50 protein-coding genes, 2 tRNA genes and 1 pseudogene (2 of these 53 running past the window's edge) are annotated in these 56,144 nt (G+C 70.2%); 34 read left to right on the forward strand and 19 right to left on the reverse strand.

From position 1 onward, the window contains the following. A protein-coding gene (locus EDD93_RS16095) for a serine/threonine-protein kinase (RefSeq protein WP_123525797.1) crosses the window boundary here: on the reverse strand, positions 1-109 show its start. 1,796 nt of this gene lie to the left of the window's left edge; only the first 109 of its 1,905 coding nucleotides appear in the window; its start codon is at positions 107-109; its stop codon lies off the left edge, out of view. Between EDD93_RS16095 and EDD93_RS16100 the strand changes: the two genes are divergently transcribed. Beyond that, a complete protein-coding gene (locus tag EDD93_RS16100) occupies positions 108-626 on the forward strand; it encodes a GNAT family N-acetyltransferase (protein WP_123525798.1) in 519 nt (172 codons plus the stop codon). The genes EDD93_RS16095 and EDD93_RS16100 overlap by 2 nt on opposite strands. Here EDD93_RS16100 and EDD93_RS16105 read toward each other — a convergent pair. Together EDD93_RS16105 and EDD93_RS16110 are read right to left on the reverse strand one after the other, a co-directional pair. Continuing rightward, positions 610-1,356 carry a DUF1838 family protein gene (locus tag EDD93_RS16105; RefSeq protein WP_123525799.1) on the reverse strand — a complete coding sequence of 249 codons (747 nt, stop codon included), beginning with the start codon at positions 1,354-1,356 and terminating at the stop codon, positions 610-612. The genes EDD93_RS16100 and EDD93_RS16105 overlap by 17 nt on opposite strands. Before the next feature lie 100 nt (positions 1,357-1,456). Continuing rightward, positions 1,457-2,521, reverse strand: a complete 1,065-nt coding sequence (locus EDD93_RS16110; RefSeq protein ID WP_123525800.1) for an oxidoreductase — start codon at positions 2,519-2,521, stop codon at positions 1,457-1,459. 61 nt (positions 2,522-2,582) lie between these two features. Here EDD93_RS16110 and EDD93_RS16115 point away from each other — a divergent pair, with 61 nt between their 5' ends. From EDD93_RS16115 to EDD93_RS16125, 3 genes are all read left to right on the forward strand, one after another. After that, the gene (locus EDD93_RS16115) at positions 2,583-3,230 is read left to right on the forward strand and encodes a TetR family transcriptional regulator (RefSeq protein WP_123525801.1); all 648 of its coding nucleotides are present in this window, start codon (positions 2,583-2,585) and stop codon (positions 3,228-3,230) included. 190 nt (positions 3,231-3,420) lie between these two features. Beyond that, entirely contained in the window at positions 3,421-3,804 is a 384-nt protein-coding gene (locus EDD93_RS16120) for a hypothetical protein (protein ID WP_148083868.1), read from the forward strand. 132 nt (positions 3,805-3,936) lie between these two features. Further along, the gene (locus EDD93_RS16125) at positions 3,937-4,557 is read left to right on the forward strand and encodes a dihydrofolate reductase family protein (protein ID WP_123527803.1); all 621 of its coding nucleotides are present in this window, start codon (positions 3,937-3,939) and stop codon (positions 4,555-4,557) included. On the opposite strand, the gene EDD93_RS16130 is transcribed toward EDD93_RS16125, so the two are convergent. After that, on the reverse strand, positions 4,547-5,374 hold the full coding sequence (locus EDD93_RS16130) for an alpha/beta fold hydrolase (RefSeq protein ID WP_123527804.1): 828 nt from the start codon (positions 5,372-5,374) through the stop codon (positions 4,547-4,549). The genes EDD93_RS16125 and EDD93_RS16130 overlap by 11 nt on opposite strands. Positions 5,375-5,799: 425 nt before the next feature. On the opposite strand from EDD93_RS16130, the gene EDD93_RS16135 reads away from it, so the two are divergent. From EDD93_RS16135 to EDD93_RS39595, 3 genes are all read left to right on the forward strand, one after another. Next, the gene (locus EDD93_RS16135) at positions 5,800-7,041 is read left to right on the forward strand and encodes a 26S protease regulatory subunit (protein ID WP_123525803.1); all 1,242 of its coding nucleotides are present in this window, start codon (positions 5,800-5,802) and stop codon (positions 7,039-7,041) included. Continuing rightward, positions 7,038-8,162 (forward strand): tetratricopeptide repeat protein, encoded by a 1,125-nt coding sequence (locus EDD93_RS16140; RefSeq protein ID WP_260255749.1) that lies wholly within the window; start codon positions 7,038-7,040, stop codon positions 8,160-8,162. Before EDD93_RS16135 ends, EDD93_RS16140 begins: the two co-directional genes overlap by 4 nt. Positions 8,163-8,570: 408 nt before the next feature. After that, the gene (locus EDD93_RS39595) at positions 8,571-8,783 is read left to right on the forward strand and encodes a hypothetical protein (protein ID WP_185092334.1); all 213 of its coding nucleotides are present in this window, start codon (positions 8,571-8,573) and stop codon (positions 8,781-8,783) included. Positions 8,784-9,155: 372 nt separating this feature from the next. On the opposite strand, the gene EDD93_RS16150 is transcribed toward EDD93_RS39595, so the two are convergent. Together EDD93_RS16150 and EDD93_RS16160 are read right to left on the reverse strand one after the other, a co-directional pair. Further along, positions 9,156-9,946 (reverse strand): IS5 family transposase gene (locus EDD93_RS16150; RefSeq protein ID WP_398905073.1). Its coding sequence is split into 2 segments (ribosomal slippage): positions 9,156-9,644 and positions 9,647-9,946, totalling 789 coding nucleotides; the frame shifts between segments, so codons are not numbered across the junction. Positions 9,947-10,211: 265 nt separating this feature from the next. After that, positions 10,212-11,969: a DUF262 domain-containing protein gene (locus EDD93_RS16160; RefSeq protein ID WP_123525806.1), complete on the reverse strand. Its 1,758-nt coding sequence runs from the start codon at positions 11,967-11,969 to the stop codon at positions 10,212-10,214. Between the two features lie 228 nt (positions 11,970-12,197). Between EDD93_RS16160 and EDD93_RS39400 the strand changes: the two genes are divergently transcribed. Further along, the gene (locus EDD93_RS39400; protein ID WP_148083870.1) at positions 12,198-12,971 is read left to right on the forward strand and encodes a hypothetical protein; all 774 of its coding nucleotides are present in this window, start codon (positions 12,198-12,200) and stop codon (positions 12,969-12,971) included. 17 nt (positions 12,972-12,988) lie between these two features. On the opposite strand, the gene EDD93_RS16165 is transcribed toward EDD93_RS39400, so the two are convergent. Next, a complete protein-coding gene (locus EDD93_RS16165; RefSeq protein WP_123525807.1) occupies positions 12,989-16,132 on the reverse strand; it encodes a DUF3427 domain-containing protein in 3,144 nt (1,047 codons plus the stop codon). 146 nt (positions 16,133-16,278) lie between these two features. Beyond that, complete coding sequence (locus EDD93_RS16170) at positions 16,279-17,139, reverse strand: methyltransferase domain-containing protein (protein WP_123525808.1); 861 nt, start codon at positions 17,137-17,139, stop codon at positions 16,279-16,281. Between the two features lie 41 nt (positions 17,140-17,180). Here EDD93_RS16170 and EDD93_RS16175 point away from each other — a divergent pair, with 41 nt between their 5' ends. Further along, the gene (locus EDD93_RS16175) at positions 17,181-18,680 is read left to right on the forward strand and encodes a PLP-dependent aminotransferase family protein (protein WP_123525809.1); all 1,500 of its coding nucleotides are present in this window, start codon (positions 17,181-17,183) and stop codon (positions 18,678-18,680) included. Positions 18,681-18,706: 26 nt separating this feature from the next. On the opposite strand, the gene EDD93_RS16180 is transcribed toward EDD93_RS16175, so the two are convergent. Together EDD93_RS16180 and EDD93_RS16185 are read right to left on the reverse strand one after the other, a co-directional pair. Next, the gene (locus EDD93_RS16180) at positions 18,707-19,222 is read right to left on the reverse strand and encodes a GNAT family N-acetyltransferase (protein WP_123527806.1); all 516 of its coding nucleotides are present in this window, start codon (positions 19,220-19,222) and stop codon (positions 18,707-18,709) included. A gap of 83 nt (positions 19,223-19,305) precedes the next feature. Further along, complete coding sequence (locus EDD93_RS16185; protein ID WP_123525810.1) at positions 19,306-20,310, reverse strand: SEC-C domain-containing protein; 1,005 nt, start codon at positions 20,308-20,310, stop codon at positions 19,306-19,308. Between the two features lie 78 nt (positions 20,311-20,388). Here EDD93_RS16185 and EDD93_RS16190 point away from each other — a divergent pair, with 78 nt between their 5' ends. From EDD93_RS16190 to EDD93_RS16215, 6 genes are all read left to right on the forward strand, one after another. After that, the gene (locus EDD93_RS16190; RefSeq protein ID WP_398903843.1) at positions 20,389-21,195 is read left to right on the forward strand and encodes a class E sortase; all 807 of its coding nucleotides are present in this window, start codon (positions 20,389-20,391) and stop codon (positions 21,193-21,195) included. Between the two features lie 103 nt (positions 21,196-21,298). Beyond that, a complete protein-coding gene (locus EDD93_RS16195; protein WP_078617706.1) occupies positions 21,299-21,457 on the forward strand; it encodes a DUF3311 domain-containing protein in 159 nt (52 codons plus the stop codon). Beyond that, positions 21,454-22,968 (forward strand): sodium:solute symporter, encoded by a 1,515-nt coding sequence (locus tag EDD93_RS16200; RefSeq protein WP_123525811.1) that lies wholly within the window; start codon positions 21,454-21,456, stop codon positions 22,966-22,968. Before EDD93_RS16195 ends, EDD93_RS16200 begins: the two co-directional genes overlap by 4 nt. A 142-nt stretch (positions 22,969-23,110) precedes the next feature. Further along, a complete protein-coding gene (locus EDD93_RS16205; RefSeq protein ID WP_123525812.1) occupies positions 23,111-23,446 on the forward strand; it encodes a DUF6412 domain-containing protein in 336 nt (111 codons plus the stop codon). 127 nt (positions 23,447-23,573) lie between these two features. Next, positions 23,574-24,344, forward strand: coding sequence for a YidC/Oxa1 family membrane protein insertase (locus tag EDD93_RS16210; protein WP_123525813.1), 771 nt, complete (start codon positions 23,574-23,576; stop codon positions 24,342-24,344). Positions 24,345-24,479: 135 nt separating this feature from the next. Beyond that, the gene (locus tag EDD93_RS16215) at positions 24,480-25,340 is read left to right on the forward strand and encodes a fumarylacetoacetate hydrolase family protein (protein ID WP_123525814.1); all 861 of its coding nucleotides are present in this window, start codon (positions 24,480-24,482) and stop codon (positions 25,338-25,340) included. A gap of 117 nt (positions 25,341-25,457) precedes the next feature. Here EDD93_RS16215 and EDD93_RS16220 read toward each other — a convergent pair whose 3' ends face one another. Continuing rightward, positions 25,458-25,937 carry a heme-degrading domain-containing protein gene (locus EDD93_RS16220; RefSeq protein ID WP_123525815.1) on the reverse strand — a complete coding sequence of 160 codons (480 nt, stop codon included), beginning with the start codon at positions 25,935-25,937 and terminating at the stop codon, positions 25,458-25,460. Then, positions 25,934-27,079 (reverse strand): Gfo/Idh/MocA family oxidoreductase, encoded by a 1,146-nt coding sequence (locus EDD93_RS16225; protein ID WP_123525816.1) that lies wholly within the window; start codon positions 27,077-27,079, stop codon positions 25,934-25,936. Before EDD93_RS16225 ends, EDD93_RS16220 begins: the two co-directional genes overlap by 4 nt. 56 nt (positions 27,080-27,135) lie before the next feature. Between EDD93_RS16225 and EDD93_RS16230 the strand changes: the two genes are divergently transcribed. The 3 genes from EDD93_RS16230 to EDD93_RS16240 all read left to right on the forward strand — a co-directional run bounded on the left by EDD93_RS16230 (position 27,136) and on the right by EDD93_RS16240 (position 30,713). Further along, complete coding sequence (locus tag EDD93_RS16230; protein ID WP_123525817.1) at positions 27,136-28,260, forward strand: ROK family transcriptional regulator; 1,125 nt, start codon at positions 27,136-27,138, stop codon at positions 28,258-28,260. 347 nt (positions 28,261-28,607) lie between these two features. Then, complete coding sequence (locus EDD93_RS16235) at positions 28,608-29,789, forward strand: hypothetical protein (RefSeq protein ID WP_260255753.1); 1,182 nt, start codon at positions 28,608-28,610, stop codon at positions 29,787-29,789. Positions 29,790-29,948: 159 nt separating this feature from the next. Continuing rightward, complete coding sequence (locus tag EDD93_RS16240; protein ID WP_123527808.1) at positions 29,949-30,713, forward strand: GntR family transcriptional regulator; 765 nt, start codon at positions 29,949-29,951, stop codon at positions 30,711-30,713. Between the two features lie 50 nt (positions 30,714-30,763). On the opposite strand, the pseudogene EDD93_RS16245 reads toward EDD93_RS16240, so the two are convergent. Next, a pseudogene (locus tag EDD93_RS16245) lies at positions 30,764-30,892 on the reverse strand (TetR/AcrR family transcriptional regulator); the annotation flags it as partial. 243 nt (positions 30,893-31,135) lie between these two features. Here EDD93_RS16245 and EDD93_RS16255 point away from each other — a divergent pair. The 11 genes from EDD93_RS16255 (at position 31,136) to EDD93_RS16305 (ending at position 42,200) form a co-directional block, all read left to right on the forward strand. Next, the gene (locus EDD93_RS16255) at positions 31,136-32,260 is read left to right on the forward strand and encodes a TIGR03364 family FAD-dependent oxidoreductase (protein WP_123525819.1); all 1,125 of its coding nucleotides are present in this window, start codon (positions 31,136-31,138) and stop codon (positions 32,258-32,260) included. After that, on the forward strand, positions 32,257-32,964 hold the full coding sequence (locus tag EDD93_RS16260) for a phosphonatase-like hydrolase (RefSeq protein ID WP_123525820.1): 708 nt from the start codon (positions 32,257-32,259) through the stop codon (positions 32,962-32,964). Before EDD93_RS16255 ends, EDD93_RS16260 begins: the two co-directional genes overlap by 4 nt. Beyond that, the gene (locus EDD93_RS16265) at positions 32,961-34,076 is read left to right on the forward strand and encodes an ABC transporter ATP-binding protein (RefSeq protein WP_123525821.1); all 1,116 of its coding nucleotides are present in this window, start codon (positions 32,961-32,963) and stop codon (positions 34,074-34,076) included. Before EDD93_RS16260 ends, EDD93_RS16265 begins: the two co-directional genes overlap by 4 nt. Then, positions 34,069-34,953: a 2-aminoethylphosphonate ABC transporter permease subunit gene (locus EDD93_RS16270; protein WP_123527809.1), complete on the forward strand. Its 885-nt coding sequence runs from the start codon at positions 34,069-34,071 to the stop codon at positions 34,951-34,953. The genes EDD93_RS16265 and EDD93_RS16270 overlap by 8 nt, the downstream gene beginning before the upstream one ends. Then, the gene (locus EDD93_RS16275; RefSeq protein WP_123525822.1) at positions 34,940-35,737 is read left to right on the forward strand and encodes an ABC transporter permease; all 798 of its coding nucleotides are present in this window, start codon (positions 34,940-34,942) and stop codon (positions 35,735-35,737) included. The genes EDD93_RS16270 and EDD93_RS16275 overlap by 14 nt, the downstream gene beginning before the upstream one ends. A 65-nt stretch (positions 35,738-35,802) precedes the next feature. Further along, the gene (locus EDD93_RS16280) at positions 35,803-36,840 is read left to right on the forward strand and encodes a 2-aminoethylphosphonate ABC transporter substrate-binding protein (RefSeq protein ID WP_398905076.1); all 1,038 of its coding nucleotides are present in this window, start codon (positions 35,803-35,805) and stop codon (positions 36,838-36,840) included. 163 nt (positions 36,841-37,003) lie between these two features. Next, on the forward strand, positions 37,004-38,488 hold the full coding sequence (locus tag EDD93_RS16285) for an alkaline phosphatase family protein (protein WP_123525824.1): 1,485 nt from the start codon (positions 37,004-37,006) through the stop codon (positions 38,486-38,488). A gap of 117 nt (positions 38,489-38,605) precedes the next feature. Continuing rightward, complete coding sequence (locus tag EDD93_RS16290; protein ID WP_123525825.1) at positions 38,606-39,394, forward strand: HAD-IIA family hydrolase; 789 nt, start codon at positions 38,606-38,608, stop codon at positions 39,392-39,394. Between the two features lie 121 nt (positions 39,395-39,515). Further along, the gene (locus EDD93_RS16295; RefSeq protein ID WP_123525826.1) at positions 39,516-40,079 is read left to right on the forward strand and encodes a hypothetical protein; all 564 of its coding nucleotides are present in this window, start codon (positions 39,516-39,518) and stop codon (positions 40,077-40,079) included. Position 40,080: 1 nt separating this feature from the next. Continuing rightward, on the forward strand, positions 40,081-40,794 hold the full coding sequence (locus EDD93_RS16300) for a class F sortase (RefSeq protein WP_123525827.1): 714 nt from the start codon (positions 40,081-40,083) through the stop codon (positions 40,792-40,794). 368 nt (positions 40,795-41,162) lie between these two features. Further along, positions 41,163-42,200 carry a glycoside hydrolase family 6 protein gene (locus EDD93_RS16305; protein WP_123525828.1) on the forward strand — a complete coding sequence of 346 codons (1,038 nt, stop codon included), beginning with the start codon at positions 41,163-41,165 and terminating at the stop codon, positions 42,198-42,200. A gap of 36 nt (positions 42,201-42,236) precedes the next feature. Here the strand turns inward: EDD93_RS16305 and EDD93_RS16310 are convergent, their stop codons facing one another. The 3 genes from EDD93_RS16310 to EDD93_RS16320 form a co-directional block, all read right to left on the reverse strand. Beyond that, positions 42,237-44,171 (reverse strand): kelch motif-containing protein, encoded by a 1,935-nt coding sequence (locus EDD93_RS16310; protein ID WP_123525829.1) that lies wholly within the window; start codon positions 44,169-44,171, stop codon positions 42,237-42,239. Continuing rightward, positions 44,168-46,093: a glycosyltransferase gene (locus EDD93_RS16315; RefSeq protein ID WP_123525830.1), complete on the reverse strand. Its 1,926-nt coding sequence runs from the start codon at positions 46,091-46,093 to the stop codon at positions 44,168-44,170. The genes EDD93_RS16310 and EDD93_RS16315 overlap by 4 nt, the downstream gene beginning before the upstream one ends. A 570-nt stretch (positions 46,094-46,663) precedes the next feature. After that, positions 46,664-46,737: transfer RNA gene (locus EDD93_RS16320), tRNA-Lys, on the reverse strand. A gap of 183 nt (positions 46,738-46,920) precedes the next feature. Here EDD93_RS16320 and EDD93_RS16325 point away from each other — a divergent pair. The 4 genes from EDD93_RS16325 (at position 46,921) to EDD93_RS16340 (ending at position 52,487) form a co-directional block, all read left to right on the forward strand. Beyond that, complete coding sequence (locus EDD93_RS16325) at positions 46,921-48,321, forward strand: peptidoglycan-binding protein (protein WP_123525831.1); 1,401 nt, start codon at positions 46,921-46,923, stop codon at positions 48,319-48,321. A 25-nt stretch (positions 48,322-48,346) separates the two neighbouring features. Then, positions 48,347-50,035 (forward strand): SPFH domain-containing protein, encoded by a 1,689-nt coding sequence (locus EDD93_RS16330; protein ID WP_123525832.1) that lies wholly within the window; start codon positions 48,347-48,349, stop codon positions 50,033-50,035. A 158-nt stretch (positions 50,036-50,193) separates the two neighbouring features. After that, positions 50,194-50,784, forward strand: a complete 591-nt coding sequence (locus EDD93_RS16335) for a lytic polysaccharide monooxygenase (protein WP_123525833.1) — start codon at positions 50,194-50,196, stop codon at positions 50,782-50,784. A gap of 26 nt (positions 50,785-50,810) precedes the next feature. Then, positions 50,811-52,487, forward strand: a complete 1,677-nt coding sequence (locus EDD93_RS16340; RefSeq protein WP_123525834.1) for an AMP-binding protein — start codon at positions 50,811-50,813, stop codon at positions 52,485-52,487. On the opposite strand, the gene EDD93_RS16345 is transcribed toward EDD93_RS16340, so the two are convergent. From EDD93_RS16345 to EDD93_RS16355, 3 genes are all read right to left on the reverse strand, one after another. Then, positions 52,464-53,969, reverse strand: coding sequence for an MFS transporter (locus EDD93_RS16345; RefSeq protein WP_123525835.1), 1,506 nt, complete (start codon positions 53,967-53,969; stop codon positions 52,464-52,466). The genes EDD93_RS16340 and EDD93_RS16345 overlap by 24 nt on opposite strands. Positions 53,970-54,112: 143 nt before the next feature. Next, complete coding sequence (locus EDD93_RS16350; protein ID WP_123525836.1) at positions 54,113-55,243, reverse strand: winged helix DNA-binding domain-containing protein; 1,131 nt, start codon at positions 55,241-55,243, stop codon at positions 54,113-54,115. A gap of 193 nt (positions 55,244-55,436) precedes the next feature. Further along, positions 55,437-55,510: transfer RNA gene (locus EDD93_RS16355), tRNA-Lys, on the reverse strand. A gap of 311 nt (positions 55,511-55,821) precedes the next feature. Between EDD93_RS16355 and EDD93_RS16360 the strand changes: the two genes are divergently transcribed. Continuing rightward, positions 55,822-56,144 carry the 5' portion of an SMI1/KNR4 family protein gene (locus EDD93_RS16360; RefSeq protein WP_123525837.1) on the forward strand. The gene runs 235 nt beyond the window's last position, so the window shows 323 of its 558 coding nt (coding positions 1-323); its start codon is at positions 55,822-55,824; its stop codon lies off the right edge, out of view.

Raw genomic sequence — 56,144 nt, forward strand, 5'->3', positions numbered from 1 at the left:
CACCGAGCTTGGCGGCCAGCCGGTATCCGGCGATGGTGGCCGGGTCGTCGGCGGATAGTGGCTGAAAGACCTGGGAGGCGCTGCCCCCGCTTGGCTGCTGACCGCTCATGAACTCGTATCTCCCCCGCAGAGCGCTGCTGTCGAAACGGCACCTTATCCAAATCCGGGCCGGGTGGCGCCGGAGCTTCCCGGCCGGCCCGGTGCGGCCGGACCCCGTCTGTGACAATTCGCCTCATGCCGTACCTGGTTGCTCCCGCGATACCCGCCGGCGCACTGGCCGTGACCGGCCGGCCCACCCTGAACGGCCCGCCGGGAAGGGCGCCCACTGGGCGTTGGCCGACGCGCAGAGCGACGCGCTGCTGGGCAGGGTCGCCCTGAAGTCCTTCGACCTCCAGGGCGGCACGGCCGAACTCGCCTACTGGATCGTCCCGTCGGCGCGCGGCCGGGGCCTGTGTCCCCGGGCGGCCATGGTGGCCACCCGCTGGGCGCTGTACGAGTGCGGCTTCCACCGCGTCGAGCTGGAGCACGCGAGCGCCAACCACGCGTCCTGCCGGGTGGCGGTCAAGGCCGGCTTCGAACCCCGGTCCGGGTCCGGGGCCGGGCCGGCGGCTACTCCGGCGGGTTGAGCTTGCGGAAGTACGTCCAGCTGGTCTCGTTCGGCTCGCTCCACTTCTCCGGGGCGCGGGCGAACTCCGGCTGGTGGGCGGCGATGTAGGCCCGGGTGCGCTCGGGGACCTCGTCGTACGAGCCGAGCTTGCGGCCCCGGCAGTGGAAGGTGAGCCCGCCCGGCCGCTGACCGCGTGCCATCCACGGGAGCCACGGGGACATCCGGGTCCACGACATGGTGGCCGGGACACTGGGCGCCGGGCCGGCCAGGTCGGCCCGGTCGGCGAAGAACTGGAAGAGCTCCAGGGCCTTGTACGTGTCACCGGCCGAGTGCACGGGGTACTGGGCCACCGGCAGCGGTGAGGGGTAGGCGAGCGGGATCTCCAGGCTGAAGCAGACCTGCCCGCCGAGTTCGGTCGTCGGGATCGGGAAGGGGCGCCACTTCTGGTTCGCCGGGTCGTTCCAGACGTGCACCACGGGCTGGTCCTGCCAGGTCTCCAGGATCTCGCGGCTCGCGGGGTCGAGGTAGAAGGCGGCCTCACGGGTGAGCAGTTGGTAGGCGTCCGGCCCGGCCTCGGCATCCTGGACCAGCCGGGAGACGTTGAGCCCCTCGAAGCCGAAGACGCGCTGGTAGGGCTCGTCGGGGGACCAGGCGTACACGTCGCCGGACCACCAGTACGTGACCTCCTCGCCGTCGAGCGAGGCGCGGGTGCGGGCGAAGGAGCGGAGCAGCTCCGCGGGTGTCGTCATACGCACTACTCTGCGCGGTCAGGGCCCGCGCCGGGCGGGAAACACCCCGGAGGGGCCCGAAGCGGCCACGCCCGCGTGAGGCGACTCGGGCCCAGCTGCGTCACGCAGGCGTGGGGAACACGTACCGCACGCCCGTCGCCTGCTCCGAGAGTTCCCACAGCCGCCGGCCGGTCGCGGCGTCGGCCGCTCCGGCGGAGAGCTCCACCCGCGTCGGACCGCCCCGCAGCTCCGCCATGCCGTCCGGCCCGATGAACTCGCCGCTCCGCACGCCCGGTTCCGTCGCCGCGTACAACTGCGGCAGCGCGCCCCGGTCCGGGTTCTGGGCGAGAGGGGTGAGGAGGTGGCCGAACAGCAGCTTCACCATGCCGACGGGCCCGTCCGTCTGGAGGCCGGTCGCGGCGTAGCCGGGGTGGGCGAGCACGCTGCGGACCGGGCTGCCGGCTTCGCTCAGCCGGCGGTGGAGCACGTGGCCGAAGACCGCGTTGGCGAGCTTCGACTGGTTGTAGTACCCCATCGGTGAGTAGCGGCGCTCGCCCGTGATGTCGTCGAAGAAGAGCCGCGCCTTGCGGTGGTTGGCCGAACTCACCGTGACGACGACGGGGTCGGTGCCCGGAGTCAGCAGATCGAGGAGCAGCCCGGTCAGCGCGAAGTGGCCGAGATGGTTGGACGCGAACTGCAGCTCGTGGCCCTGCGGGCTCAGCGACCGGGGCGGTGCCATCACACCGGCGTTGTTGACGAGCACGTCCAGCCGCGGGTGAACGGCGCGCACCGCACCGGCGAAGGTGCGCACCGAGTCGAGGTCGGCGAGGTCGAGGCGTTGCACTTCCAGGCTCGCGCCCGGGTGCTCGGCGGTGATCGCGGCGGCTGCCCGGCGGCCCTTGTCCTCGTCGCGGACGGCGAGGATCACGTGCGCTCCCCGGCGTGCGACCGCGCGGGTGGTGGCCAGGCCGAGCCCGCTGTTGGCACCGGTGACGACGAAGACCCGCCCGGTCTGGTCCGGCATCTGCCCGGAGGCCCAACGCGTCCGCCGCCCCTGCCCGTGCCCGTCCTGCCCGTCCTGCCCGTGCCCGTCCCGCTCCTGCTCGTCCTGCCTCTGCCCGTCCTGCTTCTTCTGCTCCTGCTGGTTCCGCTCGGGCTGCTGGTCCCGCTCCTGCCGCTGTGTCATGCGGCACAGGCTGCCTCTGATGGCACTCGGTGTCAAGACGCTACTGAGTGCCATTGGGGGCATGAAGTACCCTGAGTGGGTGAGCAACCGCCCCGAAGTGACGATGGCCCAGCGCAAGCGTCAGCTGGTCTCCGACGAACTGACCGAAGCAGCGCTGCAGTTGATGGCGTCGAAGGGGTTCGAAGCGGTCACGATCGACGAGATCGTGAGCGCTGCGGGCGTGTCCAAGCGGACGTTCTTCCGGTACTTCGCGTCCAAGGAGGACGTCGTCGTCCGGTTCCTGGCCGACATGGGCACCGGCATCCGCGCGGAGCTCGCGGCGCGCCCCGCCGGGGAACCGCCCTCCGTCGCGCTGCTGCACGCCGTCCGAGTCCCGCTCGCTGTCTGCTCCGGCCACTCCGAATCGGACAGGGCGCTGCGCGTCGTGCAGCTGATCCTGCGCACCCCCGCCCTGCTCGCCCGCTTCCTGGAGCGCCAGGCGCAGTGGCGGGACGACCTGGCGGAGGAGCTGGCCCGGCGTCCGTGGCCGGAGGCGGAGTCCGACCTCTATCCGAGGCTGGCCGCGGGAATGGCACTGAACGCCTTCGATGCCGTACTGCACCGGTGGAGCGCGAGCGACGGCGCGGAGGACCCGGCCGACCTCATCGACCGGGCGTTCGCGGTGATCAACCCGGCGCTGGACGGCGCGCGAGGACGACAGGAGTCCTGAACGACCACTCCTGTCCACTCCTGGCCACTGCTGTCCGCTCCCGTCGCCCCTGCCCGCCCTGTCCATCCCTGTGCAGCCCTGTCCGGAATCCACCGCTCTTATTGCACGCTCGTCGAAACACGGGCCGAGGGCGCGGCGGCGGCCCCAGGGTGGACGAGTCACTGACCGACCCGAGCACATGGGGGACACCATGCTCACGCTCAAGAACCTCGGCCGGCTCGTCGCCGGCTCCGCGCTGATCGCCGGCACACTCGTACTCGGATCCCCGGCGGCCCACGCCGCCGGCTGCTCCGGGGGCAGTTCGGGAATGAACTGCGGCAACTACGCCCCGACCGCACTGATGAACCACCCCTGCTTCGAGCCGTCGTCCACCTGCGGCAACCGGATCAACCAGGTCGACACGCTGCGTTCCACGTACAGCTGGTTCAAGTGCTACGTGCGCGGCGAGAAGCACAGCGGCGGCAACACCGTCTGGTACTACACCAACGGTGACGACCACGGGAGTTACGGCTACATCCCGGCGTCCCGCGTCTTCACCAGCGTGGACCCGGCACCCGGCCTCCCGCACTGCTGACGGCGTCCCGCGTCCCGCGACGCGGGTGCGCACGGAAGCCGCGATTCCCGTTGCGTGGCGGGTGGGCCTGCCTGACCATGACCTCGCAGGTCCGCCCGTCCCGTGGCGGCCGCCGTGGACGAAGGGGGCTCCGTGCGCAAGCTCGTGTACTGCATCGGCTCAACCCTGGACGGTTTCATCGCCGGCCCGGACGGCGCCGACCTCACCGGCCCGGACGGGTTCTGGCCGCTCCCGGACGACTACATCGGGCACATCATCGCCGAGTACCCGGAAACCCTGCCCGGCCCGGCCCGTACCGCGCTGTCCGTCTCGGCTCCCGGCACCCGCTTCGACACCGTTCTGGAAGGGCGCAGGTCCTACGAGACCGGCCTCCGGGCAGGGGTGACCGACGCCTATCCGCATCTGCGGCACCTCGTGTTCTCCCGCACGCTCGGCGAGAGCCCCGACCCCGCCGTGGAGGTCGTGGCGGACGACCCGGTGGCGCGGGTCAGGGGGCTGAAACGGGAGGCGGGCAAGGACATCTGGCTGGTCGGCGGCGGTGAGCTCGCGGGCGCCCTGTACTCCGAGATCGACACGCTGATCGTCAAGCTGAGCCCGCTGACGTTCGGCGCCGGCATCCCGCTCTTCTCCGACAGGGCCACGTTCGACCCGAACGCGTGGACGCTCACGGATCACAGGGTCCTGGACAGCGGGGCGTTGTTCCTGACGTACGACTGTGCCACCACCACCATGATCATCTCGGTCACGGACTGAGGGGCCGACCCCGCTCCTCAGCCGATTCCGCCAGGAACCCGGAGATGAGGCCGCACAGCGTCGCGGGACGCTCCAGGTGCAGGTCGTGGCCGGTCCCGGGGAGGCCGACGGCCTCGGTGGCGGGGCGCCGGCGCAGCATCTCCTCGACCTCCTGGGGCGGGACGAAACCGGTCTGGCCCAGGACGAGCAGGGCCGGGCAGGCAACGGCGTCCCACTCGCCCCAGAAGTGGCGCCGGGCGTTCTCCGAGATCGCGCCGACCATCACGTCCCGGTCGAACCGGGGCCACCAGCCGCCACCGCGTTCCTCCAGCCCGCCGGCCCAGCCCTCGCCGAGCGGTCCGCCGCCGAAGAAGCTGACGGCGGCTTCGCGCGAGGCGAACGGCGTCGGCCAGGAGTCCAGCCAACTGCCGATCTTGGACGGCGTGTTCGGGTCCGCGACAGCCGGGCCCGCCTCGACGAGGACGAGTGCGCCCACGTGCCCGGGGTGGGCGGCGGCGGTGAGCATGGCGGTGTGGGCGCCCAGGGACTGGCCGATGAGGACGGGCCGTCGCAGGCCGAGCTGATCGGCCACGGCGACGACATCGGACACGTAGGCGGCGCGGGACACATCCTGCGGACGACGCTCGGCGGCGCCGTGCCCGCGCTGGTCGACCGCGACGATCCGGAGCGCGGGGCTCAGGGACCGGGCCACCGCGTCCCATTCACCGGCGTGGCCCGCCAGCCCGTGCAGCAGGATGGCGGGCCGGCCCGGTCCGCCCCAGTCCCGGCAGACCAGCCGGACACCGTCCCGGATCACCGTGCGTTCGGACCAGGACATACGGGCCTCCAGGGCATGGGGGGGCAGGGGTTCGTGCCGCGCCGTCGCCGTGCAGTCGCCGGGCCCCACGTCCTCAGGTCTGCGGGCCTGCGGGCCGTTCAGTGCGGCGAGTCCGCGACGGACGGCGGCAGCGGAACGGTCGAGTTGCTCACGCTCACGGGCATGCCATTCGGCCTGTACGGGAAACGGATCGGCGGCGAAGCCGGGGTTCACGGACGGGAGATCCATGACCGCGAGAACCGACTCGTCCTCGTGGACCCCACCGGCCCGAGCCCGAACAGTAGAGCAGGCGCGCCGGGGGAGGGGCCAGCAGGTTTCGCGGGCCGGCCGCCGGGGCGGCATGCGCAGCGCGGCGGCCGCGCCTGAGACCACCGGACTACCCACCGAGGACACCGCCTGAGGGCGTCGTACGGCAGCACTAGGCTGTGGATCATGCCGGACGACCCCCTCTCATACAGAGCCTGCGCGCCGCGGTCGCGGCCGCGCCCGCCGACGTACCCCTGCGGCTCCACCTGGCCCAGCTCCTGCTGGACGCGGACCGCTCGGACGAGGCCGTGACCGAGGCGGCCGTGGCGCTTCAGCACGCGCCGGGCGACGCCCAGGCCCGGGACCTGATGGCTCGGGCGATGGGTGCGCCGCCCCCGGCTCCGGCCCAACCCCCGCGCCCGCGCGCCGGGTTCGACTGGAAGGCCGCCGAGGACCAGGTCGGGGACGCCGTCCCGCCGAGGTTCGTCGAGGCGCCGGTCCGCGCGGACGGACTGGACGACCCCGCGGGCGCGGACGCGTGGGACGTGGAGGATCCCGGCACCGTACGGCTGGCCGACGTCGGCGGCATGCAGGACGTGAAGGACCGCCTGGACGCCGCCTTCCTCGCCCCGCTGCGCAACCCCGAACTGCGCAAGCTGTACGGCAAGAGCCTGCGCGGCGGCCTGCTCCTGTACGGCCCGCCCGGCTGCGGCAAGACGTTCATCGCGCGGGCGGTGGCGGGTGAACTCGGCGCCGCGTTCCTGTCGGTGTCCGTGAACGACGTCCTCGACATGTGGATCGGCAACTCCGAACGCAACATGCACGAGGTCTTCGAGACCGCTCGCCGGCAGGCACCCTGCGTCGTCTTCCTGGACGAGCTGGACGCCCTCGGCGCCAAGCGCAGCCGCACCGGCCACAGCGGCATGCGGAACGTCGTCAACCAACTGCTCAGCGAGTTGGACGGCATCGACTCGGCGGCGAACGAAGGCGTGTTCGTACTCGCCGCCACCAACGTGCCCTGGGACGTGGACAACGCCCTGCGCCGCCCCGGCCGCCTGGACCGGACGATCCTCGTCCTGCCGCCCGACGGGCCCGCCCGCGAGGCGATCCTCCGCTACCACCTGCGGGACCGGCCCATCGAGAACGTCGGACTCGGCAAGCTGGTCAAGATCACCGAGGGACTCTCCGGCGCGGACCTGGCCCACGTCTGCGAGGCGGCGGCGGAGCGCGCGCTGCTGGACTCGGTGCGCACCAAAACCGTACGGATGATCGGCATGAAGGACCTGCTGGCCGCCGCGAACGAGGTCGTGCCGTCCGCCGAACCGTGGTTCTCCTCCGCCCGGAACGTGGCGATGTTCGCCAACGAGGGCGGCATGTACGACGACCTGGTGACGTACCTGAAGAAGAGGCGCAAGCTGTGACGACGACCCTGCACCCCTCGGTGGAGCGGGCCGACCTGCTCATCGACCTCAAGCGGTACGAGGAGGCCAGGGAACTGCTGGCCCAGCGGCTCGCGGAGGACCCCGACGACATCCGGGCCTGGGTCGAACTCGCCCGCAGCCACCTCGGGGACAGCCCGAACGCCCCCGAGGCCCTGGAGGCGACCGAGCGGGCACTGGCCCTGAACGCCGAGGACATCGGCGCGCTCCTCATGTACGCGAGCGCCCTGCGGGTGAACGGCCGCTTCCCGGAGACCGAGGGCGTGCTGCGCGAGGCGATCCGCCTGGCCCCCGACTACTGGTACACGTACGCCCGGCTCGCCGACTGGCTGTGGCGCATCAGAATCATCAGCTCCGCACGCACCAACGGCAACGAGGTCCGGCGCGAGGACCACGACGCCGCACTGCGGGAGGCCGACCTCATAGCCCAGGAAGCCATCAGGCTGGGCCCCGAGCAGGTGTACGCCTACGAAGTGGCATGGCTCATAGCCGACATGTCCGCCGACGGCGTCGTCGCCGCCCGGATGGACGAGGCCATCCTCCGCCTGGACCCGCAGCACGAACAGGCCCTGGCCCGCCGGACGAAGAGCGCCGCGACCGCCCCCGGCGTCAAGGCGGCGGAAGCGGCCACCCTGTACGCCGACGCGCTGGCCTCCACCCCGGACTCCGCCCCGATGCAGCGCGGACTGGACGCCGCCTCCTACCGCCTCCTGCGCGGCCTCCGCTGGCTCGCCCTGCTCTGCCTGGCCCTCGCCGCCACCGGCATCGACCTCTTCGCGACGGACGGCGACACCCAGCGCCACCTGCCACTGCCCCTGGGCCAGCGCCTGTGGGACCTCGTTCCGATGGCAGCCATCTGGGCCCTGGGCGCCCTGCTGCGCTACCGCCGCCTGCGCGCCGGCATCAGGGTCAACCTGCACTCCCTCATCCGCCGCCTCCCCTGGTCCCGCATCGTCCTCGGCCAGGCGGCGTGGGCCATGCTCTGCGCGCTCCTGATCACCCAGATCCCCTGGACGGACCGCACGATCCCCCTCGTACTCTTCTGGGCGGGCCTGGCGCCGGCCCTGGCGACGATGTGGTTCGACCGGCCGAAGAACGCTTGAGCCGGGGCGAAGGGCGAATCGGGGGGGGCGCGCCGAGAATCCCGTCCGGCTGTGGATCCTCAACGGGGGATCATGACTGACCAGACTGGGACGACGACAGCGAGTACCACGACGAAGTTCAACGCGCCAAGCGAGCGCCACGGTTGGCCTCGGCGGCGATCGCCGGCTCGGCCGGAGCGCTCGGCTGCGCACTGGTCGGCGTAGCCGTTGTGCGCGCGGCTACGGTCGCCGCGTACTACTACGGCATCGCACTACTAGGGCCTTTTGGCCCCTCAGTAATGCCACCGGTTCGCGCTTGACTGATAGCCGCACGTGATCTTCCGTCCGGCCGCGTCGGTGGTCGTCGCCCCGACATCGGCATTCCTGCAGAACTGCCCGGCGCGGTAGCAATTACCGGCGTTGGACCGAATGCTGCACACCTGCGTCGTGGTGGAGCCACCGCCGCCCGACGCCGTACTCCCGCCCGAGCTGGAGCTGCCGCCGTTACTGCTGCTGCTGCTGCCGCCGGACGAGGACGAACCGCCGCTGCTGGACGCACTGCTGGAGGCGGCGCGCGGAGGGTGCGCACACGACTCGTTCGCCTCCACGATCTTGAACGAGAGCTTGGTGGAGGTGCTGTAGCTGCCGGCGGACGGGTGCTGCGTGCACACCTTCCAGTTGGAGGTGTGGAGCACGGAACGCCGCAGCTCACTCGCGTCCACGTACGAGACGGACTTGACGCGGTGCCCGCGAGCGTCCGCCACCGCCTTCCCGAGGTTCCACCCGGCACACCAACGCGGTCCAGCGACTCGGCTCTCCCGAACCCCGGCTGACCAGCAGCGTCACCCGTCCCAACAAACCTGATCACCCCACCGGAAATCGTGGAACCCGGCGCCCACCCGACGCGACAGCCCGGCCCTCAACGCACCCGCAGCCAGCCGCGACGCTGAAACGGCCCGCCGGATAATCCGACGGGCCGTCACGAAAGATCGAGGCTAAGAGCTCGTAACACGATCATGATCGGGCCTTCTTGAGTCGTCTCCAGCAGATGAGGCTGCAGGCGAGCGAGATGAAGGCGTCGTGGAGTTCGGTGCGGCGTTCCCAGCGGACTGCGAGGCGTTTGAAGTGGTGGAGCAGGGCGAAGGTCTGCTCGACGACGTAGCGGAGCTTGCCGATGCCCTTGATGTTGGGTGATCCCTTGCGGGAGATGACGGGTAGGATCCGGCGCTGACGCAGCTCGTCGCGGTGTGCGTTGGAGTCGTAGCCCTTGTCGCCGAGCAGGGCGTCGGGGCGTCGGCGGGGCCGGCCGGGGCGACCCGCGACGGGTGGGATGCCGTCGACCAGGGCGAGGGTCTGGGTGACGTCGTTGACGTTGGCCGCGGTCGTGATGACTTTGAGCGGGGTGCCGCGTCCGTCGCAGATCAGGTGGTGCTTGCTGCCCGTCTTCCGCCGGTCGACCGGCGACGGACCGGTGTCGGGTCCCCCTTTTTCGCGCGGACGTGGGAACCATCCACGCACGCCCGCGACCAGTCGAGCTCGCCGGCCGCGTTCAGTTCGGCGAGCAGGACACGGTGCAGCCGGTCGAAAACTCCTGCCTTCTGCCATCGGTCCAGCCGCCGCCAGCATGTCTGTCCCGAGCCGAACCCCAGCTCCAGCGGCAGCAGTTGCCAGGCTATGTCGCTGTAGAGGACGAACAGGATGCCTTGCAGGCAGAGTCGGTCCGACACCGGCCGCGGTCCCGGCGAACGATCCGGCCATGGCGGCAGCAACGGCTCGATCAACGCCCACAACTCATCGTCCACGATCCACGGTCGAGTACCCACACCCTCACGAACGGCCGAATCGTCACACCGGTTACGCCCCACCAGCGCACTTCAGCAAGATCGTGTTACGAGCTCTAAGGCGTATCAGGGCGCAGGCCAGGCAGTCCGCGTCCCATTCCGAGGTAAGAGGCTGCACGGATGGCGTCGGCGTCACAACGGCGATCACGCCAAGATAAGCAGCCTCGGCGAACATGGCATCGTCACTCTCGAACTCGCTACCTGATCAAGATGGAAAGGGCTCGCTCTCTCAACTCCACTGCTTCCCGCTAGGCCAAATAGACAACGCCAGGTCCGCCAGGTCCCTTTGCCTCTCGGCGATTCCTTCGACTCGCCACCAATCCTTTTCGACGTCCCATATTCGAGATGTTCCTGTCGTTGATGCTACGAGCAACATGGATTCTTCGTATATGGAAGATTTATGCGAATAGGAAAGGTTTGATATCGACTGGTTTTTCTTCCCATTCAAGAGAGTCAAATTTCCGATCCGGTTTACCCATGCATCATGCTCGTCTAGCCGAGTTTCGAGAGACGGCTTCTGTGGGTATATGTGCTCTACGTGCACCACGGATGAGTTGGCTACAACGACTTCGTCGACGCCGGCACGGACGCGCAGGGCCTCCTCGATTTTTCCGAGGAGGTATCGCGATTGCGAGGTTTTCGGGGTGGAAGCTTCTGTGAAGTCGGCATGGAAGACTTCATCGTCTGGAATCCAGTCACATATTTGGCGAAGAGTGAAGTCCATTCGTGCACTCGTTGACATACTCTTCGCGGCGCCAAATATTTTCTCCTCGAGGAGAGTGGATTCACGGCGTCCCACAACTGTCCAGCGCACATAGTAGCTTATCGAAGCCTCTATGAGGTCCTGCAATTCTGCATAATTCGTTTTCTCTGATGCGGCAAGCAAGAGAGGGTAAAGGGCATCTGCGCTCAGGCTCTTAATCTCAGAGAGTGAGGCGTCGAATTCGTTGTTGCCAGTGCTGCAATTGATGAGATCTATGTAGCGAGTAGAAGCGGCTTCAAGCTCGGCGGCAAAGGCGCCGACGCCGTAGATCTGCGGGATTTTGTTGAAATCGTCACTCAGGGTCTGCCTGATAGTTGAATACAGGCTATGAGATTTCACGTCCCCATGCCTGGAGACCCAGAAGTGACGCAAGAACCTTTCGATTTCTTCGCGCTTTTCGAAACCGTCTAGGATTATGCGCCATGCGTCATTGACTCGCTGCTTCTCTGCTTCGCTCCTACTTTTCTCCATCAAGAAATTGCGTACCAGATCGACTGTGGAAAGATCTTTCCCACGCGAATTAATCGTTTCGAAGACCTCGTTGGCGTCACTGGAGGTAGGGGTTTGGATTTCCACAAAGACTAGGCCATTTATTAGGCATTCGCGTAGACCGTCAAGCCAATCGAGCCGCTCCTCGTCATCAGAATAGGAGGAGAGTTCCATCGATATCTTGCTTGAGAAATTTGAGTAGGCTTCGCTAATCAGTTTGTGCGAGGGGCGCGTGGGGCGTTCGATCCCAGGGCACCTACCTGTGGACTCATTCCAGTCCTGTATGTAGTCGCGAAAAAAGTCACGATCAAATAGTGAAAGGACGAGGAAATACTCCATCGGCTCGCGGCGTCCGGCCTTCCGCGCAATGTAGTCGCGATGCAAGTTATTTGCAGTCGAAGTTCCCTCTGTGGATCCCATGTTCCACAATGCGTCACGAATCGCGGCAATAAGGATTGTGGAAGTCGTTAGACGTTGCTGCCCGTCAAGAAGGGATCTCGTGCTCACTTTTTTGTCGGTGATCGTCACGATTGGTCCTATGAAGTACTCGGAAGCTGAATCTCTTCCGCTATCACGCGCAGTTTTAAACTTCTTGATATCCGCCCAGTAGACGTCTACTTCTTTCTTGGTCCACGCGTACTGCCTCTGGCTGTCATCAGGCACCGTTACGGCAGGGTTGTTCGCGCCGATGAGTTGTCCCAGAGTCTGCCGAGCTGCCTGCTTGATAATGGCCATGAAGGCTCCCTAGGTAACGAGTGATGACCGTCTGACGATAGCTCTCGTGTGCAAGGGGAGTCGACAAGAGGCCAGTCCGTGGGCAACAGGAACGAGGTGACTGTACAGATTCGTCTATAGAAATCCCATTTGTGAAGAAACGTTTCCATGATAGAGGGGTGGGTGCTAGGTTTTCATTGACTCGGGTTGCAAACGGCCCCTTGAGACGGACGGACATTGGTGGACTTCATGAACCAGAGCACTGCCCCACACCATCTCCATTCAATTTTGACTCAAGTTCGTAATTCTGGACAGAGTCAATATTCTGAAGGTTGGGCAGTGGCGCTTGAGGCGGAATTGGGTTCGATAGAGTTCAGCAAGAGGCATGCGGAAGTAGTTAACCTATTGTCTCTCACGGTCCAGCAACTGCAAGCTCTTCCGGAGCGATCCCGTGAGCGTTTCATGAGATATGTGCCGGCCTGGTGGAACGCCGTGATTCAGCCAAAGGTCAATTGGGCCGACAACGGGCGGGCGGCTACCAACGTCGCTTCCTTGGATATTCTTGATCATCTCGAATCTGCTGCCGACATTATTTCTACTAGTCTCAGGGGTTCTGGTGATGCCCCGTCTGGTAGCGGACTGGATGGCATATCGCGACAGTGTGAAGAGTGGATCGAATTGATCCTAGGTTTGGATGAAGCGACTATTGGTGAACCCCTGAAGGGACAGTTGGTTTCTCAGCTAAGGCATGTGATTTGGCTGATTGAGCATGTTGATCTGTTTGGTGAGGCGAGAGTCTCGGGTGAAACGAGCCGAGTCATTGGTTCGCTTGTTCAGGCGAGTGGAGTGGTGGCGCATAGGGATCCTTCTAGTGCGGGAAAGTGGAAAAGCGCCTGCGTTTCCCTGGTCGCTGCTTGTCTCGCATTTAATGCAGGTGTGCCAGTTGTGCAGGAGTCGATCGAGACCGGCGGCAATCTCGTGAGGGAGATTGCCGCCGTGGTGCAAGATGTTCAGGATAACTAGGATTGTTTGGTGGCCTGTTAGCCAGCCGCGATTGCGGAGTATGTTTGGACATCTGCCGGCATTTCGTTTGCCAGTAGCCAGGTGATTGCCATCGGCTTGCTGCCCTTGTGCTCGACGTATTCAGCGGGACCCAGCAGCATCCAGGGTTGCGGGCCTCCGATGTCCGTCTTCTTGTAGCGTCGCACAAAAAGGAGAACGTGGGTGCCATTCTCCTTGTGGGCCTGGTAGCGGATGCCTGTTGGTGATGTCTCCGATGTCTGGTTCTGTGACTCCCAGTGGAACCGGGACTCGTTCAAGGCGTAGTCCTTGTAGCGGGTCTCGGGGGAGAAGTCCTTCTCATCCTTTTCCAGGGTGATGAGAAGCGCGTCCGTTTGGATGTTCTCGCACCACTTCACGCCCTCGCGGAAGTGTCCTGGCATGAAGCTGTCCACGGTGGACTGGCCCAGAGCGGGGAGGATTTCTTCTCGGCTGTATGAGGCGTGCACGGACAGGGGCAAGCCAGCGTGCGCGCCGAGGAGAGGGACCGGTAGGTGGTCAGCCAGGTCGAGAGCGTGGGCCAGGACCTGGCGCAGCTCGTCTCGGAAAGCGGTTTGAGCCCGGAGGGTGTCGAAGCCCTCCTGGTAGCTTGTGAAATCGCCTCCCAGGGGCCAGAGGGAGAAGAAGAACATTCGGGCGTACAGCTGTTCCTGGGCTGTCAGTTGGTCGTACGTGGGGGCGACGTCGCTGAGCAGCTTGCTGTAGGCGGAGACGCGACTCGGGTCATCGACGTGGAGGAACGCGGATACCCGCTTCAGAAGTGCTACCTCGCCGTCAGGCCCTGTCGGATCGAGGAGTCTGGCTCGGCGGAGAAGGCCCGTCCATGAGTTTCCGTTGCCGCGGTAGAGCTCCTTGAGCTCTCGACCGCTCTCCCTGAGATAGTCCGCAAGCCGAGGCTCCGCATACGCGGCTACCTCGCGAGCGAGCTGGGTGACGTTGACACTGATCTGGTTGCGGATGTTGTCGATGATCAGAGACTTTGCTTTGGACTCAAGGATGATCTGACAGCCAGAGGGCAGTTGGGGAAAGTCCTGCTCGATATTTGACAGCAGGCGGTTTCGCGTCAGATTGGTGAGGGCGCGGAACTGCTCCTCGAAGCGAAATTCCTTGCGGTGTTGGCCAATGAAATCGAGGACGGTGAGGACTGCCTTGCCCTCAGTCCGGCGGAGACCGCGCCCCAACTGCTGGAGGAAGACGGTGGCACTTGAGGTGGGGCGGAGGAGGAGCAGGGTGTCGACATCAGGGATATCGAGGCCTTCGTTGAACAGGTCGACGGAGAAAATGATGTGAAGGGCGCCGGCGCGAAGATCGTCGAGCGCAGCCTTCCGCTCATGGGTGGGAGATTCACCGGACAGGGCTACGGCGTTGAGGCCTGCGCGTTGGAAGTAGTCGGCCATGAACTGTGCATGCGAGACCGAGACGCAAAATCCCAGAGCTCGCATCGCTCCAGGGTCAGTAACCTTGTCCATTACGGCCTTGACGACGAGGCGGGCGCGCGCGTCGTTTCCCGTGAAGAGATTGCTGAGCGCGCCAACGTCGTACGCGCCCCGTTTCCAAGTGACCGCGCTCATATCGGTGTTGTCTGTGATGCCGAAGTAGTGGAACGGGCTCAGGAGCTCGTTCTCAAGTGCCTCCCAGAGCCGCATCTCTGCTGCGATTCGGCCGTCAAAGAACTCATCCTGAACATTCAGCCCGTCCATCCGCTCGGGGGTGGCAGTGAGACCGAGTAGTTCTTGCGGGGTGAAGTGGTCCACGATGCGTCGATAGGTCGGGGACGTGCCGTGATGGAACTCATCGATCACGATGACGTCGAAGTGGTCCGGGGCGAGGCGCTCCAGAGCACGCGCGTTGAGCGACTGGACGCTCGCGAAGACATGGTTCCAAGCGGCTGGTACTTCGCCGCTGTAGAAGAGCTCACCGAAGTTCGCATCGACCAGTACGTTCTGGTAGACGCGAAGTGACTGTTCCAGGATCTCCTTGCGATGAGCCACGAAGAGCAGCCGGGGGTCCCGCCCGAGTTTCTGCCGCAAGTGCTTGTAGTCCAGGGCAGCCATCACCGTCTTGCCCGTTCCGGTGGCCGCGACGAGCAGATTGCGATTCCGCCCGTGGACAGTGCGCTCGACTTCGAGACGTTCCAGCATGTCGCGCTGGTGGGGGTATGGGCGGACGTCCAAGCCAGAGAGGGTGATGATGTTGCGCCCCTGCGGACCGGAGGACCCACTGGCGTGGGAGAGGGCTTCATCCAGTCGCTGTGCGTCATTGTCGGGGTCGTACGTCTCGAAGGAGCGCTCGCTCCAGTAGGCGTCGAAAGTTGCCTCGAACTTGCGAAGGACCGACGGGGTCGCGACCGACGACAGGCGTACGTTCCACTCGAGGCCGTCGAGGAGCGCAGCCTTCGACAGGTTGGAGCTGCCGACGTACGCGGTGTCGAAGCCGCTCTCGCGGCGAAAGAGCCATGCCTTGGCGTGCAGGCGCGTCGAGCGGAGCTCGTAGTTGACCTTTACTTCAGCGCCAAACTCACGAACCAGCCGGTCGAGCGCGCGACGCTCTGTGGCACCGATATATGTCGTCGTCAGAACTCTGATAGGGACGCCGCGGTCCCGAGCGGACATCAACGACTGTTCCAGTACGCGCAGACCGTGCCACTTCACGAAGGCGCACAGCAGGTCCACACGGTCCGCCGTCGCCAGTTCGGCCCGTAGCTCGAAACCCAAGCTTGGATCTTCGGGTGAGTTGGTGATGAGCGCGGTCTCAGAGAGCGGAGTGGCGGGACGGATGGCGTAGACGCCAGGAGCTTCCTGTTCCGCGACTGCGAGAAGCTGTCGAGGCCCTTCGACGACCAGGTCGACCCACTCGGAGGCGCCTTCCAGCGTGTTGAGCGACTCCAGGATGTGGTTGGCGGTGAGTACCTGCTCCGCCGGTGTGAGCCCCTGAAGCACTCGGCGCACTGTGCTCGCGATGTGGCGGGAGAGGACGTGAGACGTGGACTCGCCCCCTACCACTTCGTCGATGGCGTGCCAGCCCGCGGCATCGAGCTGTTTCATACGCTCTTCGAGACGTCGGGTGATCAACGTTTCGTACAGCCCGGCAACTGGTGCCGCTTCCCGCGCAGCTTGGCTGGACATGACCGAGCCCCCCTCATCGCCATACCTATCTACGCAGTTGTATCAAGGAGGTCAAAGGAGGTCTGACAAATCCTGATCATGCTGCCCAGGCCAGACTTCCTGCCCGCTGAACAACTCCGACTCTCCGGCAGGACGTGGCGCCGTGACTACCGGCCAGGCGCGGGCAGGCCCGTGTCGGCCCGGTTCACGGCGACCGCCTTGAAGAACGTGTAGTGGAAGGTCCCCTCGGCCAGGGCCGTGCGGTGCAGGTCCGTGATTCCCCGGTCCCAGTCGGCCTCGGTCATGAGCCCGGCGGCCAGTGCCTCGTCGCGGACGGCTTCGACCATGGCGATGAACGTGTTGCGGGTGAAGCCGTCGACCAGCGTCGGGCGGGACCGGTCGGCGTACACCGTGCGGGGGCGGACCGCGATGTCGTCGTATCCGGCCCTGGCCAGCAGTGGGTGCAACTGGCGGCCGATCAGGGCGTTTCCGCCGGCGGCCGACTGCAGTCGGACCTGGCAGTCGATCACGGCGCGGGCGTGGGCGCTGGCGGGGTGGAACAGGGCCGAGCCGTGGTCCCCTTCGACCACGGTGATGGTCCCGCCGGGGCGGAGTAAGCGCCGCAGTACGGCCAGCGCCCGCCGGGGGTCCGGGAGGTGCTCCAGGAGGAAGCAGACGAAGACGTGGTCGAACTCCGCCGGGGAGAAGGGGAGATCGAACAGATCGGCGTGGCACCACTCCACGTCCGCCTCCGGTGCGTGGGCCGCGATCCGGGCGCGGGCCTGCGCAAGGGAGTCCGCGCTGTGGTCGACGGCGGTGATCCGGGCCCCCGGGCCGGACCGGGCGAGGTGGACGGTCTGGGCGCCGACCCCGCAGCCCATCTCCAGGACCCGGCTGCCGGCCGGATAGGCGGTTCCCGTGTGCAGCAGTGCCGCCAGGGTGTCCGCCTGGTCGCCGAGCCGGGCCGTCTCGCGTTCGGAGTAGCCGTGTACGTAGTCGGCCGTCGCGACGGCGGAAGGAGATGACATCGCTCTGTTCATGCACCAAACCCTGCTGGGATTATGGTCCGATGAACAGGTCCAATCGAGACGCCGTCGACAGGTCCATAGTTGCCGGGTCCGATTTCCTGCAGCTGAACATCCTCGACGCGCCGGCCGGCGGCCGGTCCGCCTGGCTGGCCCAGCAGCTCAGGCTCGCGATCCAGGACCGCAGGCTGCCGGTCGGGAGCAAGCTGCCGGCCACCCGCGTGCTGGCCGGCGAGCTGCGGGTGTCGCGCGGTGTGGTCACGGAGGCGTACCAGCGGCTGATCGAGGACGGGCACGCGGCGGGACACGGGCGCAACGGAACGATCATCGTCGCCGCGCCCACCGCTCCCACCGCGCCCGCCCAGGCGCCCTCGGCCGCACCGGCCGCTGCTCCTTCGCCCGGCGGGCTGTTCGCCGCACTGCCCGGCCCGGACATCTTCGACCGGATGCGGGCGACGCCCGCCCGGATCGACCTGTCGCCCGGCACCCCGGACCTCGCCGCGTTTCCGCGAGCGGCCTGGATGCGCGCCGAGCGTGCCGCACTGGCGAGCCTCTCCACGTCCGGCCTCGGCTACGGAGACCCGCGCGGAACCCCCGCGCTGCGGCACGCCATCGCCAACTGGCTCGCCCGCTACCGCGCGATCAGGGCGGACCCCGACGGCATCCTCATCGTCGCCGGCACCGCACAGACCCTGAGCCTGCTCGGACGGGTGCTGCGCGACGACGGGATCCCGGCGGTCGCCGTGGAGGACCCGGGGTCGCTCGGGGCGCGGCAGCACCTGCGCCACCAGGGGCTGGACACCCCGCCGGTGCCGGTGGACGCGCAGGGCGCGCGCATCGACGTACTGCGTGACCTGGCCGCCCGAGCGGTCCTGCTGACCCCCGCGCACCAGTTCCCGACCGGTGTGGTGCTCAGCGGGGCACGGCGCCGGGAGCTGATGTCCTGGGCGTCGGAGAGCGACGGACTGATCATCGAGGACGACTACGACGCCGAGCACCGCTACGACCGGCCTCCGGTCCCCGCCCTGCGCTCCGTACTCCCTCACCACGTCTGCTACGCCGGAAGCGTTTCCAAGCTCCTCGCCCCCGCCCTGCGGATCGGCTGGGTCCTGGCGCCGCCGAAGTACCGCGACGCCCTCGTCGACGCCAAGCGGTTCGCCGACCTGGGCAACGCCGCACTGCCGCAGCAGGTGCTGGCCCGGCTCATGGAGTCGGGGCAGATGGAACGCCAGTTGCGGCTGCTGCGCACCCGGCACTGCCGCCGCCGGGACGCCATGGTCGACGCGATCAGGACCCATCTCCCGGAGGCGGTCGTGCACGGGGCCGCAGCGGGCCTGCACCTGATGATCACCTTCGACGCCGAGTTCGACGACACCGGGCTCGCCGCCGCCGCCCTCGCGCGCGGCGTCAAGGTCCACCCGCTCTCATGGCACAGCCAGGACGCACGACGGCCCGGGGTGGTCCTCGGCTACGCGGCGAGCACGCCCGCCGCCATCAGCGAGGGCGTGGCGGTGCTCGGAGAGGTCCTGCGGCGCCTGTCCTGAACGGGCCGGTGCGCCGTTCCGTTGCGCTACCGGGCGCCGGCGTCAGTGGTCCGCTCGCCGGACAGCCGCCGTACGTACGCCAGCCCCCGCCGCCCGTTCAGCAGCACCTCCTCGCCCGTACGGACGAAGCCGGTCCTGGTCAGGACTGAGCGGGAGGCGGTGTTGGTGACGGTGGCCGCCGCCCGCAGCGTGGTCAGGGCGTACGTGGCGGTGCACAGGGCGAAGAGGTCGTGGACCGCCGCCGTGGCCAGGCCTCGGCCCGTGGCCTTCTCGGCCAGGCGGAAGCCCAGATCGGCCGAGCCGTCCGCCGCGTCGACCAGGTTGAAGCGGCCCAGGATCTCGCCGTCGCCCGCCACCAGGAGGTGGAAGTGGCAGACGCCGGCCGCCTGCTCGGTGAGCAGGGCCTCGTGGCGGGCGGCGAAGCGGGCGAAGTAGTCGTCGCCCCGGTCGGGTATCGAGGCGGCGAAGAAGGCGCGGTTCTCCTGCTCGAACGCGAGGAGGGCCGGGGCATGGTCGGCGCGCAGCCGTTGGAGTTCGGGCATGGCGGGACCGTACCGGGGCCGGCGCCGCCCCGGCATCCGGTATTCCGCAACGCCGGGCACCCCCCGGCATCCGGTATTCCGCGCTACAGGGCGCCCCCGTGGCAGTCCCGGTACGGGCGGCCCGTGCCGCACCAGCAGGCAGCGCTCCGCGCCGGCGGCCAGGGGACGGCGCGGCCCCGGGCGGCGAGGGTGGTGGCGTACTGGGGGAGCAGGTCCGGGTCGGCCGGGGAGGCGGCCTCGGAGGCGGCGAACGCCTCGTACGACGGGACCGTGCCCGTCACGATGCCGAGGTTCGGGGTGCCCGTCGCATGGAGGTCGCGCAGGGCCGCCTCCAGGCGGGCCAGGTGGTCCGGGTGGGAGGCGTACTCGCTGCCCAGGCCCGGGTACGCGGTGAGGAGCTCGTCCAGTTCGGCCTGCGGCCAGTGCAGCACCGCCACCGGGAAGGGGCGGGAGAGCGCGGTGCGGTAGGTGCCGAGTTCGGCGCGAAGGCGGGTGATCTCGGCGCGCAGCTCGCCCGGGTCCGAGGAGCCCAGGGCCCACAGCCGCTTCGGGTCGTGGAGCTCGTCCAGCGGGACGGCCGCCGTGTGCAGGGTGTCGGCCAGCTCGTCCCAGGCGTCGTGCCGCACCCCCATCAGCCGGCGGACCCGGTGGCGGCCGGTCAGCAACGACTGCGTGGCGTACGGGACTTCCTCGCCCGGCGCGATGAGCAGGGTGAGGGCCGTGGAGAAGAAGTCGTGGGCCGCCTCCAGCTCGTCGTGGGCCTCCAGGGTCTCCGCCGCGATCTCCCAGGGGGCCGCCTCCAGCGGGCCCGCCGTGCGGATGCCGTCGATGATCGCGCGGGCCTCGGCCTCGTGGCCGTACTCCCACAGGTTGGCGGCGTTGAGCGCCTTGACCAGGTGCGGGTGCTCGGTTCCGGGTGCGCTGAGCAGTTCGTCGTAGAGCGTCGTGGCGCGGGCGCGCTCACCGGCCAGCTCCAGATGGGCTGCGGCCTGGAGGAGCAGCGGCTCGTGGTCCTCGGGATACCGCGCCGCGGTGCGCAGCAGGCGCTCGGCTTCGGTGATGTGGTCGGCAGGCGTGTCGGGGCGCATGAACCACACCGTACTGCGGTAGGGCCGCGAGGCGGAGAGTTGTTCGGGCTCTGGAGAGTTACGGGGCTTGGCCCTATCGTGCGGGCCGTGGCCAAGCGGATACCTGTGGTGGTGCAGCGGAACTCGCGGGGGCGGCGGGCCGCTGTGCGCGGGCTGTGGACGAGCGCCGAAGTGGTGGTCACCCTCGGCGTCGTCCTGCTGCTGCTCGTCGCCCATCAGCTGTGGTGGACCAACCGGCAGGCCCGCGCGGGCGCCGCGCACACCGTGCAGGCCCTCCAGCGGGACTGGTCGGACCCGGCGCCCGCCCCGTCGGGCACGCCGGACAGCCCCGCCGTGTCTGCGGGGGACACGGGGGGCGCGGGGGACACCGGGAACACCGGGGACGGGAAGGACGGGCCGGGCGGCGCCGCCCCCGCCACCGACGCGCCCCGCCGGTCCCAGGCCTACGCCGTCATCCGGATTCCTCGCATCGGCCTCACCGCGCCCGTCGCCCAGGGCATCAGCCGGAGCGGCGTCCTGGACAAGGGGTACGTCGGCCACTACCCCGGCACCGCGCAGCCCGGCGGCGCCGGGAACTTCGCGCTCGCCGCCCACCGCAACACCCACGGCGAACCGTTCCGCTACATCAACCGGCTGCGCCGCGGCGACCGCGTCACCGTCGAGACCCGGGACACCGTCTACACGTACACCGTCGACAAGACGCTCCCGCAGACCGGTGCGGGGGACGGCGGGGTGGTGGCCGCCGTCCCGCGCAGCAACGTGAAGCCGTACGTCGGGTACCGGGCCGCCGGGTCCTACGTGACGTTGACGACGTGCACGCCCGAGTTCACCTCCCGCTACCGGCTGGTGGTGTGGGGGAAGCTGACGGATGTGCGGGGGAGGTAGAGGGAGAGGGGATACCGGGAGGGCCGCCGGGGCGATGGTGTCCGGGGCGGGCCGTGTCACTAGGGTCGCTGACGTGCTCAGACGACGTCCGCAGTTGCTGTGGTTGCTGGTTCCCTACGTGCTCTACCTGGGGGCGCTGCCGTTCGTGAACCGGGTCCGTCCCGTCGTTCTCGGACTGCCGTTCCTCTTCTTCTGGCTGCTCGGGGCGACCGTCCTGACCCCTGTCGCCGTCTGGCTGACCCGGCGGGGGGACCGCCGGTGAACGCCGCCGTCGCGACCTCCGTCTTCGGGGTCTTCATGGTTGCCACGGTGGCCCTCGGACTGTTCGCCGTGCGGGGGCGGCGCGGCCGGGGCGAGGGCGGCGGGCTCGCCGAATGGTCGGTGGGCGGGCGCAGCCTCGGCACCGTCTTCATCTGGGTCCTGATGGCCGGCGAGGGCTACACCAGCTTCAGCTACCTCGGCGCCGCGGGCTGGGGCTACAACTACGGGGCGCCGGTCCTGTACGTGGTGGCGTACATGTCCTGCGGGTACGCCGTCGGCTACGTCGTCGGGCCGATGCTCTGGGCCTACGCGCGCAAGCACGGCCTCGTCGGGATCACCGACATGGTGGCGCACCGCTTCGGCCGGCCCTGGCTCGGCGCGCTCGTCGCCGTCCTCGCGACCGTCTTCCTGCTCCCCTACATCCAGCTCCAGATCACCGGCATGGGCGTCGTCGTCTCGACCATCTCCTACGGTGCCATCAGCCTGAACTGGGCCTACTTCATCGCCTTCGCCGTCACCACCGGCTTCGTCGTCGTCAGCGGGCTGCGCGGCAGCGCGTGGGTGTCGGTGCTGAAGGACGTCATGGTGATCGCCACGCTCGGCTTCCTCGCCGTCTACGTACCGATGCACTACTTCGACGGCTACGGGCCCTTCCTCGACCGCCTCGTCACCGAGAAGAGCGAGTGGCTGACCTTCCCCGGGCACGGCGACAGCGGCCTCGGGCAGGCCTGGTTCATCACCACCTCCTTCCTCAACTCCCTCACCGTCGTGATCTTCCCGACGACCGTCGCCGGCTACCTCGGCGCGAGGAACGCCGACGTGCTGCGCCGCAACGCGATGTGGCTGCCCGCCTACAACGTCCTGCTGTTCGTCCCGATGCTGCTCGGCATGGCGGCCCTGTTCGTCGTCCCGGGCCTGGTCGGGGCCGAGTCGAACCTGGCCCTCTTCAAACTGGTCGTGGACTCGCTGCCGGCCTGGTCGGTCGGCGTCATCGGCGTCGCCGCCGCACTCTCCTCGATCGTGCCGATGGCCGTCTTCATGCTGGTCATCGGCACGATGTGGGGACGCAGCGTGCTCTCGCTCGTGCCGCGCTGGGAACAGCGGCAGAAGGGCGCGGCCCAGGTGGTCGTCGTCATCGCGGGCGGCCTGGCCCTGCTGCTCACGTACACGGCCCCGAACACCCTGGTCCGGCTCTCGCTGATCTCGTACGAGGGGATGGCGCAGCTGCTCCCCATGGTGCTGCTCGGGCTGATGTGGCGACGCCTCACCCTGCTCGGGGCGATGAGCGGGCTGGCCGTCGGGGTGGCGGTGGTGTGCGGGTTCGTCTTCACGGAGAACGATCCGGTGTGGGGCGTGAACGCCGGCATCGTCGCCCTCGGCGCGAACCTGGCCGTCGCGCTGGCCGTGACGTACGCGGGCCCGCGCGAGCGCGACGAACGGCCGGACGAGGACGTGCTGGCGCGCGACGAGATCGAGAGCGACGAGGCGGTGTCCCCGGCGGCGGTGGCGTGAGACCGGGCGGCGGCGAGGGGAGCGGGTGCCCGGTGTCCCACGTATCGGGTATGGGGCCGGGCGACAGCGATCGTGTATAACGGTTAAAGGTTGAAGTGCCGCTTTACGATGCGGCCGCAGGAGCGCGAGAGGGGGAGGGCCCATGGGCGCACGTGCCATGAACCGCATGCGCGGTGGCCTCGCCCGGCTGCTCCGTCCCGCCGGGCTGCTGCTCTTCTTCCTCACCGAGGTCCTGCTCGCGGAGGGCGGCAGCCTCTCCGCCGCCGTCGCGCTCGCCGCCACCGCGGCCGCCGGTACGGCGCTCGTCGCCTGCTCGGTGATCAGCGCTCGCTGCGCCGTCCCGGTGCCCCGGACCAGGGTCCGTACCGCCATGCGCGACCGGGAGAAACGCACCGCGTTCCTTCCGCAACGAGACCCCGACGCCAAGGGGCGCAGGCGGCCCCGAGCTCCCGGCCGTGTCCTCCTGACGGCCGCGTAGGGCTCCCTCTTCCTGCCTCTTTCGTCCAGGTGCGTACGCCGTGTGCGTGCATGCGGGCGCCCGCGCGGATCGTCATGCCGAAGCTGATCCACTTCCCGGCACGACGAGACCCCCGGAGGGCTCATCCATGTCCGCCCTGATGTCCGCTTTCGCCAGCCTGGTCGGCGCCTTCGCCGATCTGCTGGACCCGTTCTTCCAGAACGCGTCCACCGCCGCCGCGATCGTGCTGTTCACCGCGCTCGTACGGCTCGCCGTGCACCCTCTGTCACGCGCCGCGGCACGGGGGCAGAAGGCGCAGCGCCGGCTCCAGCCGCAGATCGCCGAGCTGCGCAAGAAGCACAAGAAGAACCCCGAGCGGATGCAGAAGGCGATCATGGAGCTGCACAAGGAGGAGAAGGTCTCGCCGCTCTCCGGCTGCCTGCCCAGCCTGCTCCAGATGCCCGCCTTCTTCCTGCTCTACCACGTCTTCTCCAGCCAGAAGATCGGTGACGACGCGAACGAACTCCTCGGCCACCAGCTGTTCGGCGCCCCGCTCGGGGAGCGCTGGCACGACGCGATCGCGCACGGCGGGATGTTCGGGGCGCAGGGCATCGTGTACGTGGGGCTGTTCGTGATCGTCGCCGCGGTCGCCACGTTCAACTACGGGCGGACGAAGCGGCAGATGGCCGCGAACCCCGTCACCCCGGCCGCCGGTCCGGACGGACAGCCGGTACCCGGCATGGGTGCGATGAACAAGGTGATGCCGCTGATGTCCTTCTTCACCCTCTTCACCGTCGCCTTCGTGCCGCTGGCCGCCGCGCTGTACGTCGTCACCAGCACCACCTGGACCGCGATCGAGCGGGCCTACCTGTACCGCGACATGCCGGCCGCCGGTGCCGCCATGGCCACCGCGGCGTAATCGAAGACGTGAGTGCGCCGGTCCAGTGTGTGAACAGGGTCTTGCGGAGTGATCGGATGTCTTGGAGGATCGGACAAGCCTGCGATGGCCGCAACCCATCCGACGGGCCCGATCTCGACCGAGGGAGACAGACCGTTGAAGTTGCTTCGTGTGGGTACGGCAGGCGCGGAACGTCCGGCACTGCTGGACGATGACGGGACCCTGCGTGACCTGTCGGGAGTCGTCACCGACATCGACAGCGCACTGCTCGCCGACGAGGACGCGCTGGCCCGGGTCCGGGCCGCCGCCGCCGCGCCCGGCGAGCTGCCGGTGCTCGACGCCGAGGAGCTGCGGGTGGGTCCGCCGCTCGCCCGGATCGGCAAGATCGTGTGCATCGGGCTGAACTACCACGACCACGCCACGGAGACCGGCGCGCAGATACCGGCGGAGCCGATCCTGTTCTTCAAGGCGCCGGACACCGTCGTCGGGCCCGAGGACACCGTGCTCGTGCCGCGCGGCAGCGTGAAGACCGACTGGGAGGTCGAGCTCGCGGTCGTCATCGGCCGCACCGCCCGGTACCTGGACTCGGCCGAGGAGGGCCTCGCCCACGTCGCCGGCTACGCGGTCGCGCACGACGTCTCCGAGCGCGAGTTCCAGATCGAGCGCGGCGGCACCTGGGACAAGGGCAAGAACTGCGAGACGTTCAACCCGCTGGGGCCGTGGCTGGTGACGGCCGACGAGGTGGCCGACCCGCAGGCGCTGCCGCTGAAGCTCTGGGTGAACGGCGAGCTGAAGCAGGACGGCACGACGGCCGAGCAGATCTTCCCGGTCGGCGAGGTCGTGCGCTACCTGAGCCACTTCATGACCCTGTACCCGGGCGACGTCATCAACACCGGCACGCCGGCCGGCGTGGCGATGGGGCAGCCCGAGCCGAAGCCGTACCTCCGGGCGGGAGACGTCGTCGAGCTGGAGATCGAGGGGCTGGGGCGGCAGCGGCAGGAGTTGAAGGGGGCGTAGGGGTGAGGGGGCTCAGGGTCCGGGTGCGTCCTGGTAACCCTGATTCGTACCGGTAAAGATCGGAGGGGTGGGCCCTGTTGGTGACAGGGACCACCCCTCCGGTGTGTCACCGGGGTGTCAGTTGCCGATCATCGTCGCGAACTGTTCCAGGGCCTCGACCGCCAGCGCGTGGTCCTCCGCCTGGGGCAGGCCCGAGACCGTGACCGAGCCGATGACGCCCGCGCCCTCGACCGAGATCGGGAACGAGCCGCCGTGCGCGGCGTACCGGTCCAGGTCCAGGCGCGACGCGTCCTCGAACGTCGTCCCCTTGGCCCGGAACCTGGTCCCGACCAGGTAGGAGCTCTCTCCGTAGCGCTCGACGACCCTGCGCTTGCGGTCGATCCAGGCGTCGTTGTCCGCACTCGAACCGGGCAGTGCGGCGTGGAACAGCTGCTGCGTGCCGCGCCGGATGTCGATCGCCACCGGTGCGTGCCGCTCCCGGGCCAGGGAGACGAGCAGCCCGCCGAGCGCGTACGCGTCGTCGTAGCCGAAATGCGGCAGCGTCAGCCGGCGCTCCTGAGCGATCAGCTCGGAGATGGTCGGAGCGGTGGGGTTCATGCGGACTGCTCCTCGGTGGCGGGTGCGGGGGTTGTGGGCAGGGTGACCGTAACGCCGTCGCGCGCCGAGCGGCGGGCGGCCTCCAGGACGTCCAGGGCGGCCGCGGCCTGCAGGGCGGTCACCGGGTTCTCGCCCTTCCCGCGCAGCGCGTCGACGACCGCCGCGTAGTACGCGGGGTAGTCGCCCGGCCGGGTACGGACCGGGGCGCCGCCGCCCGTGAGCGGGGACTCGCCCGAGCCGAGCCGGCCCCACAGCTCCTCGGCCTCCTCGCCCCACGGTTCGCCCTTCGAGGGGCGGGCACCCTCGCGCAGGGCGGCCTCCTGGGGGTCGAGGCCGTACTTCACATAGCCGGCGGCCGAGCCGAGCACCCGGAAACGCGGGCCGAGCTGGGCCGTCGTCGCGCTGACGTACAGGTGCGAGCGGACCCCGCTCTCGTGGGTGATCGCCAGGAACGTGTCGTCGTCGGCCGCCGCACCCGGCCGGCGCACGTCCGACTCCGCGTACACCCGCACCGCCGGGCCGAACAGGACCAGCGCCTGGTCGACGACATGACTGCCCAGGTCGAACAGCAGCCCGCCGATCTCCTGCGGGTCGCCCGACTCGCGCCAGCCGCCCTTCGGCTGCGGGCGCCACCGCTCGAAGCGGGACTCGAAGCGCTGCACCTCGCCCAGCCCGCCGTCCGCGATCAGCGAGCGCAGGGTGAGGAAGTCGTTGTCCCAGCGGCGGTTCTGGAAGACCGAGAGCAGCACCCCGTGCTCCTCGGCCAGCGCCGCCAGATCCCGGGCCTCGGCGGCCGAACCGGCGATCGGCTTGTCCACGACCACCGGCAGACCGGCCCTGATCGCGGCGGCGGCGATCGGCACGTGCGTCTTGTTCGGTGACGCGATCACGATCAGATCGAGCTCGTCCGCGCGCTGCCACAACTCGTCCGGCGAGGCGGCGAACCGTACGCCGGGGAATTCGGCGCGGGCCTGCTCGCGCCGCTCCTCGTTCGAGGTGACGACCGTGTCCAGGACGAGGCCGTCGGTCGCGGCGATCAGCGGGGCGTGGAAGACGGAGCCCGCCAGGCCGTAGCCGACGAGTCCGACGCGCAGGGGGGTCCCGGACGGGCCGGAGGTCTCGTGAGTCGCGTGGGCAGTCATGCACTCCACTTTGGCAACGCTGTTGCCAAAGTGCAAGCGGCAGCGACAATGGGTCCGTGAACAGGAGTAATACCGGCGCCAATCTGCCGACGCTGCGCGGCCACAACGCGGCGCTCGTGCTGGACCTGCTGCGGGTCGCGGGCGAGCGCGGGATCAGCCGGATCGAACTGGCCGAGCGGACGGGGCTCACCCCGCAGGCCGTCAGCAAGATCACCGCCCGGCTGCGGGCCGAGGGGCTGGCCGCCGAGGCGGGCCGCCGCGCCTCCACGGGCGGCAAGCCCCGGACCGTGCTGCGGCTGGTGCCGGAAGCCGGCCACGCGGTGGGGCTCCACCTGGACCGCGACGGGCTGACCGTGGTGCTCGTCGACCTCGCGGGCACGGTGGTCAGCAGCCGTACGGCTCCGCTGGACTTCGGCGCCCCGGCCGACGAGGTGGTCGCGGCCGCCGCCGTGGCGGTGGCGGAGGTGCGCGGCGACGGGGCCCGGCCGGTGCTCGGCGTGGGCGCGGCGGTGCCGGGGCCGCTCGACCACCGCGACGGAGTGCTGCACCGCGTCACCGGATTCCCGCAGTGGGACGGCTACCGGCTCGGGGACGCGCTCGCCGGGCGGACCGGGCTGCCCGTCGCCATCGACAAGGACACCAACGCGGCCGCCCTCGGGCTCGCCCTCCAGACGCCGGGGCCGGCCGACTTCGCCTACCTCCACCTCGGGACCGGGCTCGGCGCGGGACTGGTCCTCGGCGGTGCGCTGCACCGCGGGGCCCGTACCGGAGCCGGTGAGTTCGGCCATCAGACCGTGCAGCTGGACGGGGTCCGGTGCGGCTGCGGCGGGCGCGGCTGCCTGGAGGCGCTCTGCCTGGCGGCGGTGGCCCGGGGCGATGTGGCCGAGGCCGCGCGGGTGCTCGGCACCGGCGCCGCGAACCTGGTCGCGCTGCTCGACATCGACCGGGTGGTGCTGGGCGGGCGCACCGTCGCGGCCGACCCCGGCGCATACGTCCGCGGGGTGCGCGCGGTGCTCGACGAGCGGGCCCGGCGTGGGGGCGCGGGCGGGGGGCCGGCGGTGGACGTCACCGCCGGCGGCGACCGGCCGGTGGCCGAAGGGGCGGCGCAGCTGGTCCTGGCCCCGCTGTTCGGCCGCGTGGGCGGCGAGGACGCGGACCGGGACGGGGGCTGGGGCGCCTGACCCAGGCGGTCGCGGCGACACAGCCCGAGCAGGAGCAGGAGCAGGAGCAGGAGCGGCAGCAAGAGCAGGTACAGGTACAGGTACAGGTACAGGTACGGGCATAGACACAGGTACAGGTACGGGCATAGACGCAGGCGCAGGTACGGGCACAGGCACGGGCAGCGGCCCCGGGCTGTGTCCGCGTCGCGGCTCGGCTGATCGAGGGGTTCCGCGCCGCCGGCCGGGCGGCCTCGCGGCATGTCTGCGCGCGGGTGCCCCGGGGCGCGTGGCAGCGTCGCGGGTCCATACCGGTGAACTCCGGGTCCGGGGCGAGCCGACTGTTTCCGCGAGCAGCGAAGGCCGCCCTCATGCCCCCCACACCGCCCCCGCCCGCCACGCCCCCGGAGCACCCCGTGCCGCCGCCCCCGCCCGCACTCACCGGGCGGCCCCGGCACGGGCTCGCGCTCGGGCTGGCCGCCGCCAGTGTCGTCCCCGCCGTCGTGCTCGGCGGAGCGGCGAACGCGTCGGCGGCGCCGCAGCGCAATCCGGCCGCCACCCCGGCCGCCCCGACGACCTCGGCCCTGGCGGCTTCCGCTCCGGCGGTGTCGGCGGTGCCGGTGGCGGTATCCGCACCGCTCGCCGTCGGCGCCGAGCAGCAGCCCGCCTGCGGTGACCCGGAGGCGGCCGAGTTCCCGATCGACACCCGGATCCACGGCGGCCCCGACACCTACGCGTCCGGCGGCGGTTACGGCACCTGGTTCCTGGACCTGACCAACACCACCGCACATGCCTGCCGGTCCATCCACCCGGTCCTGGTCCTCACCGACGAGGACCGCAGGCTGACCTCGGACCAGATCCAGCTGAAGTTCTCCGAGCGCGCCCATCCGGACGTGGAGCACCGCGTCACCTGGGAGACGACCGACCGGGACGAGCACATCGGCGTCTTCGGCGGCGCCGGCGACGACGCCTTCGCGGGATTCACCGTGCCTGCGGGGCGCACCGTCACCGTCCAGGTCCGGCTCGCGTTCACCTCCGACACCAGCCCCGGCCGGATCACCGCCAACGCCGCGATCGTCCAGCGCAAGCACCCGGCGAACGGCAGGAGCGACAGCGGTACGGCACCGAAGGGCAGCGACGGGGAGTGGGTCGGCGAGTCCGATGACTATCTGTTCACCGTGATCGAGGACGAGGCCGGGACGGGCCCGGACGGCGACGACACCGACACCGGCACCGGCACAGGTACCGGCAAGGAGAACGAGATGGGCACCGGCGAGGTCGGCAAGGGCCACGAGAGCGAAGGCACCGGCCGCCTCCCCGACGGCACGGCCGAGCGGCCCGGCCGCCTCCCCGACGGCACCCGGCCCAGCGGCAGGGCAACCGGCACCCCGCGCCCCGTCGCACCGGGCCGGGACCCGGCCGGGGTCCCGGAGCTGGCCAGGACCGGCATCACCGTGCCGCTGCCCCGGCCGGTCCTGACCGTCTCGGGCTTCCTGATCGGCGGCGGAGCCGTGGTGGTCTGGTCCCGCCGGAGCCGCCGAGCGCGTCGGTGACGTCCTGCCGGAGCCGCCGAGCGCGTCGGTGACGTCCTGCCGGAGCCGCCGGGCAAGCCGGTGACGTCCCGCCCGACCCGCCACGCGCGTCGCTGACTTCCGGCCGACCGCGCACCGGGGCGCCCACCCGTGTTCATGTCCGTCTGCAACCATCGGGCCGTGGACTACCCGCACGACCAGGCACCTGGCGCACCGATCCGCTCCGGCATCCCGGAGCACGGCCGTATTCCCAAGTACTACGCCGTGAAGGCCCATGTCTCCGTCCTCATCGAGGAGTTGGGTGAGGGCGGCATGCTCCCGCCGGAACGGGACCTCGCCCTGCGCTACGAGGTGTCGCGCGAGACCGTGCGCCAGGCGCTGCGCGAACTGCTCCTGGAGGGGCGCCTCGCCCGGCAGGGCCGGGGCACGGTGGTCGCGGGCCCCAAGCTGGAGCAGCCGCTCTCCCTCGCCAGCTACACGGAGGGCGTACGCCGGCAGGGGCGCACTCCGGGGCGCCATCTCATCGGGCTGGAACGCTTCCCGTGCCCCGAGGCGCTCGCCGCCGAGATCGGGGCCGAGCGCGGGGAGCCGGTCTGGCACCTGGAGCGGGTGCTGCTCGCCGACGACGACCGGGTCGGCCTGGAGAGCACCTACGTCAGCGTGGCCCGGGTGCCGGACCTGGCGGGGGAGTTCGACCCCGACTCCTCGTTCTACGCCTACCTGCGCGACCGGCTCGGGATCTCCTTCGGTGACGCGGACGAGCGGATCGAGACCGTGCTGGCCACCCCGCGCGAGGCGCTGCTCATCGGTACGCCGCCCGCGCTGCCCATGCTGCTGATCCACCGGGTTTCGCGGGACGCGGGCGGCCGGCCGCTGGAGCGGGTGCGGACCCTGTTCCGGGGTGACCGGTTCTCGTTCACCGCCCACCTGAACGGCCGCGGCTGAGGCCGTCCGCGCCCACTTCCTGAAGGACGCGCCGTCCGGGGCCGGCGGGGCCGCTGGATCGTGGGTCCGGGCCAGTCCACGATCTCCTCGCGGCCGAGCGCCATGCTCGCCGGGAACCGCAGCACGTAGCGCGTCAGCGCGAGCCCCAGCATGGTCGAGGCGCACAGTGCCGTCCGCGACGCTGATGGTGGTCAACGGCCCGCTGATGTTGCGTGAGACCCGTGGGGCCGCCGTCGCGCAGGCGGCCCCACGGACCCCGCAGCCCGCCTGACCCCCTCGGTCCGGGCGGCCCGTTACCGGACTCGCGCGGGCGAGTCCGGTAACGGAAGAGTAACGGGTCTAGTCCAGGTTTGGGGTCCAGTTCACCCTCCCGTTGCCGTACCGATCCGTGCGGGTCACCCGTCCCGAGGAGCGTTGCCCTCGTGAGAGTCATCGTCGTAGGAGCCGGCGTGGTGGGAACCATGCACGCCTGGCACGCAGTGAACCGCGGCCACGAGGTCGTACAGATCGAGCGCGAGAGCGAGGCACGCGGGGCGTCACTCCGTAATTTCGGACAGATATGGGTCAGCGGCCGGGCCGGCGGCGAGGAGCTGGAGACCGCGCTCCGCGCCCGTGAGCTGTGGGAGTCCATCGGCGAGCGGGTGCCGGACCTGGGCTTCCGTGCCTGCGGTTCGCTCACGCCGCTGCGGACCGAACGGGAGACCGCGGTCGCCGAGGCGGCCGTCGCCCGCCCCGACGCGGCGGCCCGCGGCTACAAGCTGCTCACCGCCGCCGAGGCCCGCGCGGTCAACCCGGCCCTGCGCGGCGACTTCCACGCGGCGCTGTGGTGCGAGCGGGACGCGGCCGTGGAGCCCCGCATCGCCCAGCTCGCCCTGAAGCGGGAACTGCTGGCCTCCGGCCGGTACACCTACCTCGGCGGCCGCGAGGTGCGCGAGGTCGTCGGCGCCGCGTCCGTCCGCGACGACCACGGCGACGTGCACACGGGCGACGCCGTCGTCCTGGCCACCGGCGCCTGGCTCGGCGGGCTCGTCCGCGAACTGGCCGGGCCCGACCTGCCGGTGCGCCGGGTCCGCCTCCAGATGATGCAGACCGACGCGCTCGGGGAGAGGCTCACCACCTCCGTAGCGGACGCCGACAGCTTCCGCTACTACCCCGCCTACCGGGGTGAGGCGCTCGACGCCCTCAACGCCGGACAGCCGCAGGCCGCCACCGCCTCGGAACACCGGATGCAGCTCCTGATGGTGCAGCGCCGCGACGGCGGACTGACCATCGGCGACACCCACGAGTACGAGCACCCCTTCTCCTTCGACACCGTCGAGGAGCCGTACGAGCACCTCGCCGGCGTCGTCGAGGCCTTCCTCGGCCGTCCGCTGCCGCGGATCCGCCACCGCTGGGCCGGGGTCTACGCCCAGTGCACCGACACCGGCCGCGTCGTCCACCGCCAGCAGGTGCGCGACGGCGTCTGGCTGGTCACCGGACCGGGCGGCCGGGGCATGACCTGCTCGCCCGCCATCGCCGAGACGACCGCCAACGAACTGGGCTGGTGAAGAAGTTGACCACGGACAACACCCACAACCTGATCGTCCTCGACATGGCCGGCACCACCGTCGCCGACGGCGGCCTCGTCGAGCGGGCCTTCTCCGCCGCCGCCGGACACCTCGGCGTGGAGCCCGGCTCCGCCGACCACACCGAGAAGCTCGACTACGTCCGCGCCACCATGGGCGAATCCAAGATCACCGTCTTCCGCCACCTGTTCGGCGAGGAGACCCTGGCCCAGCGTGCCAACACCGCCTTCGAGGAGGCGTACGGACAACTGGTCGACGGCGGCCTCATCACCCCCGTCCCCGGCGCCCGCGAGGCCATCGAGCGGCTCCGGGCCGAGGGCCGCACCGTCGTCCTGTCCACCGGGTTCGCCCGCACCACCCAGGACGCGATCCTCACCGCACTCGGCTGGCAGGACCTCGTCGAGCTGACCCTCTGCCCCGCCGACGCGGGCGGCCGGGGCCGCCCCTACCCGGACATGGTCCTGGCCGCACTCCTGCGCACCGGCGCGGTGGACGACGTCCGCCGGACCGTCGTCGCGGGGGACACCTCGTACGACATGCTCAGCGGGGTGCGCTCCGGGGCCGGGATCGTCGCGGGCGTCCTCACCGGCGCCCACGACAAGGACCGGCTCACCCGCAGCGGCGCCACCCACGTGCTGGGCTCCGTCGCCGAACTGCCCGCCCTGATCGCGCGGGCCGAGGCATGACGGGCGGGGCCCCGGCCGTCCGCAGCGGCATCAGGTTCGACCGGGTCAGCGTCGCGTACGGCGGGAACGTGGTCCTGGACGGGCTCGATCTCACCGTGGAACCCGGCGAGGTCATGGCCCTGCTCGGGCCTTCCGGATCCGGCAAGACGACCGCCCTGCGCGCCGTCGCCGGATTCGTCCGGCCCGCCTCCGGACGGGTCTTCATCGGCGACCGCGACGTCACCGCCCTGCCGCCGCACAAGCGGGGCATCGGCATGGTCGTCCAGAGCTACGCCCTCTTCCCGCACCTGCGGGTCCAGGACAACGTGGCCTTCGGCCTGAAGGCGCAGAAGACGGACAGGGCCGAGATCCCGGGCCGGGTCGCCGAGGCGCTCGAACTCGTCGGCATGGCCGCCTTCGCCCGCCGCTACCCGCGCGAGCTCTCCGGCGGACAGCAGCAGCGCGTCGCCATCGCCCGCGCGCTTGCCATCCGCCCCGGCGTCCTGCTGCTCGACGAACCGCTCTCCGCGCTCGACGCCCAGCTGCGCTCCGGGATGCTCACCGAACTGGCCAGGCTGCACCGGGAACTGCCCGACGTCTCCATCCTGTACGTCACCCACGACCAGGTCGAGGCGCTCACCCTCGCGGACCGGATCGCCGTCATGGACCGGGCCCGGCTGCGGGACTGCGACACCCCGCAGGAGCTCTACCGGCGCCCGCGCACCGAGTTCACCGCCTCGTTCGTCGGCAATGCCAACCTGCTGCCGGTCACCGTCGCCGGGCCCGCCGACACGGTGGACTTCGCCGGGCACACACTCGCCGTACCGACCGGCCAGGTGGCCGGGGGCGTCACCGCCACGCTCTGCGTCCGGCCGCACCTGGTCGGGCTCGGGGCCGGGCCCAACGCGCTGACCGGCACGATCTCCGAGGTCCAGTGGCGCGGCTCCACCCACCGGCTGTACGTCGACGTCGACGGGCACCGCATCAAGGCGGACGTCCGGGAGCTGCGGGAGACGCCCGTACTGGGGGACCCGGCGACGCTGCACTTCGCCGCCGCCGACGCGGTGCTGCTGCCTGCCGGGGCGGGGGCCTCCCATGGCCTGCCCGCCGGGGCTGGGGCCTCCCATGGCTAGCGCCGTCACCGGTGACATCAGGCCGGCCGCCGCCGCCGGGGACGCCGCCTCCGGGCGCCGCAGGGGCCGGAACCTCTGGGCCCTGCCCCCCGTCGCCGTGCTTGCCGTCGTCTTCCTCTACCCGCTGCTCCTCGTCGTCCAGCAGTCCTTCAGCCCCGACGAGGGCGGTACCTCCACCGCCCCGTACACCGAGGTCTTCGCCTCCGCGTCCTTCCGCTCGGCGCTCACCACCACCGTCTGGCTCGCGGTCGGCGCGACGGCCGGGTGCCTGCTCCTCGGCTTCGTCCTCGCGATGGTCATCGCCTTCGTACCGTTCCCCGGCGGCAGGGCCGTCGCCCGGTTCGTCGACGTCTTCCTCTCCTTCCCGTCCTTCCTGATCACGCTGGCCCTGCTGTTCATCTACGGCAACGCCGGGATGGCCAACGGCCTGTGGACGGGGGCCACCGGGGCGGCCGACGGGCCCTTCCACTTCCTCACCACCCCCTGGGGCGTCCTGCTCGCCGAGATCACCTACTTCACCCCGTTCGTGATGCGCCCGCTGCTCGCCGCCTTCTCCCAGCTGGACACCGCGCAACTGGAGGTGGCGTCCTCGCTCGGCGCCGGACCGGCCCGCATCGTGCGGCAGGTGATCCTCCCCGAGGCGCTCCCGGCGCTCGCGGCGGGCGGCAGCCTCGTCCTGGTCATGTGCCTCAACGAGTTCGGCATCGTGCTGTTCACCGGCGCGAAGGGCGTCACCACCCTGCCGATGCTCGTCTACAGCAAGGCGATCCTGGAGTCCGACTACCCGGCCGCCTGCGTCGTGGCCGTCGTCAACATCGCGATCTCCGTCGGCCTCTACAGCCTGTACCGGGTGGTGAGCCGCCGTGCTGGTGCATAGCCGTACCGGGAAGTGGGCCGCCTGGGCCGTCTTCCTGCTGCTGTTCGTCCCGCTGTTCGCGGTGCCGCTGCTGGTCGTGCTCGCCGCCTCGTTCGCCACGAACTGGTCCGGCGCCCTCCCCTCCGGGCCGACCCTGGAGCACTACGGCGCGGCCACCGCGGGCGACTCCCTCCAGGCCCTCACCACCAGCCTGGTCACCGCCGTCACCGCGAGCCTCCTCGCGCTGATCGTCGGCTCCTGGGCGGCGCTCGCCGCGGCCTCGCTCGGGCGGCGCGGGAAGCGGTTCCTGGACGCGTTGTTCATGCTGCCGGTCGCCGTGCCGTCCGTCGTCGTCGGGCTCGCCGTGCTCGTCGCCTTCAGCAAGCCGCCGATGCTGCTCAACGGAACGCGCTGGATCGTGATCCTCGCGCACACCGTTCTTGTCACGGCGTTCGCCTATTCGTCGGTTTCGGCCGCGACAGTACGTCTCGACCCGATGTACGAACAGGCGGCCGCCAGTCTCGGTGCCCGCCCCGGATACGTCCTGTGGCGCATCAGGCTGCCGCTCCTGCTGCCGTCCCTCACGGCGGCCGCCGGGCTCTGCTTCGCCCTGTCCATGGGCGAGCTGAGCGCCACGATGATGCTCTACCCGCCGGACTGGACGCCCCTTCCGGTGCAGATCTTCGCGGCCACCGACCGCGGCTCGCTCTTCACCGGGGCCGCCGTCGCCGTGGTCCTGATGGCGACGACCCTGCTCGTGCTGTTCGCGGTCTCCCGCATCCGCACCAGGGCCTCCTACCGCTGACCTCCCCCGCTCCGACACGTCTTCCAGGAGATACGACTCCCATGCGCAAGAAGCACCTCACGCCGATGGCCGCCGTCACGGGCGCGCTCGCCCTCACCGCCTCGCTGTCCGCCTGCGGCGGCTCGTCGGCCGCCTCCGACGAGAAGACCGTCACCGTCTACAGCGCCGACGGGCTCAAGGGCGAGAACGGCGACGGCTGGTACGACAAGGTCTTCAAGGACTTCGAGAAGAAGACCGGCATCAAGGTCGAGTACGTGGAGGGCGGCTCCGGCGAGATGGTGCAGCGCGCCGTCCGCGAGAAGACCAACACCCAGGCCGACGTACTGGTCACCCTCCCGCCGTTCATCCAGCAGGCCGACTCCAAGGGCCTCCTCCAGGCGTACGAGCCGGCCGGTTCCGACCAGGTGGCGAGCGCCGACAAGGCGGCCGACGCCAAGTGGACCTCCGTCGTCAACAACTACTTCGGCTTCATCCACAACACCAAGGAGCTGAAGACCCCGCCCGCCACCTGGGAGGAACTGCTCGACGGGAAGTACAAGGAGAAGGTCCAGTACTCCACCCCCGGCGTCGCCGGTGACGGCACCGCCGTACTCATCAAGGCCATGCACGACTTCGGCGGCAAGGAGCCGGCGATGGCCTACCTGAAGAAGCTCCAGGCCAACAACGTCGGCCCGTCCGCCTCCACCGGCAAGCTCGCGCCCAAGGTCGACAAGGGCGAACTGCTGGCCGCCAACGGCGACGTCCAGATGAACTACGCCCAGTCCAAGGACATGCCCAACCTCGGCATCTGGTTCCCCGCGAAGGCCGGTTCGAAGCCCACCACCTTCGCCCTTCCCTACGCCGCCGGCCTGGTCAGCAAGGCCCCGCACAGCGCCAACGGCAAGAAGCTGCTCGACTTCATGCTCGCCGAGCAGGCCCAGAAGGACGTCAGCGCGGTCGGCGGCGGCTTCTCCGCCCGCAAGGACATCGAGGCGACCGACGCCAACGCGGTCGCGCTGGCGAAGCTGATGGAGGGGGTCGAGGTCTTCGAGCCGGACTGGTCGGACATCGCGGCCGACCTCGACTCGTACGTGGACGCGTGGAAGTCGGCCACCGGCAGCTGACCGTTCCGGGACGGTTCACCCCCGGGGTCTGGACCTCCGATGGATTATCGCGAAAAGATAACGGGTCTGGACCCACGTTCGACTCCGCGCAATCCGGCGGGGAGTCGAACGCCTTCCCCGTGTGCCCCCACCACTTCGACGGAGGATTCCCGTGAGCTCAGCCATGTCCCGCCGCACGCTCCTCATGAGCGCGGCCGCCATCGCCGCCGCAGCGCCGCTCGCCACCGCGGCGACCGCCCGCGCGGCGGCCCGCACCCCCAAGGTCCTGGTCATCGGCCTGGACGGCGCCCTGCTGAACAGGATCAAGGACGCTGACGCACCCCACCTCGACGCACTGATGGCGGCCGGACTCACCTCCGTCAGCCCGCTCTACGCCGACCCGATGGCACCCACCCTGTCCGGCCCCGGCTGGTCCACGGTCATCACGGGCGTCTGGCCCGACAAGCACCGCGTCAAGGACAACGCCTTCACCGGCAACGACTTCGCGCGCTACCCCGACTTCCTCACCCGGATCGAGACGGCGAAGCCCGCGCTCTCCACGTACGCCGTGGCCTCCTGGAACCCGGTCACCGACACGATCTTCTCCGCGAAGGTCGACACCCGCGTCTCCACCCCGGACGCCGAGTACGACACCGGCACCACCAGCCGGGCCGCCGCCGAGCTCTCCGGCGGCAACCGGGACGCGGTCTTCGTCCACCTCGACAACGTCGACCACGCCGGCCACAGCTACGGCGCCGCCAGCACCCAGTACCTGGACGCGATCCACGGCGTCGACACCCAGGTCGGCCAACTGGTCGCGGCGGTGAAGGGCCGGGCCGGCTACGGCTCCGAGGACTGGCTCATCATGATCACCGCGGACCACGGCCACACCGACGCCGGCGGCCACGGCGGGGCCAGCGCGGCCGAGCGGCAGACCTTCCTCATCGCGGCCGGCGGCGGCATCACCGCAGGCTCGACCCGCTACGACATCAAGATGCCCGACGTCGCGGTCTCCGCCCTCGCCCACCTCGGCATAGCCGTCGACCCGGCCTGGGGGCTCGACGGGCGGCCGCTCCAGCAGCCGTCCCCCGACGCCTTCGACGCGCTGCGCCCGCAGCTGCGGACCCGGGCCGACGAGACGGGCATCGGAGCCTCCGTCCTCGGCTTCACCCACACCCCGCCCGCCGGGTGGACGGTCGACAACAGCGCGATGGGCACCGGCGGCGTCACCGAATGGCGCGGCTGGACCTTCACCACCGACGAGTTCTGGACCGCCGCCGAACGCGGCCAGTGGCGCGAGAACAACGTCCGGGCCCGGAACGTCTTCGCGGTCGCCGACGGCGACGAATGGGTCGACAAGAGCTACACCGGCACCTTCGACTCCACCCTGATCAGCCCCGCCTGGCCGGTCACCGGCGGCCGCACCGCCACCCTCGCCTACACCACCCACTACCGCCAGGAGGCCCCGCAGAAGGGCGAGGTGCTCGTCTCCTACGACGGCGCCGCACCCGTCGCCGTGAAGACCTACACCTCGGACACCGTCTCCAGGAGCGAGTCGCTCGCCCTCCAGGTCCCGGCCGGAGCCTCCACCGCGCAGGTCCGATTCCGGTACACAGGGGGAAACAACTGGTTCTGGGCGGTCGACGGTGTGAGGATCACGTCCGGCTGATCCGCGGCCGCGGCCGGACCTCTGAGGAAGGACCCCCTAAAATCGGGTACGCCGGCGCTGCACAACGCGGTGCCGCCGGCGCCCCGCACCCGGCGTACGGCACATCAGGAGTCCCGCATGGCAGAGCGCAAGCCGATCTCGTCCTGGCTCACCGACATGGACGGAGTCCTCATCCACGAGGGGACCCCGATCCCCGGCGCGGACGCCTTCATCAAGCGGCTGCGCGAATCCGGGCTGCCCTTCCTGGTCCTCACCAACAACTCCATCTACACCGCGCGCGACCTGCACGCCCGGCTCAACCGGATGGGCCTCGACGTGCCCGTCGAGAACATCTGGACCTCCGCGCTCGCCACCGCCCAGTTCCTGGACGACCAGCGGCCCGGCGGTACGGCGTACGTCATCGGTGAGGCCGGGCTGACCACCGCACTGCACGACATCGGCTACGTCCTCACCGACCACGAGCCCGACTACGTGGTGCTCGGGGAGACCCGTACCTACTCCTTCGAGGCGCTCACCAAGGCCATCCGGCTGATCAACGGCGGCGCCCGCTTCATCTGCACCAACCCGGACGAGACGGGCCCGTCCGCCGAGGGCCCGCTGCCCGCCACCGGGTCCGTCGCCGCCCTCATCACCAAGGCCACCGGCAAGGCCCCGTACTTCGCGGGCAAGCCCAACCCGCTGATGATGCGCACCGGGCTCAACGCGATCGGCGCCCACTCCGAGTCCAGTGCCATGATCGGCGACCGGATGGACACCGACGTGCTGGCCGGTCTGGAGGCGGGCATGCAGACGTTCCTGGTGCTCACCGGGCTCACCACGGTCGCGGACATCGACAGGTATCCGTTCCGGCCGTCCACCGTCGTCGACTCCATCGCCGACCTCGTGAACCTCGTCGACCTGGGCTGATCACGGGCGGGGGGACGGCGCTGCGGCCCCGTCCCCCCGCACACCCGACCGGCCCAGTGCCGGGACCCCTGCGGATGCGGAAACGCGCCGCACGCGTGAACCTTCCATAAGGAGGTTCACGATGCGTTCAATACCCCTCACGTTCTGTGCCGCCGCAGCTGCTGCGGCGACCCTGATGCCCGCTTCCGCCGCACTGGCCAATTCCGGTTCGGACCACGACCAGGACTCGCGGTCCCGGGCCACCCTCTCGGTCTCCCCGTCCTCCATCGCTCCGGGCGGCGAGGTCGACCTGGAGGTCGGCGGCTGCAAGGGCAAGGAGGCCAAGGGGAACTCCGAAGCCTTCGTCTCCGAGGCGCGCTTCTCGCCCGGTGACGACCGGACGCTCTTCGCGGAGGCCCGGATCCGCTCCGACGCCGAGCCCGGCGAGTACGACATCCAGGTGGTGTGCAAGGACGACCGGCACACCAAGGTGTCCGGCGTCGTCACCGTCGTCCACCGCAACCGGCCCATGCCGGTCGCCCCCGTCCGCGCGGGCGGCGGCGGCACCGCCGTGCTCGCCGACCAGGCTGCCCAGCAGGAGGGCCCCGGCACCGTCCACGCGCTGGTCGGCCTCGCCCTGGCCGCCGTGGCCGCCGTCGCGGTCGCCTTCCGCAGCGCGCGCCGCCGCCGCCCGGCCGTCGACTGACATGTCGTCCTCGGACCGCTCGACGGGGCACGGCAGGCTGCTCACCGGAGTGGCCTGGGCCGTGCTCCTGCTGGGCCTGTGGCTCTGGGGCCGGGGCATCACCGACGGCTCCGGCATCGGCTCCGCCCCGACCACCGGGGACGTCGCCGCGGTCGGACGCCCGCTCGGCGTGCCGCTGCCCCCCGCGCACGACCCGATCAAGGGCGTGACGCCGCGGAGCGTGGAGATCCCGTCGATCGGCATCCGGGCCCCCGTTGTCTCCCGGGGCCTGGACGGGGACGGCGCGATCGAACCGCCGTCGTTCGACACGCCCCAGACCGTCGGCTGGTACGGCAGCGGCACCGAGCCCGGCGCCAAGGGGCCGGCGCTGTTCGTCGGCCACGTCGACACCGAGACCAAGCCGGCCGTCTTCTACGGGCTCAGCGCGGCCCGCCCCGGCGCCAAGGTCGAGGTGACCCGGACCGACGGCACCGTCGCGGAGTTCACCATCGACGACGTCCAGGTCTTCACCCGGGCCCGCTTCAACGCCCAGAAGGCCTACGGGCCCCGCAAGGACGGCCGGGCCGAACTCCGGCTGATCACCTGCGGCGGCACCTACGACCGCGCCTCGCACTCGTACACCGCGAACGTGGTCGTCTCGGCGTATCTGACCGGCGAGGAGTCGGCGGAGAAGGCTGCGGAGAAAGCCGAGAAGGCCGCGAAGGAGCCGGCGTAGCGGGGCGGGCCCGTGGTCCCGGGGGTACACGGCCCGGCCGGCCGCCCGGTGTTCCGGGCGCCGGCCGGGCCGGTCCTCGACCGCGGGGCGCGGGCCGCGGGAGTGGCCCGGCGCGGACACGGGAGGTCGGTGGCGTCCACGTCCGCCGCACGTCCACTGTAGGACGCCGAACTCGACTCGCCCAGCTGCTTTCTGACGGTACGTCGATAACCAGTCACGCTCCGCGCCCGGCCAAGTCGGGCAGAGCGTGGTGAACCCGCCGTAACGGCTCGTCGGTGATGTGGTGCGGGGCCGGGCCGCTCCCGGGCGCTGTGCCAGGATGGGCGGCGATGCGACGGGGAACGCCGGACTGGAACTAAGGGGAGTGGATGTACGGCAGCCACAACGGCCGGTTCGGTATGCGGGGAGCGGGTGCGGCCGTGCTCGGCGCGGCGCTGCTGCTCGCCGGATGTTCGTCCTCCGGTGACGGCGGGGACGAGCAGGGTTCCGGCGGGAAGAACCCGGCGGCCGTCGGCCAGCAGCCCAAGGGCACCGACCCGTACTGGGTCAACCCCGACGGGAACGCCGCCCGGCAGGTCGCCCGGTACACCGGGGACGGCAACGCGAAGGACGCCGGCCTGGTCCGGAAGATCGCGGGGCAGCCGGTCGGCGAGTGGATCGGCCCGGACAGCCCGGAGGCCGAGGCCAAGGGTTTCACGGAGGCCGCGGCGAAGGCCGACCGCGAGGCGCTGCTGGTCCTCTACAACATCCCGCACCGCGACTGCGGACAGTTCTCCAAGGGCGGCGCCGCCGACGGCGACGCCTACCGGGCCTGGCTGGAGGGCGTCGCCAAGGGCATCGGCGACCGGGGCGCCACGGTGATCCTGGAGCCGGACGCGGTGCTGCACCTGGTCGACGGGTGCACCCCGCAGGAGTTCCACGAGGAGCGCTACGACCTGCTCAAGGGCGCGGTGGAGCGGCTGAAGAAGCTGGCCGGCACCAAGGTCTACCTGGACGCGGGCAACGCGGGCTGGCACACGCCGGACGCGCTCTTCCAGCCCCTGCGCCGGGCGGGCATCGACAAGGCCGACGGCTTCGCGGTGAACGTCTCCAACTTCCAGACCACCGACGTCAGCAAGGACTTCGGCAAGCGGCTGTCCGCGAAGGTGGGCGGCAAGCCGTTCGTCATCGACACCAGCCGCAACGGCAACGGGCCGTACACCGGCGGCGATCCCGCGAAGAGCTGGTGCAACCCGCCGGGACGGGCCCTGGGTGAGACGCCGACGACGTCCACGGGCGACGAACTGGTCGACGCCTACCTCTGGATCAAGCGCCCGGGGGAGTCCGACGGCGACTGCCGGGGCGGCCCGAAGGCCGGCGACTGGTGGCCCGAGTACGCGCTGGGCCTGGCCCGCAGCACCGGATAGGAGCGGACCGCCCCCGTCCGGTGCCGCGTCGGGCGCCTACGGCACCTCGACCCACGTCCCCTCGGACGGCGTGCCCTTGCCGTCGGTGACGAAGAGCATGTACCAGCCGGACGGCACCAGCGCCCGGTTCTCCGGCACCGTCACCGAGATCCCGCCGTCCGTCTTCTTCAGGTCCAGGGCCACCGACCGCTGGTCCGTGTCCGTGACGTGGGTGACCGCGCTCGGCCGCATCAGCTTCGCGGACTTGATGTCCGCCGCCTGGTTCGTGGTGAACATCGCCGTACCGCCGCGCTTGATCTCCTTGGGCCCGGCGGTCAGTTCGGGACGCGAGTCGCGGTAGAGGTAGGGCGGGGTGTAGATCTCGATGCGCTGCTCGAAGACGCCGGGCCGGGTGTTCGCCTTGTCGGAGTAGAGCGAGTCCGAGCCGAAGATCATCACCCGGCCGTCGGGCAGGAGCACCGAGCCGGAGTGGTAGTTGCGGCCCACCGCCGGGTCCGCGACCCGCTCGTACGTGTCCGTCTTGGCGTCGTAGAGCCGCGCCTGCAGGACGTTGGAGCCGCCGCGGCCCCGGTAGTCGTTGGAGCCGCCGGTGACCAGCAGCGAGTCGTCCGGGAGCAGGGACGCGCTGGGGTAGCGGGTGCCTTCGTCCAGGGACGCGCCGTCCTTGAACTTCGGGTCGGCGTCCTGGAGGTCGACCAGCCGGGACTTCTCGCTGGACTTGTCGGACTCACCGACGCCGCCGCCGCCGATCACCATGAACTTCTCGTCCTGGGCCGGGGGCAGCCGCACGGTCGTCGAGGTCTCCATCTGGTCCGGGTCGCTCAGGCCGGGGATCTTGGTGAACTTGTTCGTCGCCAGGTCCCAGACGCCGGGCGCGCGGCCGACGGTGGCGGGGCCGTAGCCCGCGTTCGAGCCGGAGTAGAAGAGCTTGCCGTCGTTGAGGAGGAAGACCGCCGGATAGGTGGGGAACTTCCGGACGATGCCGGTGTACGACCACTTCCTGGTCTTCGGGTCGTAGACCTCGTCCTTGCCGGGCACGATCTGGCCGATCTCGTCCAGGCCGGACATGGCGAGGACCTTGCCGTCCTTGAGCGTGGTCAGCGTCGGGTACCAGCGGGCCTCGTTCATCGGGTCGACGGTGATGTACTTCTCCGCCACCGGATCGAATTCGAAGGCCTCCCGGATGCCCTGGAAGTCCTTCTTGTCCAGGGCGAGCTTCTGGGCGATCCCGTACACGTTGCGGGTGTCCGAGCCGGACAGGCCGGCTATCCGGTAGTTGTCCTCGGTGCCCGTTTCGTACTTCGTACCGGACTTCTGCGCCTCGACGTAGATCCGGCCGAGCCCGGGGTCGTTGCGCAGGAAGGCTCCGGTGTTCTTGTCGAAGACCTTCTTGGCCTTCTCCACCAGCACGGGGTCCTTGGTGACGAAGGTCTTCCCGTTGGTCTTGCCGGTGAATCTGGTGCCCGCCGGAAGCGTGATCGGCTTGTCCGGGTCCTCGTTGTGGACGATCATCAGGCCGCCGGCCTTGGTGACGTCGCCCTTGAGCTTCTCGTACTGCTTCGTGCCGCCGGCTATGAGCAGCTTGCCGTCCGGGAGCTGGGTGTGACCGGCGCAGAACATGTCCTTGGGCGTCGGTATGTTCTTGAACGCGTTGGTCTTGGGGTCCCACAGCACCGAGCGGAAGCTCTTCGCGTCGAAGTTCTTCTGGTTGTTGCCCGAGCCCGCGACCAGCAGCACCTTGCCGGTGTGCAGCAGCGCCGCGTGGATCGTGTTGATCTTGTACTCGGAGGGGATGTCCAGGAAGTCCCAGTGGCCGTTGGTGGCCTTGTAGCCGGCCTGGTTGATCTTGTAGTCGTGGTAGCGGTCGGTGCTGAAGCGGTACAGCCACGGCCCGTTCGCTCCCGCGAGCGCGAGGACGACCGCCGTACTGATCGCCATGCGGCGGGTACGGCGGCTCGGACGGTACTTCATGGTTTACGTCCCCCAAGGGCGATCTGCATGGTCTGTTCGTTCCCGGCCCAGCCGGTGTTCTCCTGGCGGGCGTCCTGGTGCCCGGCGGGCGGGCCGCTCGGCGGCGGTGGCTCCGCACGGCGCTTCTTCTTCTCCGCCCGTACGGTGTACCGCCAGCCGAAGACCGGCGCCGCGGTGATCAGCAGCGCCAGTGCCGCCCAGGTGAGCATCGCGGGATGGCTGTGGCCGAGGACGAAGGACGCCACGATCGAACCGGCGAAGACCAGGATGAAGAAGAGGTGGATGCGGAAGGTCCCGAAGAGGGTGTCCGGGCTGGAGGAGTCGCCCTTGGGCGTGACCACGAACGAGCTCTTGCGGCGCAGCACGGCGTCCATCAGCGAGCGGGCGTAGATCGGCGCGGAGAGCGCCGACATCATCATGCCTGCCAGCCCGCCGGAGCCCTCGGGCTCGTGCGGCGAGACGTTGTGCCGGCGGTTCCAGATGTACAGCCCGATCTGGAGCGCGGAGGCGTTGCCGTACAGCATCATCCAGACGACCGGGTCGATCTGCACGCCCGAGGCGCCCATGCCCAGGAACAGGGCGCAACTGAGGGCCGCCAGGATCCAGTTCATGGCGGACATCGGGTAGAAGATGATCATCATGGTGTAGTTGAAGAGCTTGCCCGCGGGCAGCGAGAAGAAGCCCTTCCAGTACTGCTTGAGGATCGTCTCGTACGTCCCGCGCGACCAGCGCAGCTGCTGGGTGAAGAAGTCGGTCCACGCGGTCGGGCCCTCGCCCACGGCCAGTACGTCCGGGGTGTACACCGAGCGCCACTTGCGGCCGGTGCGCGGGTTGCGGGCGCGGTGCATCTCGAAGCCGGTCGCCATGTCCTCGGTGATCGAGTCGTACAGGCCGCCGATCTGCTTGAGGGCCGAGATCCGCACCGCGTTGCTGGTGCCGACGAACATCGGGGCGCCGTAGCGGTTGCCCGCGCGCTGGATCAGCGCGTGGAAGAGGAACTGCTGGGACTCGGCGGCCTTGGTGACGAAGGTGTCGTAGTTGCCGTACACCTGCGGGCCGATGACGAAGCCGACGTCCGGGTCGCGGAAGTAGCCGAGCATCCGCTCCAGGTAGTTGGGCATGGGTACGTGGTCGGTGTCGACCGATGCGAAGAAGTCGTAACCGTCACCGTGCGCGTCGAGCCAGGCGTTGTAGTTGCCGTGCTTGGTCTTCGCCCGGTGCGGGCCCTTGGCCTGGTTCCAGTGCGCCACGCCCTTGCGGGAGAAGTGGTGCACCCCGAGGCGCCGGCAGACCTCCTTGACGGCCGGGTCGTCGCCCTCGTCGAGCAGCCAGACGTGCATCAGGCCGCGGTGGCGGATGCGGACGGCGGCCTCCAGCGTCTTCGTCACCATCTCCAGGGGTTCCTTGCCCGGGACGAAGGAGGTGAGGAAGGCGACCCTGGTGCCGTTCTCCGGCACGACCGGCACCGGATCGCGCGCGACCAGGGTGGCGTGTGCGTTGGACAGCACGTTCAGGGTGCGGAACAGCTCGATCAGGCCGATCGACACCAGCATCACGATGTCGAGGATCAGCAGCGTGTCGTTTCTGAGGTTCGGGTCGCGCTGCGTCCAGTGCTCCGGCTGCATCAGCCAGGCGAACAGGCCGAGCGAGACGAGCGGTGCGGCGCCCAGCAGGAGCGCCGCGCGTATCCGGTGCGGCTCCTGGGAGAGGAGCGAGCGGTAGCGGACGGTGTACGGCTTGGCCGGATCGGGCTGGGTCAGTGGCCCGGCGAGCCGGCTGTAGTGCTCGTAGTCGTAGCGTGGCAGCGCCTTCTTCGGACGCCGGCTGTAGCCCCCGGTCCGGAGCTTCGGGGGTATCCGAAGCTGCGTGGTCCGGGAAGGGTCGTCGTTGTTCGGCCGGGCGCCTGGCGGCGTCGACGTCATGGGTCATCCCCCTGCACGCAGGCGGGGCTGCGCGGTCGGTCGGTCCTTTCGCCTGCCGCGTGCCCCCCTGGAACGCGACCGACGGCTCAGTGGTGGGCCACCCTTCCAGAGACACGGAACGGCGCCCTTCCGGTTGCATGATGCCTGCCCGGCGTTTGCTCATGTGCGAGGCCCCCACCTCGCACCGCACACAACCGGAACATCCCCCTCTAATGCCCCCAACTGCCCGGTTCGTCGGTGTGGTTGGTACCGACGACCCTCAGACAGGTTGGCCGACACGGCTCGTGACCGCAAGGGTGAAACAGACTATTAACCGCTCATACGCACGATTTGAGGGGCCCTTGCGGCGAGAGAATGCGGGGGCGTAGCAGGGGGTAATTGGGGTGCCCGCAAAGGGGGCCCGCGCCTCCCGGTGACCAACTGATTACTGTGCGTCGGGCATGGGCAGACTGTGCGTGAGCAAAGAATTCACTGTGCGGCACCTGTGCGAGATGCCGGAGAACGGGCCGGGGGTTGGGCCGGGAACAGTCAAGGCCCCCTCACGCGTGGTGAGGGGGCCTTGACTTTGCGTGCGCCGCCAGGGACTCGAACCCCGGACCCGCTGATTAAGAGTCAGCTGCTCTAACCAACTGAGCTAGCGGCGCCTGCTGACCTGGAGAACTCTACCCGATCCGGGGTGGTGCTCCCGACCATTTCCGGCCCGTCCCGGCCTGTCGGATGGTCGTTTTTTCTCTTCTATCCGTCAAAATGCGATATGTCAGGAGAGTTGAGACACTGACGCCCGTACAGATGCTCCCAAAGATCTTGACAACTGCGGAGGGAATCGCATGACTGTGCCGGCCTTCGAGGAGTACGTGCCCGCCATCGACTGCACCTGTGCGGGGTGCGCCGTACAACGACGAACCGCGGCCTCGGCGCTGCCGACGCGGCAGGGAGGACATCCGGCCGCGCACGGCGCGCGGCGCGCGCTGGTGCTGGTCACCGCCGCCGGGGTGGTGCTGAGCGCCGGCCTGGCGGAAGCCGCGACGGCGGCGGCCGACCCCGCCCCGGTGACCGATCCGGCCCTGCCGGCCGACCCGGAACCGGGGGCCGGTCCGGCTCCGGCCGCCGGGGCGGTGCCGGTGGAGGCGGCCCTGGCCGAGCCGGGGGACGCGGCCGATCCGGCCGACCCCGGACCGGAGAGTCCGCAGGGCGGGCCCGGCCCGTTGCAGGGGGCGGGGGCCTCCGGCCCGCCCGCCTCCCAGACGGGCACGCCCGCGCTGCGCAAGACCAGCCGGGCCGACATCATCAACCGCGCGAAGAAGTGGATCGGCGCGCAGGTCCCGTACAGCATGAGCAAGTACTGGTCGGACGGGTACCGGCAGGACTGCTCCGGCTATGTGTCGATGGCCTGGAACCTGCCGGGGAACGAGTGGACCGGCAGCCTCGCCTCGTACGGGACGCGGATCGCCCGGGAGGATCTCCAGCCCGGCGACATCCTGCTCTTCCACAACCCGGCCGACCCCTCGAAGGGCTCGCACGTCACGATCTTCGGCGGCTGGTCGGACTACACCCACACCCATTACACGGCGTACGAGCAGACCACGCCGCACACCCGCAAGCAGACGACGCCCATGGCGTACTGGTCCAACTCGGGCAGCTACGTCGCCTACCGGTACAAGGGGCTGAGCACCGGGACCGGCGGCAGCGGCTCGACGACGACGTTCCCGGGGGCCGGGAAGTTCGGCCCGGGTGCCGACAACGCCTACGTCACCCAGCTCGGCAGACTGCTCGTCGCCCGGGGCGGCAAGCGCTTCTACAAGGTCGGCCCCGGGCCCGCCTGGGGCAGCGCCGACCGGCAGGCGACCGAGGCGTTCCAGAAGGCCCAGGGCTGGAAGGGCAAGGAGGCCGACGGCATCCCGGGACCCGACACCTGGCGCCTGCTGACCGGCGGCACCGGCCATGACATCCCGGCGGCCGGCGGAAGCGGCCGGGGCGGCTCGAAGGCGGTGCCCGCCTTCCCCGGCCGGGGCTATTTCCGGTCGGGTCAGTCCAACAGCCATGTCGACAGGCTCGGGAAACAGTTGGTGAAGAAGGGATACGGCAAGTACTACCTGTCGGGCCCCGGACCCCGGTGGACCGAGGCGGACCGGCGCAATGTCGAGGCCTTCCAGAAGGCCCAGGGCTGGCGGGGTGCGCAGGCCGACGGCTATCCGGGTCCGGAGACCTGGCGGCGACTCTTCGCGTGACACGACGCACATGACGGAGGCGGGAATGCGATCCACGGTGCCGGACAGCTCCGGGAACCAGGGACACGGACAGAGCGGACAGAACGGGGCCCCGGACAGTCCGGAGTACGGCGAGGAGAGGTACGGGGCGCTCCCGGTGCGGGAGTGGGCCGCGCCGGACGGGGCGCCGGCCGAGGCCGGGCCCTACGACTGGTCGGCGCCGGAACCGGCTCCGCGAGCGAGAGAGGGCGAGGGGGCGGGGGCGGACGGCCGGGCCGGTCCTGTCGCCCGGTCCGGGCCGGACTCCGTGGTCGACCTGGTACTCGACCTGACGCCCGGCACGGGCGAACGCGGGGGCTCGGCCTTCGGCGCCACCTCGGCATCGGTGTCGGTCCCGGGCGCGGCCCCGGCGCCGCCTTCGGGGGCGGCCGCCGGTCCGGAGCGGCGCGAGGACGTACGCGATCAGGGGGAGTCCGGGCAGCCGGCCCTCGCGGTGAGCCCGTTCCTTCCCGGCCCCGGGCTCGCCCCGGCCCGCCGGGACCTCGGGCCCTCCCTCTCGCTGTCCTTCGGCGACGGCGACACGGGCGAGCTGCACACCGAGGTGCGGGTGGACACCGGGCGCCGGCACTCGGTCATCGCCAACGAGCGCACCGCCTCGATCCCCGTGCACCTGCTCTTCCGCGACGACCCCGAGGCCGCCTCGGACGCCGCCGCACTGCCCGCCGCCGTCGTGCGCAGGGCGGCCGGGAGCGAGCAGCCGGCCGGTGTCCGGCGGCCGCCGGTGCCCAGGTCCCCGCAGGTGCGGCCCTCCACCAGGCCCGCGCCGGTCGCGGACCCGAGGCTGAACGAACGGCCCGGCCCCGCGCTGCCGGGCTGGGCCGCGCTGCTCGCCGCTCTCGGCGGACTCGCCGCGGCGGGCGGGGTCCTGTGGTGGACGGGCGCGCTGCCGGGCGGGGTGCTGTCCCGGTTCGGGCTCGGCCCGCGCCCCTACGACGGCATCGGCCTCGACGCCTGGGCGGCGCTCGCGCTGCTGCTCACCGGGGTGCTCTTCGCGCTCGGCGGGCTGACCCGGGGCCGGGTCGGGTACGCCTGGGTGCTCACCCTCTTCGGCCAGTACCGGGGCAGCGTGCGGCGCACCGGGCTGATGTGGGTCAGCCCGCTGCTGCTGCGCCGCCGGGTCGACGTACGGCTGCGGCACTGGCGCAGTGAACCGCTGCCCGCGGTGGACGCGAACGGCACGGCCCTGCGGGTCGTCGTCCTCGTCGTGTGGCGGGTCGAGGACACCGTGCGGGCGACCCTGGGCATCGCGGACCACGAGGAGTACCTGCGGGAGCAGGTCGAGGCGGCGATGGCCCGGGTGCTGTCCCAGCTCCCCGCCGACGCCTTCCACGAGGACGCCCACACCCTGCGCAACGCCGAGGCCGTCGGGGACGCGCTGACCAGGATGCTGAAGGCGGACTGCGAGCCGGTCGGCATCGAGGTGTACTCGGCGCAGCCGACCGGGATCGAGTACGCGCCGGAGGTGGCCGCGGCCATGCAGCGGCGCCGGATCGCGGCCATCGACGCCAAACACCGCGACAGCGTGCTGACTTCGGTGGTGGACGCGGTGGACGACACCGTCAGCCGGCTGACCGCCCGGGGTCTTGTGGAGCTCGACGACTACGAACGGAAGTCACTGGTGAAGGACTTGACCGTTGCCTTCTACACCGGACGCGGTGGTGGGGACAGCGCCTGAAGCGGTCCGCAGCGCCGTGCGGAGCGAACCGGAATCCAACTCCCATTGGTCTGGACATGTTCATGATCCGTCAATAATCTAGGCCTTGGTCTAGACCGCACGACACGCGCGCAGCAGTGCTCATGGAACCTCCCCCACGTATCCGAGGAGCGTCAGCAATGCGTAAGAAGACAGGTGTGGCCCTGGTGAGCCTCGCGGTGGCGGGCGTCTCGATGTTCGCGACGAGCAGCGCCAGCAGCCACGGCTACACCGACAACCCCATCAGCCGTCAGAAGCTCTGTGCCAACGGCACGGTGACCGGCTGCGGCAACATCCAGTGGGAGCCGCAGAGCGTCGAGGGCCCCAAGGGCTTCCCGGCGGCCGGCCCCGCCGACGGTGCGATCTGTTCCGGTGGCCACGGCGAGTTCGCGCAGCTCGACGACCCGCGCGGCGGCAACTGGCCCGCCACCCACGTCACCGCAGGTCAGGGCTTCAGCTTCCGCTGGCAGTTCACCGCCCGCCACGCCACCACGGACTTCCGCTACTACATCACCAAGAACGGCTGGGACCCCACCAAGCCGCTCAAGCGCTCCGACCTGGAGTCGCAGCCCTTCATGACGGTGCCGTACAACAACCAGCAGCCGCCCGCCACGCTGACCCAGCAGGGCACCATCCCCACCCAGAAGACCGGGAAGCACATCATCCTGAGCGTCTGGAACATCGCGGACACGGCCAACGCGTTCTACTCGTGCTCCGATGTTCAATTCTGACGCTTAGTCAGTTACCGTGCGGCGCCATGAGGAGCGCAGGCACCGTCGCGGAGCTCGTACAGCGCCAATGGGGCGACCACCGGCCGGGACTGAGGCACGAGGACACCGTCCTCAGTCATCATCAGGTCGCCTCGGGCGCTGCCGCACGGGCTGCGCTCCTGGCGGATCTGCTGCCGGCGGGCAGCGAACCGCACCTCGGGGTGCTGCTCGACAACACCCCGGAGTTCCCGCTCTGGCTGAGCGCGGCGGCCCTGGCCGGGGCCGCCGTCGCCGGCATCAACCCCACCCGTCGCGGCGCCGAACTGGCCCGCGACATCACGCACACCGAATGCCGGGTGCTGATCACCGAGCGCTCCCGCCTCCCGCTGCTCGACGGCCTGGAACTGCCGGGCGTACGGGTGCTGGTCACCGACACCGAGGCGTACGCCGCGCTGCTCGCCCCCTACGCCGGGGCCGAGCCGGGCGACACGGTCATCGCCCGCCCCGGGCCCGGAACCCGGATGCTGCTCTACTTCACCTCCGGCTCCACCGGCGCCCCCAAGGCCGCGCTCTGCACCCAGGGGCGCCTCGCCGCGGCCGGGCACTCGCTCGTCGAGCACTTCGGGACGGGCCGCGAGGACGTCCACTACATCTGCATGCCGATGTTCCACGGCAACGCGGTGATCGCCGACTGGGCGCCCGCACTGGCCGGCGGAGCCGCCGTGGCCCTGCGCCGCCGCTTCTCGGCATCCGCCTTCCTCTCCGACGTACGCGCCCACGGCGCCACCTACTTCACCTATGTCGGCCGCGCCGTGCAGTACCTGCTCGCCACCCCCGAGCGCCCCGACGACCGCGAGCACCCGCTTCGGATCGGCTTCGGCACCGAGGCGAGCGCGGTGGACGCCGCCCGGTTCCGGGAGCGGTTCGGGGTGCGGCTGGTCGAGGGCTACGGCTCCTCGGAGGGCGGCGCCGCGATCCAGCGGACCCCGGACACCCCGCCCGGCGCGATCGGCCGGGCCGCGGACCGGGACGACCTCGCGGTCGTCGACCCCGTGACCGGCCGGGAGCGGGTCGCCGCGGTCTTCGACGAGGGCGGGAAGCTGCTCAACGGCGCCGCCGCGATAGGGGAACTCGTCAACCGGGGCCGGACCCCCTTCGAGGGCTACTGGCGCAACGAGGAGGCGGACGCCGCCCGGGTGCGCGGCGGCTGGTACTGGACCGGCGACCTCTTCTTCCGCGACCCCGACGGCTTCCTCTACTTCGCCGGCCGCACCGAGGACCGGCTCCGCGTCGACAGCGAGAACCTGGCCGCCGCGATGATCGAGAACATCCTCGCCCGCTGGGCGGACGCGGCGGCCGTGGCGGTCTACGCGGTGCCCGACCCGGTCGCGGGGGACCAGGTCATGGCGGCGCTGGCACTGCGCGAGGGGGCCCGGTTCGATCCGGCCGCCTTCGCCGCCTTCCTCCGCGACCAGCCCGACCTCGGTACGAAGATGGCGCCCCGGTTCGTACGGATCGTGCCCACGATGCCCGTGACCGCGACGAACAAGGTGCACCGGGTCGGGCTGCGCCTGGAGGGGTTCCGGGCCGGGGCCGATGTGTGGTGCCGGGACCGGGAGGGTGTCTACGTACCGTTCGGGGAGAAACAACTGACTGCCCTCACAGTTGAGTTCGAGGAGCACGGTCGGGCCGGACTGCTGTCATCGGACGCCGGACGGGTCTGAGAGGACCGACTGCCGCAGCCGCGTCACCGCGAGGACGGCACCCGCCAGCAGGAGCAGCGCCCCCGCCACCGAGGCGTAACTCATGCTGTGCACGAAGGCCTCCCGGCCGAGCGAGATCAGTGAACCGTCACCGGTGGACAGCGCCCCCGGCAGCGTCTTGCGGGCCACGTCCGGCGCGGAGTCCGGCATCTGGGCGGCGTACACCGCGGTCGCCACCGCGCCGAGGAGGGCCATCCCCATCGCCCCGCCGAACTCCTGCCCGGTCTCCAGCAGGGAGGCGGCCGAACTCGCCTTCTCCGGCGGGCTGGTGGACAGGGCCAGGTCCGAGACGAGCGCCATGACGGTCACGATCCCACTGCTCATCACGGCCGATCCGACGAGCAGCAGCCACAGGGAGTCGGTGCCGGACAGGGCGAGGACGCCGAAGCCGGCCGCCGCGATGACGAAGCCGGCGCAGATGACCCGGCTCCGCTCGACCCGCTGGGCGACGGCCGTGGCGGCGGGTGCGGCCGCGCCGACCGCCAGCGACGGGGCCAGGCTCCACAGCGAGGCCTCCATCGTGCTCATGCCGAGCACCGACTGGAGGTACTGGGTGGTGAAGAAGGCGGAACCCATCATCGCGAAGGAGGCCAGCGCGTTCAGACCGATCCCGGCGGCGAAGCCGCGGCCCCGGAACAGCTCCCGGCTGATCATCGCGTCGTCGCGGCCGCGCTGCCGGCGGACGAAGAACCAGCCGATGACGAGCCCGGCGACGATGAGCACCGCGTTGCGCGTGTCCATACCGTGGGCGGCGGTCTCCTTGATCCCGTAGATGACCGGCAGCACCGAGCCCATCGACAGCGGCACGCTGAGGAAGTCGAAGCGGCCCGGCTTCGGGTCCTTGAACTCCGGGACCAGCACCGGCACCAGGATCAGCAGCAGCACCATCGCCGGCACGTTGATCAGGAAGACCGAGCCCCACCAGAAGTGCTCCAGCATGACGCCGCTGAGCACCGAGCCCAGGGCGATCCCGCCCGCCATGGCCCCGGACCAGATGCCGACGGCCCGGCTGCGCTGCCCCGCGTCGCGGAACATGTTGCGCACCAGGCCCATCGTCGACGGCATCAGGGTCGCACCGCCGATGCCCAGCAGGGCGCGGGCCGCGATGAGCATCTCCGGGGTGGTGGCGTAGGCGGCGCCGACCGAGGCCGTGCTGAAGGCGAGGGCGCCGATCATCAGCAGCTTGCGGCGGCCGATCCGGTCGCCGAGCGAGCCCATCGTGATGAGCAGGCCGGAGAGGGCGAAGCCGTAGACGTCGAAGATCCAGAGCTGCTGGGTGGCGCTGGGAGCGAGGTCCCGGTCGATGGACGGGATCGCGAAGAAGAGGACGGAGACGTCCATCGAGACGAGCAGGAGGGGGAGCAGCAGGACCACGAAGGCGGTCCATTCCTTGCGGCCGGCGCGCTCGCCGGGAGCCGTGGTGGTGCTCGAAGGTGTTGTCATGCCAGGAAATGTACAAGCGTATGAAACGCTTGTCTAGTACGGATGTGTAAAACGCTCGTACATCATCGCGGGCAGCACGAAACCGGCCTCGGAGGAGGCCGGTTGGGCGGGACCGGTGGGGCTGGGCGGTCGCGCCGGGCTCGTCAGCCGGCGGTGTCGAGCCGTACCTGCTCGATGCCTTCGTCCAGGAAGACGGACAGGTCCTGTGCCTCGGCGTGGACCGCCTCCCGCTCCTGGGTGGTGAGGGCGCGGAACGGGCTGACGTGGAGCCGGTGCTCGCGCACGGACCAGGTGGCGGCGACGCGGCCGTCGACGAGGACCGCGCGGTGGCCCGCGACGGACAGGCCGAGGTGAGGGGCGTCGATGATGCGGCTGCGGTCGTGGTAGCCGAGGATCGCGTTGTCGAAGGCGGGCAGGAAGCGGACGGGGGCCGGGGTGTCGGGGTCGGGCCGGGGCGCGTCCGGCAGGTCGAGCAGCTCGCGGCCGCGCTCGTCCCGGAAGGCGACGAGCTCCTCCCGGACGGCCTTGACGGCGGCGGGCAGGCCGGCGAGGCCGCACCAGGCGCGCAGGTCCGCGCTCGCGGCGGGCCCGTGGGCGGCGAGGTAGCGGCGCAGCAGCTGCTGCCCCACGGGGTCGCCGTCCCCGGCCTCCCCGGCGGGCAGCGGGGTGATGTCCTGCTCCAGCCAGGCGGCCAGCGGCAGGTTGCGCACCCCGGAGGTCCGGTGCCACAGGCCCCGGGGCGGGAGCTGGGCCATCGGGACGAGCGCGGCGACGAGCAGTTCGCCCAGGACGCGGCGCGGTGGACCGGGCCAGCGGTTCCGGACCTCCTGGACGAGTTCGGCCATGGTGCGGGGCTGCCGGTCGGCCATCACGGCGCGGCCGGCTGCGGCGAGCTCGTCCAGGTCGATCCCGGCCAGCTCGCTCCGGTAGGTGCCCAGCATGCGCTGGCGCAGCATGGCGTCGTGCCGGGCCCGCCAGGCGAGGGCGTCGTCGCGGGAGAGGAGGTGGACGGTGCGGCGCATCAGGTGGGTGCGCACCACCGCGCGGCCGGTCAGCGCGTCGTCCAGGTGCTCCGGCCGGAACCCGGTCAGCCGGGACCACAGCCCGGTGAACGGTTCCTGGGGCTCCTGCGCCTGCAGTCCGCACAGGTGGGCCACCGCCTCGGGGACGGACGCGTCGCTGCGGGCGAGCAGGTGCTGACGGGCGAGGGTGGCGCGGTTGAGGGCGCGGTTGTCGAGGACGGGCGTGGTGTTCTCAGGTTTCCGCTTCCGCATGGTGACCCGCTTCCGTGAGCTGCTGTACGTGACCGGTGCGCACGCCACGATGGCGGAGATAGCGGACAGAGCCTGTCCGCTCCTACGGAAAGTACGGATCTTGTGCCGAGGAGATGTCCGCAGGCGAGCTCGGAGCACGCCGGAAACGCACGAGGCGGCCCCGTTGACCGGAGACCGCCTCGTGCGTTGTCTGTGCGCCGCCAGGGACTCGAACCCCGGACCCGCTGATTAAGAGTCAGCTGCTCTAACCAACTGAGCTAGCGGCGCCTGCTGACTCGAAAATAATACCTGGTCCTCAGGGGTGCGAATGACAACCCCCGGCGGACCCGGGCCGCAGGCCCCCAGCCGGACAGGCCCCAGGTTCTGTCCGGCGGATCGCGGTCGGAGCTGTGTCGAGCAGCAGAGCCGGCTCCTCGCGACTTCCCGGCCAATCCGTGAAGCGTCTGCCGACAGGCCGCGCCGCGTCCCGAGCGGCGGCTCCAGGGGCCAGGTCGCTGCCGGGCCGGCACACGCTTCGATTGTCAGTGGGTCGTGTGAGGCTGTCCGAGACCCACCGTACGAATCACCGGAGTTCAGGTATGACGACCCCTTCGCCCATGACGGTCGCGGAATGGCGCGTGTTCCTCAGCGACTACAACGCCAGGCACATCAACTCGGACGAGGTCCGTGAGGCCATCGAGGAGCATCGGCAGGTCATCAGCAAGGAGCGGCTGGAGGCCGGGTGGGCCGGTGCCGAACCGGCGGGCGAGCAAGCGATCGTGGCCGCCGAGGAGCGGCTCGGGGTGAGGTTTCCTCCCTCGTACCGAAACTTCCTCCATGTCAGCGACGGCTGGGAAGACATCGGGTCTGTCAACCTGTTCCAGGTCGGCACGATCGGCTGGTTTGCCGACCTCGACGCCGA

Source organism: Streptomyces sp. 840.1 (genome assembly GCF_003751445.1).
Classification (GTDB): domain Bacteria; phylum Actinomycetota; class Actinomycetes; order Streptomycetales; family Streptomycetaceae; genus Streptomyces.

Bases quoted from the DNA above. Each gene is read 5' to 3' on its own strand.
- EDD93_RS16290 (WP_123525825.1), top strand. From the start codon at position 38,606: ATGGCAGAGCGCAAGCCGATCTCGTCCTGGCTCACCGACATGGACGGA.
- EDD93_RS16130 (WP_123527804.1), bottom strand. From the start codon at position 5,374: ATGTCCTGGTCCGAACGCACGGTGATCCGGGACGGTGTCCGGCTGGTC.
- EDD93_RS16220 (WP_123525815.1), bottom strand. From the start codon at position 25,937: ATGAACCCCACCGCTCCGACCATCTCCGAGCTGATCGCTCAGGAGCGC.
- EDD93_RS16120 (WP_148083868.1), top strand. From the start codon at position 3,421: ATGCTCACGCTCAAGAACCTCGGCCGGCTCGTCGCCGGCTCCGCGCTG.
- EDD93_RS16340 (WP_123525834.1), top strand. From the start codon at position 50,811: ATGAGGAGCGCAGGCACCGTCGCGGAGCTCGTACAGCGCCAATGGGGC.
- EDD93_RS16325 (WP_123525831.1), top strand. From the start codon at position 46,921: ATGACTGTGCCGGCCTTCGAGGAGTACGTGCCCGCCATCGACTGCACC.
- EDD93_RS16165 (WP_123525807.1), bottom strand. From the start codon at position 16,132: ATGTCCAGCCAAGCTGCGCGGGAAGCGGCACCAGTTGCCGGGCTGTAC.
- EDD93_RS16205 (WP_123525812.1), top strand. From the start codon at position 23,111: ATGGGCGCACGTGCCATGAACCGCATGCGCGGTGGCCTCGCCCGGCTG.
- EDD93_RS16280 (WP_398905076.1), top strand. From the start codon at position 35,803: ATGGCCGCCGTCACGGGCGCGCTCGCCCTCACCGCCTCGCTGTCCGCC.
- EDD93_RS16185 (WP_123525810.1), bottom strand. From the start codon at position 20,310: ATGCGCCCCGACACGCCTGCCGACCACATCACCGAAGCCGAGCGCCTG.
- EDD93_RS16310 (WP_123525829.1), bottom strand. From the start codon at position 44,171: ATGAAGTACCGTCCGAGCCGCCGTACCCGCCGCATGGCGATCAGTACG.
- EDD93_RS16330 (WP_123525832.1), top strand. From the start codon at position 48,347: ATGCGATCCACGGTGCCGGACAGCTCCGGGAACCAGGGACACGGACAG.
- EDD93_RS16295 (WP_123525826.1), top strand. From the start codon at position 39,516: ATGCGTTCAATACCCCTCACGTTCTGTGCCGCCGCAGCTGCTGCGGCG.
- EDD93_RS16170 (WP_123525808.1), bottom strand. From the start codon at position 17,139: ATGTCATCTCCTTCCGCCGTCGCGACGGCCGACTACGTACACGGCTAC.
- EDD93_RS16345 (WP_123525835.1), bottom strand. From the start codon at position 53,969: ATGACAACACCTTCGAGCACCACCACGGCTCCCGGCGAGCGCGCCGGC.
- EDD93_RS16305 (WP_123525828.1), top strand. From the start codon at position 41,163: ATGTACGGCAGCCACAACGGCCGGTTCGGTATGCGGGGAGCGGGTGCG.
- EDD93_RS16315 (WP_123525830.1), bottom strand. From the start codon at position 46,093: ATGACGTCGACGCCGCCAGGCGCCCGGCCGAACAACGACGACCCTTCC.
- EDD93_RS16175 (WP_123525809.1), top strand. From the start codon at position 17,181: ATGAACAGGTCCAATCGAGACGCCGTCGACAGGTCCATAGTTGCCGGG.
- EDD93_RS16105 (WP_123525799.1), bottom strand. From the start codon at position 1,356: ATGACGACACCCGCGGAGCTGCTCCGCTCCTTCGCCCGCACCCGCGCC.
- EDD93_RS16270 (WP_123527809.1), top strand. From the start codon at position 34,069: ATGGCTAGCGCCGTCACCGGTGACATCAGGCCGGCCGCCGCCGCCGGG.
- EDD93_RS16285 (WP_123525824.1), top strand. From the start codon at position 37,004: ATGTCCCGCCGCACGCTCCTCATGAGCGCGGCCGCCATCGCCGCCGCA.
- EDD93_RS16335 (WP_123525833.1), top strand. From the start codon at position 50,194: ATGCGTAAGAAGACAGGTGTGGCCCTGGTGAGCCTCGCGGTGGCGGGC.
- EDD93_RS16160 (WP_123525806.1), bottom strand. From the start codon at position 11,969: ATGGCCATTATCAAGCAGGCAGCTCGGCAGACTCTGGGACAACTCATC.
- EDD93_RS16100 (WP_123525798.1), top strand. From the start codon at position 108: ATGAACTCGTATCTCCCCCGCAGAGCGCTGCTGTCGAAACGGCACCTT.
- EDD93_RS16210 (WP_123525813.1), top strand. From the start codon at position 23,574: ATGTCCGCCCTGATGTCCGCTTTCGCCAGCCTGGTCGGCGCCTTCGCC.
- EDD93_RS39595 (WP_185092334.1), top strand. From the start codon at position 8,571: ATGCTGCACACCTGCGTCGTGGTGGAGCCACCGCCGCCCGACGCCGTA.
- EDD93_RS16110 (WP_123525800.1), bottom strand. From the start codon at position 2,521: ATGACACAGCGGCAGGAGCGGGACCAGCAGCCCGAGCGGAACCAGCAG.
- EDD93_RS16115 (WP_123525801.1), top strand. From the start codon at position 2,583: ATGAAGTACCCTGAGTGGGTGAGCAACCGCCCCGAAGTGACGATGGCC.
- EDD93_RS16300 (WP_123525827.1), top strand. From the start codon at position 40,081: ATGTCGTCCTCGGACCGCTCGACGGGGCACGGCAGGCTGCTCACCGGA.
- EDD93_RS39400 (WP_148083870.1), top strand. From the start codon at position 12,198: ATGAACCAGAGCACTGCCCCACACCATCTCCATTCAATTTTGACTCAA.
- EDD93_RS16350 (WP_123525836.1), bottom strand. From the start codon at position 55,243: ATGCGGAAGCGGAAACCTGAGAACACCACGCCCGTCCTCGACAACCGC.
- EDD93_RS16180 (WP_123527806.1), bottom strand. From the start codon at position 19,222: ATGCCCGAACTCCAACGGCTGCGCGCCGACCATGCCCCGGCCCTCCTC.
- EDD93_RS16235 (WP_260255753.1), top strand. From the start codon at position 28,608: ATGCCCCCCACACCGCCCCCGCCCGCCACGCCCCCGGAGCACCCCGTG.
- EDD93_RS16265 (WP_123525821.1), top strand. From the start codon at position 32,961: ATGACGGGCGGGGCCCCGGCCGTCCGCAGCGGCATCAGGTTCGACCGG.
- EDD93_RS16225 (WP_123525816.1), bottom strand. From the start codon at position 27,079: ATGACTGCCCACGCGACTCACGAGACCTCCGGCCCGTCCGGGACCCCC.